Below are 47,524 nucleotides of genomic sequence, written 5' to 3'. Positions count from 1 at the left end.
ATACGACAAGCGCGGCTACATCTTCCTCGGCACCGCAACAGCGGCAGCCCTCACCATCTGGCTCCGAACATGATCGGCCGGACAAGTCCTAGACGTCGGCCCGGGGCCGGCGCCCTCAGTGGAATGCCCCCGCCTGCGCGGGGACCACTCGACCTCCGCCCGGACCGTCTCCACCTCGCCCGGAACACCCCCGCCTGCGCGGGGACCACGCTCATGCACAGCCCGTCGAGCAGGTCCGGGGCGGAACACCCCCGCCTGCGCGGGGACCACCTGGGACCGGCTGAAGGTCCCCAACACCTGACCGGAACACCCCCGCCTGCGCGGGGACCACTGACTGTGGCGGAGGTCGTGGAAGGTCGGGAACGGAACACCCCCGCCTGCGCGGGGACCACTTGGCCTGTCTCGGTGGCGGCGAGGTCGATGACGGAACACCCCCGCCTGCGCGGGGACCACTGGGCGGGCATGGTGGGGCGGGCGCCGGTGGCCGGAACACCCCCGCCTGCGCGGGGACCACGACGTCGACATGTGGGCGGGGGAAGACCTCAACGGAACACCCCCGCCTGCGCGGGGACCACGGCCGTTGTCACCGTCACGGAGACGGTCCCACCGGAACACCCCCGCCTGCGCGGGGACCACAACGCGGTCGCGATCGCCGGGTTGTTCTTCAGCGGAACACCCCCGCCTGCGCGGGGACCACTTCAGGAGGACGTGCCCGGTCTCCGGGTCCGGCGGAACACCCCCGCCTGCGCGGGGACCACCCCTTCCTGGCCTGCGGCGTTATAGGGGCTTTGCCGTTGCTTGACCGTCGCTCCTTCTCTTTCCTCCATGTTGTCAGAGGCATGTGGTGAAGTACCCACCACTGAGACATCGCACTGTGAAGGGTGAAGCGTGATCGATGCGCGCCTTTGGGGGAAATCGGACGGGCTTGCGAAGCCGTACCCCGTCATCGGGCATCTTGTGGATTCGGCGACGGTCTGCGGGGCCGTTTGGGACAGGGTCCTGACTGACACCCAGCGCCGTCGTGTTGCGGAGGCGTTAGGCGTTGAGTTACAGCAGGCCCGGCGGGTTGTCATGTTCTGGGCTGGGCTTCATGACCTCGGGAAAATCATGCCGCAGTTCCAGGACTTGGCCGTCCGGGCGAGGCCGGCCCATTGCGGATTTCTCCGTGAGGCTGCTTACGCGCATGGCCGGGTGAATGACAGCAAGGTCAAAATGGTCCGCCATGAGTACGCTACTCATCGCGCGCTTCCACAGCTACTTGCCCAGCTCGGCTATCCGGTGTCGGGAGGGCGCATCGCGCGGCTGCTGCTCGCCCAGGTGGCTCAGATGCTCGGAGGGCACCACGGGCGGTATCCCGAAGGGATTGAGCCGCAGGATCTGCGCGATCCTCTGGTCGGCCTGCCTGAACTGGGAGCGGGTGCGTGGGAAGGACAGCGGCGAGAGCATGTCGCAGCGCTTTATGAGGTGTTGGAGCGGCCCGCGATTCCCGATTGCGGCGCCCTGCCCACGCAGGTAGCGGTCGTGATCGCCGGAGTCGTCATCGTTTCGGACTGGATCGCCAGCCAGGAACATGTCATTCAGCGGCAGCAGAAATCGGTCGACGCCCACCCGGATTTCGGTTCTTCGACCGCGCTACGTGCTCACGCGCGCAGCGCGGAACGCATGACGTCCGCTCTTGTGGAGGATGCCGGTCTTGGCCGGGCCACATTTGGCGTAAATACGTTCCGTGACATGTTTCCGGAGATCATCTCTCCGTATCCGCTGCAGTTGAGCGTCGAGGCAGGACTGGCCGGAGCGGTGAATGGTCCGGGCATTCTGCTGGTGACGGCACCGACGGGAGACGGGAAGACAGAGACGGCCCTGTACGCGGCGTCCTTGATGGGCGCGGCATGTGGGACCGGCGGATTGTTCTTCGCTCTGCCCACTCAGGCCACGGCGAACCAGATGTACGGGCGTCTCGTCCGCTTCGCCGAGAAAAACCTTCTGGAGTCGGCCCAGTTGACTCTGCTGCACGGTGCGGCCGATTTGTACGCCCCCTACACCGAGCCCGCCGACCATGGGGCGCACGGCGACGTTGACCCCCGTGTGCTGTCCGACCACGAGGCCGGTGGCGATCAGGGGCGGCAGATCTCCGTCGAGGCCAGCCGGTGGCTGCGGAAACAGGGGCGAGGCATCCTCGCACCCCTGGCCGTCGGCACGATTGATCAAGCCCTGATGGGCGTACTGCCGCTGAAGCGGAATGCGTTGCGCCATCTCGGACTCTCCGGGAAAACGGTGGTGATCGACGAGGCCCACGCCTATGACGCCTACACCCATGCCCTGCTGCTCAGGCTGTTGGAGTGGCTCGGAGCCATGGGCGTTCCGGTCGTGCTGCTGTCGGCCACGCTCACCGGTGAGACGGCCCGGGGCATGGTGCGGGCGTATCTGTCCGGGGCGGATGCTGATGCCGGGGCGCGCGAGGTACCCGCACCTTCGTACCCGGGCTGGCTTTTCGCCTCCGTGCACAGCGACCGCGTCGTCGAGCCGGCGGAACTGCTGCGCAGCGAGCGGGAACGAGACCTTGAAGTAGACGTTCGGCGCGTCACGCACACGTACGAGCCGACCGTGGAGGGCGGCCGTTTGGCCACCCTGCTGGGTGTCCTCGACGACGTGGCTACCGGTGGCGGATGCGTGGCCGTCATCTGTACGACCGTGGCCGAAGCGCAGCAGACGTATGACGCCCTGCGCGCCCATTACCGATCCCGTTACAGCGATGACTACCTCGGCTGGGACGACCGGTCTGAGGAGGACCGAGCCCGGGAGGACACCGACGCCGGTCCTCGGCTGCGGCTGCTTCACGCTCGTTTCCCCGCCCGGCGCAGGGCGGAGATTACCGCGGAAGCCGAGCGGTGGTTCGGGCGTACGGACAAGCCCGAGGTGCGTCGGCCGACCGGTTCACGAGGTGCGGTGCTCGTCGCCACCCAGGTGATCGAGCAGTCCCTCGACCTCGACTTCGACCTGGTCGTCTCGGACCTTGCCCCGATGGCCATGCTGCTCCAGCGAGCGGGGCGGGTGTGGCGCCACGCTGCCCCGGCACCGACGCGGCCCGACTGGTCCGAGGGCCCACGCCTCGTGGTGCTGGCGCCCGTCGGGAAAGACCGCGGGCTGTCGGTCCCGGCGTCGTGGGGCGATGTCTACGCGCATTCGCTGTTGCGCCGCACCCTGGAACTGCTGGAGCGACGGAACGGGGCGAGCCTGGCCGTGCCGGGGGATGTGCAGGGGCTGGTGGATGCCGTGTACGACCCCGAGTTCGCCTCGGCGGCCCCGGAAGAACTGATGGAGCAGGACCTCCGCCGCATGGCCGATGACATGGCCCGTCATGCCCTGGCCGGCATGGTCGCGTTGCCCCCTCCTCGCATGGTCAGGTCGTTGCATGCCCTGACGACCAGCGACGCCGACGAGGAGCTGGTCCGTACCCGCCTCGGTGTGGAGGCGGTTCAGGTTCTGCCGGTCTTCGAGAACGAAGCCGGCCGGTGGCTGGACGAGGAGTGCAGCATCAGACTGCCGGAGTCCGGGCGAGGCTCGAAGGGCCGCTTCACGACGGCTGAGGTGCGTGCACTGCTCGGCTACGTGGCCCCTCTCGCCCATGGACCCTGGCGAGCGGAGTGCGGACTGGCGCACGTACCGCCCGCCGCCTGGCGGGACGAACCTCGGTTGGTGCGGCTCGTGCTTCTCCCGCATCGGGTGACCGGCGGCGCAGGTCGGGGAGCGGTGCTGGGGGAGACCCGGATCACCTGTGACCGAGAGCTGGGTCTGATCATTCATCGTGAGGGGCGTTGAGGGGCGGAATCGAGGCTGTCCGTGTCCATGCCGCAACCAGTCACCTTCATCTGCTCAACGCACCCGGTCACCTTGCTCAAATCTTTGCGGAATCAAAGAACTTGACGCTACCGTAGTCGGGCGATCGCGAAGCGTGTCTGCCTGGCAGGCCGGCTTTCCAGGCAGACACGCCGGGAACACCCCCGCCTGCGCGGGGAGCACCTGAGGCGGCGCTGCTCGCCCCACCCGGTCACGGGTTCACCTCCGCCTGCGCGGAGCGTTTCTCCGCCTGTCGCGGAGGGTTCCAGGCTACGGCGCTCTGCTGAGCCGTTCCCCCATCAGACGTCTTCAGTTGATCGAGGTTTACCCCCCATGTCGCAAGATCCGGTTGGCGACGACCGTTTTCCCCTTGACACAAGGCCATGGATCCCGGTCTTCGTAAGCGGAGCCACAACTCGGGTCGGCTTACGCGAACTCTTCCTCCGTGCCCACGAGTTTGAAGGACTCGCCATCGCCCTCCCCCCGGCCGCCTCCGGTCTGATGCGGATACTGTCCGCGATGGCTGCCCGTATCACCAGCCTGTACGAGGCAGCGGACAGCGACGAGTGGCTCGACCGACGCTACGACCTGTTGGAGGACGGGGCCAGGTTTGACGCCCACGCGGTTCACCGGTACTTCGACCAGCACGCCGACGGCCTGCGGCTCCACGACCCGGTCCGCCCATTTCTCCAGGACCTCCGTCTGAAGGCCGAGTGCTCCGGATCGTCCGGCGTGAACAAGCTGGTGATGGCTCGGCCCGCGGGCAACAATCAAGTGTTCTTCGGGCACTTCACCGACGCCGAACAGGTGGCCCTCGCCCCGGAAGAGGCCGTGCTCCATCTGATCGCTCAGCTCTACTACGGACCGTCCGGACAGTGCACACCGCGGACCGTCGGGGGGCAGCGCTACGGGAACACGATGGCCGGGCCGCTGCGCCGGGTCCTTTCCTGCCACCCCGTCGGACGAACGCTGTACGAGACTCTGGTGCTGGGCATCCCGGAGCCCGGCACCTGGCCCCAGGTCTCCGACCGGAGCAATGACGCCTGTCCTTGGGAGCGGACGGAACTGCCCGCTCCCCTCGCTCCGCCGCCGCCTGCCACCGGCCCGCTCTCCATGTTGACGGAGCAATATCAGCACGCGGTTCTTCTCCAGCCCGGACCGGACAAGGACAGCGTCACGGACGCCACGATCACCTGGGCCCTCCGTCACAACCGGCCTGCCTGCCGCGACCCGTATCTCATCTGGGACGAGAAGAAGGACGGCGACCTTTATCCCCGCGACGCCAAGGCGGAGAGGGCACTGTGGCGGGACCTCGACGCTCTGGTCCTGCTGAGCCGGGGCGGCGGGGGCCGCAGGCCGCTGATCTTCGACGGGCTGGCCGGCGATCAACTGCCCGAGCCCGTGTTCCGGGCGCTGCGGGTGGTCGCGTACGGATTTGACCAGGACGGGCAGACCAGGGACAGGACGTACTTCAGCGCGACGACCCCGCCGCTCTTTGCTCTGCTCAACTCGTCCCGGACGGCAGAGGATTCGGCATTGGCGCGCGGGGCGAAGGAAGCGCGGGAGGCGGCGGAGAAGGCAGCCTGGCACCTCGCCACCGCCTTGCGTACTGCCTGGCGGAGCTACACCACGCCGTTCACCGACGATCGTCCCGCCGACCGCTCGGGCGGGGCCCAGGGCGGGAACAGCGGCATGAGCGGTGCGGGCAAGAAGGACAGGGGGACGGGGCCGTGGCCCGAGGCCGCGTTGGCCGACTACTGGCCGGCCGCCGAGGAACGCTTCTGGGAACTCCTGGACTCCGGTGGCTTCAGCCTGGCCCTCCCCGCATTCGGCCGGATCGCGCTTCGCGCCTTCGATGACGTGACCGCTCCCGTGGCTGCGCAGCCACGGGGCGCCAAGGCCCGGGAGAACGCCCGGGGCCTGGTACGGAGCCTGCTCGATCACGGCCGCGATCGATAGCGCCGGACCCGACCACTGCCCTTGGGATCACCTCACGATCGTCGTCGGACCATCAGACTCCCGGCCGACCGCCCCGTACAGCGCGGGAGTGGTGCCCCACCACGGGCCAGGTCGTACACATCCGCTGGACAACAAGCAGTGAAGGACTCATAGATGAGCCTTATCGATGCGGGAGATACCTCGCCTCCGGCAGCCGGGACGGACCCGGCGCCGCGCCACTCCGCGCTCGCCGAATGTGACACGTTCGTCGACCGGGTGCGTGAGGCGTGCGCCAATTCCGGTACGCAGCAGGCACTTCGCCGCGGACTGGCCAAGCCCGTGGACGAGGTCCCTGCCCGCACCCACGCGGCGCTGCTCCGGAGCGGCCTCGTTCCCGACACGGCCGGCGGAGCTGCACGCCGTGCCTACTACGCGGTGGCCGCGCTGATCGCCGCCCGCCCCCGTGCTGAGCGGCTCCTGGATGCCGTGACACGGGAAGCCGTCGGCAACGGCACCGTCCAGGCGGACACCCCGCCGGACGTGCCCGACAGCCGGATTCGGGCAGCCGTAGCCAGCACCGCCACCACTGTCGGGCAGGCATCCCGTACCGGGGAGCGCCCCGGCCCCGGCACCGCCGCACAGACATCCGAGACTCGTCCCCGTTTCTCCTGGGGGACCAGCCTCGGCGCGAGTCTGGCACAGGCTGTGACACGCGGGGGCCAGGACGCGGTCAAGGAGGACGGCGTCGAGTCACGGCTGCATCTGCTGGTGCGGCAGGAGACCGACGGGCTGCACCGCATGCTGCCTGCCGTTCTCCGCCAGCTCGGCTCGGCCGGGATCACAGCCGACTACGGCCGGCTTCTGTACGACGTCCGGCGCTGGCAGTACGACCGCGATGCGACGGCCACCCGCTGGCTGGAGGACTACTACCGCGTCCTCCGCCGAGCACGGCAGGCACAGAACTGAACGGCGGGGCCGTCCCGTGCCGTCTCCTGCCGCACATCACCCTCATTCACCGCACAGAACCAGGAACCACACCATGACGACGAACGGAACCGCCACCACGGCTACGGCGGCCGAGGCCGTCCCGCGCAGTCCCCGCTTCCTGGACCTCCATATCCTCCAGACTCTGCCGTTCAGCAACGTCAACAGGGACGATCTGGGTTCGCCGAAGACGGTTACCTACGGTGGCGCGACCAGGACCCGGGTGTCCAGTCAGGCATGGAAGCGTCCCACGCGTCTGGCCGTTGAGACACAGATCGGTGAGCAGGCTCAGCGGACCCGGCGGCTTCCTCTCCAGATCGCGAAAGTTCTTACGGCACGGGGCTGGCCCGAGGATCTGGCCGAACTCGCCGGCGCCCAGGTCATCCGGTCCACCGAGTCCAAACTGGGCCTGGACAAGGGAGACCGGTCCACCGCCTCCCTGCTCTTCCTGCCCGACACGGCGGTGGAGGCGTTGGCCACCCTCGCCGAAGAGAACAGGGACAAACTGAAGAAGGCGCTGGGCACGAAGGCGGCGGAGAAGCCCCTGCTGCCCAAGGACCCCATCCATGATGTCCTGCGGTCGCGGAACGGCTCCATCGCGCTCTTCGGCCGCATGCTCGCCGAGATCCCCGGAGCCGGGGTCGACGGCGCCGTGCAGGTGGCACACGCCTTCACCACCCACAGCACCTCGGTGCAGGCCGACTTCTTCACGGCGGTGGACGACATCGATCAGTGGGCCACGGACGCGGGAAGCGCCCATATGAACACGGGGGAGTACAGCAGCGGCGTCTTCTACCGTTACGCCACCCTCGACCTCGACGAGCTGGCCAAGAACATCTCCGACACCGGCACCGCACGGGAGTTGGCCACCGCGTTCGCCACCGCGTTCATCCAGAGCCTTCCGTCCGCGAAGAAGACGTCGACCGCGCCCCACAGCGTCCCGGACCTTGTCCACGTCGTCGTGCGCTCCGACCGGCCGGTGTCGCTGGCCGCCGCGTTCGAGGAGCCGGTACGGGCCAAGTCCGCCGGGTGGGGGCGGCCCTCGCGCGTCGCCCTCGACGCTTATGCGGCTCGGGTGGGGAAGCTGCTGGGCAGCTCCGGGGTTGCCTACAGCGCGCACGCGGGTGTGGACGACGACGAGCGGAAGGGGCTCGGGACCCGGGTCGACTCCTACACCGCGCTCGTGGACGGCGCCGTCACCGCCGCGTGGCCGGGAAGCGGGAGCAACCCGTCATGAGCGGCTTTCTGCTGCAGCTTGGCGGCCCCCTCCAGTCATGGGGCGAGCACAGTGCCTTCACCGACCGGGACACGGTGTCCCACCCCACTCGTTCGGGGCTCATCGGCATGATCGCGTCCGCCTTCGGCATTCCCCGTGACCAGGCTGTGGCGGACTCGGAGGATGGCTCGGCGCGGCCCACCGGGTTCGGACGTCTGACTCATCTGCGGTTCACCGTACGGTGCGACCGGCCCGGGACCCGGTTGCGTGACTTCCACACGGTCGGCGGAGGCTACCCCGCCCACCGGACGGTGCCGACCGCCAAGGGCGGACGGCGCGGCGCAGGCATGACCACCATCGTGTCCCACCGCGGTTACCTCTCCGACGCCGTCTTCACCGTCGCCGTCACCGCCCCGGACGATCCCGGTCTCGCCGCCGAATGCGCGGAGGCGCTCGCCGCCCCACGCTGGCCGCTCCACCTGGGGCGACGATCCTGCCCGCCAGGCGCACTGTTCCTTCTGCGCGCTGAGGTGCCGGATCCCGTCCGTGAACTGCGTACCGTCCCGCTGGCCCGGCCCCGGCCGGGTCCCGTACGCCCCGGAGACGAAGAGCCGGGCGGAGCACCTGACAGCCCCGCCACCGTCTCGGTGCGATTCACGGCGGACACGCCCTTTCCGAGCGACTTCCTTGCCCGGCTCCAGCCTGACTCCCCGCCTGACTCCCCGCCTGACTCCCCGGCTGACTCCCCGTCTGGCTCCCCGTCCTCGACGTCCGGCAGATCGTCGGTGAGCACGCTGAACGACGAGCCTGTGCGGCTGACGTCCCGCGACCGCGTCTACCGCAGCCGACCGGCGTACGCGACGAGCTGTCGGCTCCCCGCGGACCTGTGCGCGGGGCACGGCCTCGCCTACATCGACGCCCTTGACTCGTACCTCCACCCGTCCCAGCCCGAACGGAACGCGCCGTGACCCTCACTACCGCTCCGCCTGCCATGTCTTCCTCGTCGACCGAACGTGCATGGCTCACCCGGCTTCGGCTCAACCCCGCCAGCCGGCCGGTACAGCGCGACCTCGGCAACGCCGTCGCCTTACACCGCCGTGTCATGAGCCTGGTGCCGGACGGACTCGGCGAAAGCCCGCGTTCTCAGGCCGGTGTGCTGTTCCGGCTCGACATGGACGGCACAGGAGCCCCGGTCCTGCTGGTGCAGAGCCGCGTCGCTCCGGACCCCGACCGGCTTCCCCGGGGGTACGCCGAGGTCCGGGCCAGGGACATGCACGCCCTCTTCGGCGCCCTGCGCCCCGGGCTCGTCGTGCGCTATCGGCTCCTCGGCAACACGGTCCGACGATGCGGTCGGAACAGTACGGAGGGCAGGTGGAAGCAGGCCATCCCGCTGCACGGTGAAGACGCCGACCGCTGGTGGACGGAGCGGGCGACGGCCGCCGGTCTGTCCCTTCGCACGGTCCTCTCCGACTCGGCGGAGACGCTCAGTACGTGGCACACGGACGCCCGCGACCTAAGCGCCGGGCAGAGCGGGGAGGAAGGCGGTGAGCGCCGGTCGGAGGTGACCGGAGTGGCCGGTGGACGCCGCTCGCGGGAAGGGCAGGTGCTGGTGCCCCGCCAGGCCACGCTGTTCGAAGGGACCGCCGTCGTGCACGACGTAGAGGCACTGCGGAACGCGCTGCTCAACGGCATCGGCCGCAGCAAGTCGTACGGATGCGGGCTGCTCAGTCTCGCGCCCGGCGCCCAGGACGGGTGAGGGCGGTACACCATGAGTGACTCCAGCCCTCCCCACAACAAGGGCACAGCGCGCCGTCGTATCGCCGCACCCACACTCGCCATGCTTCCGCGGGTGGGTGACTCCCTCTCGTTCCTGTACGCCGACGTGGTCCGGATCGTCCAGGACGACACCGGGGTCTGCGCCGAGACGACGTCCGCGGACGGCGAGACGACGCGCGTCTACCTTCCGACATCGGCCCTCTCCTGCGTCCTTCTCGGTCCCGGCACCTCCATCACCCAGCCCGCCATGGCCACCTTCGCCCGGCATGGCACCACGGTGGTGTGCGCGGGATCCGGGGGCGTCCGCTGTTACTCCGCGACCACGTCCGACGCCCTCACCACGCGATGGCTCGAACACCAGGTCCATCAGTGGAGCGACCTCGAACGCCGGCTGGCGGTGGCCAGGCAGATGTACCTCATGCGTTTCAACGACGCGGTCCCGGCGACGACGCCGCTCAACGCGCTGCGTGGCCTGGAAGGACAGCGCGTCAAGGCGCTCTACCGGCTCCTCACCCAGCAGCACGGCATCGGCCGGTTCCCCCGTAACTACGACCCTGCGGCCTGGGACGATCAGGACCCGGTCAACCTGGCCCTGTCCTCCGCCAACACCTGCCTCTACGGCATCGTGCACGCGGCTCTCGTCGCCCTGGGTTGTTCCACCGCGTTGGGCTTCGTCCACCAGGGCAAGCAGCACGCCATGGTGTACGACATAGCCGACCTCTACAAAGCGGAACTCACCATCCCGCTGGCGTTCTCCCTCCACGACTCGCCCCATCCCGAGGCAATGGCCCGCCGAGGCTTCCGCGAAGGGCTCCGTCTGTACAAGCTGCTGCCGAGGATCGTCGCGGACGTACAGGCTCTCCTGGCACCGGGAGAGGCGCAGCCGTTGCCGGACGGGCACGCGGTGGAGATGGTCAACCTCTGGGATCCCGAGGTCGGTTCCGTACCCGCAGGCGTCAACTACGCGCAGCAGTCGGACACGTCGTACGTCCTTGGCCTCGATGAAGCGCCGCCCGAGACGGATGCGCCGCCCGAGACGGGGCCGAGCGAGCCGCGGTGAGATCCACGCCCGCGAGCCGGGGGGCTCCTCCCCGCCGGCCCCCGAGCCTTTACCAGCCCTCAAGGAAACCGGTGATTCATGCCGTCCATGACGGTCCTCTCCACCACTGCTGTCCCCGACCACGTGCGCGGCGCCCTCACCCGCTGGATGATCGAGCCCACCCCTGGCCTCTACGTCGGGACGCTCTCCGCCCGCGTCCGCGACGAACTCTGGCGCGTGGTCAGCGCCTCGATCGGCTCCGGTGCCGCCGTACTGATCCACCCGGAGGCGAACGAACAGGGCTACACCCTCCACACGGCGGGCGAACGCCGCAGAGCCCTTGCTGATTTCGACGGCCTGACCCTTGTCGCCTTCCGCCCGGAGGAATACCAAGAACTGGCAACCCGCTCCTAGAACCCCGACTCGGGAAGCGTGCTCCCCGCGCGCGGGGGGACCACTACCGCTGAACCACCACGCCCCCTGCATGGCCCTTCGCGGGCCGGACAGGGGGCGGTTTCGTCATGCCCAGGACCTACAGGGTCGATCGGTAGAAGATCTTCCCGCCCCGCGGCTCCGCTCCCAGGGCCTCGTAGAACGCGAGGGCCGCAGGGTTGTCCGTGTCCGCAGTCCATTCGATGCGCGAACACCCGGCCGCCGCGGCCACCGCCTCCAACGTCGCCATGAAAGCGCGCGCCACACCCTGGCGCCGGGCCGTCGTCCGTACGTACAGCTCCTTCAGGTAGAGGGAGGTGTCAGCACCGGCCGCAGGCCACAGGAAGGTGTAAGAAGCGAGCCCGAGGACCTGCTCCCCGTCGCGGGCAAGGAGAACGCTCGCGGCCGGCCGGTCGGAGAAGAGCGCGGCGCGGATCTGGTCACGATCTCCGGGGGTGGGCTGACCTCCGTAGTACGCCTCGATCTCTCCGAGGATCTCAGAGATCACATCAACGTCGGCCGCTGTCGCGGGACTGATCTGCACCACTGCCGCTGCCCCTTTCACCAGCGGGCAGCGCCAGGATCTCACGCAACACCCGCACCTCTGGCACCGTTCGCGCCTGGGGAACCCTAACGACAACGTCGCGGGCACGGAAGATGATCAGGGGCGACCGGTGTTCTGGTGTGAGGTCAACGATCACATTCGTAGCATGTGCCGCTGCCGCTGCGGGATCACCGTCGACGGCCAGACACATCGCCTGATCGAGACGGATCAGGGCCCGGTCCGTGTGATCCGCGATCGGGTACAGCTCCAGCGCCCGCTCTTGTTCGTCGCGCTCGACGGGTGACCCCCAGGTGGGTCAGGGCATTCCCTATGTGGAAGCGCAGTTGGCTTTCCGAGTACCCGAGCGCCGACTCTGTCCGCTCCTCTGCGGGCAGCCGTGCCAGCGCTGTCTCTGCGGCGGCCAGCGCCACAGCCGTCTCATCTGGTCGGTGCAGTGGGGCGTAGGCCCGTGCCTCCAGCGGCGCCGCCAGTGCGGGCCCGGCACACGGAAGTCCACCTGCGAGTGCCTGCGCGCGCGGCCGGCCAACTCCACGGCGCCTGCCAAGTCGCCCGTGTCATAGAGCTGGTAGGCCTCCTGCGCATAGGTCCAAGACAGGGTCGCCCGGTCCTCAGCCGCAGCCGCTGCGGCACGGCCGGTCCGCCACCAGGCGCGCGAGCGGTCGTCCTTCATCTTGAGCAGGGTGAGCGCCATCAGACCGGCCATCCGCGCCGTAGCGATCAGGAGTCGCTTGCGAACGGGAGCAGATCGCCGCCCCGTCAGCATCAAGCGCAGGTCGTTGAAGTCCGCGAGGAGTTCGGGGAGGAGCCGCGCCTCGGGCCGCTGCCGCGTGGCACGCCCGTGCCGGGCCACGGTGAAGTCCACCTCGTCGAGACTCGTGCTGGTCAACGGCCCTGCGGCGAGAGCCTCTTGGAGCCCGCGTTGGAGGGCGTCCGCCTGGGCGAGGGGATCGAGATCAGGCCGTACGTCGGCGAGTGCGATCAGCTCTCCGTCGGCACCGAGGGCGGCGTCCAGGGCGGCGTCCAGGGCGGCGGCCATGTCTCGTGTCGGTTGGCGCTTGCCCAGCTCAAGATCGGAGACGTAGCTCTTGCCGCAGTTCGCCAGGTGCGCGACGTCGCGCACGGATCGGCTGCCGCGGAGGCGCCGCAACGCCTCGCCGAAGGATTCGTCGGTCATGACTGCTCCTCCATGTCCGCGTGTCCGTAACGCTGCGGACACGGGCGGACACGGGCGGACACGATGCCTCTGTGCCTGACGGTCTGCGTCGGAAACGCTACTGGTAGGCCCGGCGGTCGTGGGGACGACCCCGGGGCGTGGCCAACGCACTAGGAGCGTCGACATGCCTGAATTTACAGCCAGACCCGCGGCCCCTGACTCCCTTCCGCTCGACTTCGCCACGATGGCGGATACCGCGCAGCACCTGATCGACGCGGGCGGCCAGATGTCGGCCGCAGGCCTGGACACGGGCACGCTCGCGATGCGTGGACACCTGGCGCTGCTGATCCCGGAGGCGGAAGACCGTCTCGGGCGCCTTGCCGGAGCGGGAGCCGAGGAGGCCCGGCAGCGCCTGGCCGCCGGCCCCGACGTCCTCGGTCCGCTTCGTTACGCGCGCTGCCTGGCCCGGTCCGTGATCGCCCTGTGCACTCTGCTGGCCGACGAGGGGAAGCGAGATGCCTGAGTTCCCCAAGGCGTGGACGCCGCCGGCCGGGGAGACGACCGAGATCGTCGCGGCCGGGCGCTACTGGGACGCCGTCCGGGTGCGCTCCCACGTCGGCGAGCGCGTGATCGAGCGCCTCGGCGCCGACAGCGGCGCGGTCATCGAGGACTGGCACGGCCAGGTCATGTACTGGCTGGTGCTCCCCGGCACGGCGGGTCGCACCCCTGAACGCCCGCCCTGGCCGGACGCATCCGGCCAGGAAACCCCAGCCTGGGCGGGAGTCACCACCCATCCGAGAACAGGAGGCACACATGAGTATGACCACCCAGGCGCCCGTCACACGGGATGCCCGGTCTCTGCTGACGGCAGACGAGTTCACGGCCGTCGCGATGACCGTCCAGCAGAACAACCTCGGGATGTCCACCGCCGTCGCCGAAGCGATCACCGCGGAAGCACTCAAGTTCGAGGCAGCCTGCGCCGCGCACCCCACCGCCCGGCTGAAACCGTCCCGCGTGGTCGATGAGGGCTGGCACGCGCTCATCCTCCACACCCGCATCAAGGCCAGGCTCGCCGATCGCCTCGGCCTCTTCGTGCACCACGTGCCCGAGGCCCCGGACACCGGCCGCCACGACCCGGACGCCCTGGCCCGCACCCAGGCCGCGATCGAGGCCGCCGGGTACGAGCCCGTCTCCGCGATGTGGGTCGGCCCGAGTGACACCGGCATCCCCGTCGCGGCGTCGTGCGAGCACTCCCCGCCCCGCCGGAAGGCACGTGCACGGGCGACTGCTCCAACACCGGGAAGAACTGACCTGCGCCCTGGCGCCCGTTCCCCCATCGGCTCTACCGTCGTTGGGGGAACGAGCACAACGAGAGGCTGACATGAGCAAGTGGACCCATCCGCGATACGCGGAAGTGATCAGCCGGTACGAGGCGCTCAAGCCTGCCCAGCCCAAGCGCCGCCCCGGGTGGCGGCGGCGGCCGTACGGCGACGGATTCGTGATCGTTGTCGACCCGGCCACCCTCACCCCCTACAGCGCAACTCACGGTCGCCCCAGTTCATGATCAAACAACGCCGAGAGCCCCGACCGCGCAGGCGGCCGGGGCTCTTCTGTGTCCCGTATCGGCGTTGGGACGTTCCGGTCACGTTTCGGTGAGCCGCGAAATTCCGGTGGAATGCGGTACGTTCACGTGACGCCTCGTTACGCCGCGATACAGGTACAGGCGGTCTAACGCGCAGGTCAAAGGGGTTGCGACTCGTTGATCTGGTCAGACGTTCTCCGCCTGGAACATCCACGCGTGCTGTTGCAGATCATGGGTTGACCTGGGTGAGAGCGCCTTTCGCTCGACGGGATTCCGGAATCCTTCCGCTCTTCCGGGGAGATTCCTTTCGGGCGGGTCTCGCCGCCTCCCCCTCCTTGCTCGCTTTCGCCGCCGCCCAGGCGTCGTCCAGGACAGACCGTGTCTGCTCCTCCGCCTCAGCGAACAGATGCGCGTAGATGCGCATCGTCGTCATGACGTCCTTGTGTCCCATCCGCTTCTGCACCACGGAACACCCCCGCCTCGCGGGGACCACCGCCTGCCTCAGCAGGACTCGGCACGCCGGAACGGAACACCCCCCGCCTGCGCGGGGACCACAAGTCGAAACGGGAGTGGGTGCAGCCGCTGGACGGAACACCCCCGCCTGCGCGGGGACCACGCAGACAAGAGACAGGCAGCCCCCTGCCGGGACGGAACATTCCCGCCTGCGCGGGGACCACTCGATCTCTGAGCCGATGATCTCCAGCTTCGGCGGAACACCCCCGCCTGCGCGGGGACCACTGTGGTGGGCGGCTGGTTTCACGAGGCTGCTCCGGAACACCCCCGCCTGCGCGGGGACCACGTCGGTGCCGCGACCTGGCGGGCGGCGATCCACGGAACACCCCCGCCTGCGCGGGGACCACGTCCACGCCGACCAGGACCTGCGCCCGCGCCGCGGAACACCCCCGCCTGCGCGGGGACCACGCGTTCGACGTTGCGGAACAGGACTAGGTCGCCGGAACACCCCCGCCTGCGCGGGGACCACCTCCCAGAACTGCCCGACCTGGTCCAGCTCATCGGAACACCCCCGCCTGCGCGGGGACCACAGCGTCCGGGGACCCTGCGGCATCGTGCCCGCCGGAACACCCCCGCCTGCGCGGGGATCACGAGATCGCGGCGGAAGCGCTCAAGGAGGTGTACGGAACACCCCCGCCTGCGCGGGGACCACCAGAAGGCAGTGCTCGCGCTGGAGTCCCAGCCCGGAACACCCCCGCCTGCGCGGGGACCACTCCCGCCCGGCACCGCGGACCGCCTCCTCCACCGGAACACCCCCGCCTGCGCGGGGACCACAGTTTGGCGGAGAGGGCCATCCAGCCCGCGACCGGAACACCCCCGCCTGCGCGGGGACCACGATCTTCCCGGCCGGGCAGACGGGCGGCCCGGCGGAACACGCCCGCCTGCGCGGGGACCACGCGTACGACCTTCCTGAGCACGCCTTGAACAGCGGAACGCCCCCGCCTGCGCGGGGACCACAGCCCCGCGAGACCCCGCAGCACCGCCACGTAGGGAACACCCCCGCCTGCGCGGGGACCACGCCCTGGGCATCCGGACCATTCACCACACCACGGGAACACCCCCGCCTGCGCGGGGACCACATCATGACGGTCGCCCGCCAGGTGGCCAAGGACGGAACACCCCCGCCTGCGCGGGGACCACTGGCTGTGCCGCAGGTCGTGCGGCGTCGGCGACGGAACACCCCCGCCTGCGCGGGGACCACCATCGCCTGCGGCGGTTTCCACTGCTCCGCCACGGAACACCCCCGCCTGCGCGGGGACCACTCGGCCATCTGCGTCTGGATCGTGGACGTCGGCGGAACACCCCCGCCTGCGCGGGGACCACGATCTCAGAGGGCAAGGCGGTCCTCTTCCGCACCGGAACACCCCCGCCTGCGCGGGGACCACCCCTCGGTGGCGGCCGTGCCCTCGAACAGCTCCGGAACACCCCCGCCTGCGCGGGGACCACAGTTCCAAGCCCTGAGCGATCAGCTCGGGAACCGGAACACCCCCGCCTGCGCGGGGACCACTCCGGGGGCGCCCGGCTGCGCGGCGCATACCTCGGAACACCCCCGCCTGCGCGGGGACCACGGCCGTCGCCTCTGCCCGACCTGAGCGGCACCCGGAACACCCCCGCCTGCGCGGGGACCACCGCAGTGGGATGCGGCGTGGGACCGTACGCGTCGGAACACCCCCGCCTGCGCGGGGACCACCGACAAGTCCGCCTGTAGCGGCAGTGCCCGAACGGAACACCCCCGCCTGCGCGGGGACCACTGACGCGGGTCACCCAGGTTGTACCCGAACCACGGAACACCCCCGCCTGCGCGGGGACCACCGTTTCAATGAATCTCCAGTGGTACGGAGTGCCGGAACACCCCCGCCTGCGCGGGGACCACTAGCGGAGGCCCTCGGCGTGGCCCTACTGGTCCGGAACACCCCCGCCTGCGCGGGGACCACGCTTCCTGAGCTGCGGCGTTAGAGGGGCTTTGCCGTTTCTTGACCCAAGCTCGTCCGCATAGCTACATGGTGTCAGAGCCATGTGGCGACGTCCCCATCACTGGGGAAACGCGCTGGCGAGGTGGGATGGTGCTCCTCCGCAGTCGGGGTCCAACCGAGCGCCTCTGCCTGGTCGCGTCAGTCGGCCCGGCCCGGCCCGGTCGGGAGGCTGTCGAGGTATCGGAAGAGTTAAGCGCGCCTGGTCGGAACGGCAGCTTGCGTGAGCGGATGGGGTGGCACGGGGCGTTTTGGGGTGGCTCCCGTAGCACTGTGGGGTGCTCTGACCAGGTAGTTCTGGACGGCGGACGATCACGCAGGGCTGCCCGGTACGGCTCAAACGGGTCTTTTCGTGCGCTGGGGGATCGCCTATGAGATCGCGATAGAGCAGCCCATCGAGTGCTCCCCGCGCACACGAGGGTGATTCCTGGCACGGCGCGGCCGTGCTCTGCGGCCCGTGTGCTCGCCGAGGGCGTGAGGGCATTCCGAGGTGCTGGGCTTCTCGGTCTGCACGGGTCTGGTCGTCCCGAGAAGCGGACCACCCCCACCTTCGCGGGGGTAGTCGGGGCTGAGCCGAGCGGCTGCCTGGTCGCGTCTGTCAGTCGGCACGGCTCGGTCGGGAGAGATACCGCGTGGCGGCAGAGCCGAGGAGCCTGGCGATCATGACATGGAAGAGCCCCCGGCGCCTGTGCGATCGGGGCTCTTCTCTCGCGGGATGTCAGTCGTTCGTCGGGACGATGAAGCCTTGCACGGGGCGCGGTTTGTTGTCGGCGTCGGACTGCTCCGCTTCGGCCCGCTTCATGGCCGCCACGAGTTCCGCGTACCGCGGGTCGATCCACTCCATGGTGTCCTCCTTCCGACGGGCGTGGAGCCTATGCCTCCGACGGTTTGTCGGGCTTCGGCTCCTTGGGGATGATCACGATCGGTCCGCAGCCGCCCGGCGCGGTGTGCCAGGTCGGCCTGCCGACGGGTTTCTGTCCATGGGGCCAGCGTGGTGGTCAGTTCCACTCTGCGTCGTGGGCCGCGCGTGCGGTGCTCTGTCACGGATTTCTCGGTGTCGCACAGGAGGTGCCGTCCTCGCGCATCCAGAGGACAAGCAGTGCGTTCGACGTTTACAGGCGGGTGGGGGCGGCCGGCCAGGGGGGTATCTCGGGGGCGGGCTGGTCGGCGGCTTCTTCTTCGTACCAGCCGGTGGCGGTCAGCCATGTTTCCAGCCACTCGGCGAGGCTGCCCGCGTCCACGAACCACGCGTCGGACAGGTCCTGGCCGCTGATCGCGTTGGGCTCGAAGAGGAGAACCGTTCCCTTCTCGCTGAGGCAGTCGACACACGCGAACATCCCACAGCCCCAGTCCAGGATCGGCACAACGCCCCGGGGCCATGACCACCAGGTGTTCGCGTCGGCCGGGGGGATGCGGGCGAGGTAACCCGTGACCACCGTGTCCTCGTCGTCCGAGGACGGGGCGGGCGTCAGGGACAACAGGGAGTCGAAGGGGCCGAATCCCCCGTTTCCCACCCGCCCGTACAGCGCGGCGAGGAGTGGGTCCAGGGGGAACCCGAGCCGCCGCTCGGCCTCCGTCAGGAGGTCCGGGGCGACGGGGGCCTGGAGGCGTTCGCTCTGTGCGGCCTGTGCCGCGACCCGCCCGAGGAGGTCGTCGTAGTCGTCCATGTTGGGCATCCTCGCCGACGGGTCTGACAGTCGTCGGGGAGGTTGTGGACCGCTTCGGCGGCCTCTGGTCGCGGTCTTCGGATTTCCGTGCTCCTGGGCCCGGAACGCGCCTGCTCTGCCTGGGGCGCGCTGCCCCGTGGACCCTGTATGATCATCACGTAACTCCGGTTCACCACACGGAGTCACGCGTCTGTGGTCCAAGGAAAGACGTCCGCCAGCCGGCGGGAAATGTAGGTGCAAGGCCTGCCGGGCGCTCCATATGAAGGGGCCCTTCCTCGTGAGAGGGAGGGCCTCTTTTCGTTGTTCCGTTCCCCGGGTGCCGCGGCGGGCCGGGGCGGATGACGGCGCCCGGCGTGGACCGCCTTGCGCCGCGTTCCGGGCGACGGCCTGCCCGGCTGCCGCCGTCACTTCCGCTCGTCGGGTTCCGGCCTGTCCAGGAGCGCGGTGGTGACGGCCGCGACCGCGGTGATGACGGCGGCTCGGTGGTCGGCGAGACGCTTGCCCGGATCGTCGTCCAGGGGGTTGCGGATCACCGAGGCCGTCATGTTCCAGCTCTGGGCCGCCGCCAGCGTGATCATCATCGCGTCCATCGCCGTCGTCGCCTCGACGCCGTACCGCTCGGCGAGGGCGCCGGCTTTGGACAGGTGCGCTTCCCGCTCCTGGTCCGAGGCTTCGGGGCGTTCCAGCATCTTCCACTGGGTGAGGCGTTGCAGCCCCGGGTCGGCGGCCAGTTCGTCGAACAGCGCGCCGGTGTAGCCGGGCAGGTCGTCGGGCGTGAACGGTACGACGTCGGCCAGGACGCGGAGCCGGTCCGCCAGGACCGCGTCGAACAGGGCTTCCTTGGAACCGAAGTAGGCGTAGATCGCCTGCTTGTTCGCCGAGGCGGCGGCCGCGATGCGGTCGACCCGGGCGCCGGCGAATCCGACCCGGACGAACTCGTCGTGCGCCGCGGCCAGCAGTCGCGCGCGGGTGGCGGAGGAGTCGTAGCTCATGCCCGCCATCCTAAAACAACTAGATGGTTTGACTTCGCCGCTGCCTGGGCGTAGGAATAAACCATCCAGTTGGATTCGTTGAAGGAGCGCAGGGATGGCCCCGCCCTGCTGGTTCGCGACCGGCGCGTCGGTCGGCTTCGGACCCGGACAGCGGACGGCGCTGTCCACCGGCTTCGGTTTCGACTTCGACTTCGACTTCGCCAAGTCCACCCGCTGAACCGCCCCGCCCCGCCCCGCTCCTCTGTCCCGACCCGACCCGACCCGACCCCGGAGAGAACGAACATGACGAGCCAGCCCTCGCTCCCCTACACCGCCCGGTCCACCGCCGACGACGTGATCGAAGGGGTCGACCTCACCGGCCGCCGCGCCGTCATCACCGGTGGCGCGTCCGGGATCGGCCTGGTGACCGCCCGCACACTCGCCAAGGCCGGTGCGGACGTCACCCTGGCCGTGCGCGACCCGCGGGCCGTGCGGCAGGCCGCCGAAGAGATCCGCGCGGTGAGCCGCGCGGTGGGCCGCGCGGACGCGGTGCACGTCGCCCGGCTCGATCTCGCGGACCGCGACAGCATCGCGGCCTTCATCTCCGCATGGGCCGGACCGCTCCACATCCTGGTGAACAACGCCGGGATCATGGCGCTGCCCGCGCTCGCCCGGACTCCGGAGGGCTGGGAAAGCCAGTTCGCCACGAACCATCTGGGACACGCTGCCCTGACGCTGGGCCTGCACGGAGCCCTGGTGTCCGGGGAGGCGAGCCGTGTCGTCCAGGTCGCCTCCTCCGCGCATCTGATGGCTCCCGTCGACTTCGACGACATCCACTTCGAGCGCCGGCCGTACGAGGCCTGGACCGCGTACGCGCAGTCGAAGACCGCCATGGTGCTGTTCACGACGGCCCTCGCCGAGCGGTGGCGGCGCGACGGCGTCACCGTCAACGCCCTGCACCCCGGCGGCATCATGACCAATCTGCAACGCCACCTCGACGACGCCCAACTGGCCCTCGTCGGCGCCAAGGACTCCACCGGCACCACCCTTGAGGTGCCACCCGGCTGGAAGACGCCGGAACAGGGCGCGGCCACCTCGGTGCTGCTCGCCGCCTCGCCGCTCGTCGCCGGGATCACCGGCCGGTACTTCGAGGACTCCGCTGTCGCGCCGGTGCAGCCGGAGCCCGCGGCGGGCAAGAACGGGGTCGCGCCGTACGCGATCGACCACCGCCTGGCCGACCGGCTGTTCGAGGAGACCGTTCGGCTGCTCGGAGGCGGGACCGTGCAAATGACGCCTACACGATAGTGGTATGAATCATACTTTTCGATATTGTTCGATTTGGAGGGTGGGATTCGTTCGATGGCCGCGGTTTTTCCGTGGCACGTCGAGCAAGGAGCCACCTATGCGTCGTACTCTCGCGTCCCTGGCCACGGTTGGCCTTGGCCTGTCCGTAGTCGTCGGTCTCGCCGGGACCGCAGCGGCTGTTCCCTCCCCGGCGACCGCCGGTCCCGGCGATCTCGTTCTGACTCACCAGTGCACGGCCGGCGGGGGCACGGTGGTGTTCCCCCTCGGCCCCGCCAGGTGTGAGGGCGGGAAGTTCGCCGGTTCCATCGTGGTGCTCTAGCCGGTGACGGAGCCCGATCAGGGTGGTGGGGCCACGCCGGAGGCGCTGTCAGGAGCGCCCGGTGTCCGGTCGGGCCCGTCGGCTCCGCACGACGAGAGACAGAGCGACGCGCCCTGTCCTGGGCGCGCGTTTCCTCAGTTCCCCCAGTACGCAACGTACTCGACAACGTGGGAGAGAAAATATGCGTATCAGCAGAGTTGTGGCGGTCTCGGGTCTGGTCCTCGCGGGAATCCTCGGATCCGCCGGGGCCGCGTCAGCCGCCAACCACGAGGGGGACAAGCCCCTGGTGAGCGTCGGACAGATCAATGAGTCGATCGAGGATCTGCTGGAGCACAACATGCTGCTCGACCGGGACTGACCCCGGCACCCGGCCAGATCCCGACGGGCGCGGCACCCTTCCCGGGCTTTCCCGGGTTCCCCTTCCGGGCTCCCCTCCCGGGCTTTCCCGGGCTCCCCTTCCGGGCTCCCCTCCCGGGCTTTCCCGGGTTCCCCTTCCGGGTTCCCCTCCCGGGCTTTCCCGGGCGCCCCCCGGGGTTCCCCTCCCGGGTTCCCCTCCAGGGCACCTCTCCCCGGGCCCCCTTCCCCGGGGTCGGGGTGCGCCGCGCTCGGAGCGCCCCTCCGCCCCGCCCGTCAAGGGCCGGGCGGAGGGGCGTCACCGTTCCCGCGCGTCGCCGTTCCCGCGCGTCGCCGTTCCCGCGCAACGGCGGTCGTGCCGCCGGCGGACGTGTCGCCGGCCGTCCTGCCGTCGGCCGTCCCCGGGTGCTTCTTCCGTGGGGGCGGGCGGCTGCGGGACGATCGGCGGAGGGTGCTCTCGCACCCGCGATCCGTTGAGATGCCGGAGGCCTGCGTGACGGTCATAGTCGGACTGGTGCACAAGAAGCGTGTCCATCTGGGGGGTGACTCCGCCGGGGTCGCCGGCTATCAGCTCACGGTCCGCCGCGATCCCAAGGTGTTCACCAACGGGCCCTACGCCATGGGCTTCACCACCAGTTTCCGCATGGGACAGCTCCTCCAGCACGCCTTCAAGGTGCCGCGGCCCAAGGGAGATCTGGACCGGTTCATGGTCACGACCTTCGTGAACGCCCTGCGGACCTGCCTCAAGGACGGCGGCTGGGCGCGGAAGGAGTCCGAGCAGGAGCAGGCCGGGACCTTTCTGGTGGGGGTACGGGGGCGGCTGTTCGCGATAGACAGCGACTATCAGGTCGCGGAGTCCGCCGACGGTTACGCGGCCGTCGGATCCGGTGACGAACTGGCCCTCGGCGCCCTGCACGCGACCGCCGCGCTGGCCATGAAGCCGCGCGCCCGGCTCACGGCCGCGCTGGCCGCCGCCGACCATCACAACGCCGGGGTCTCCGGGCCGTATCTCTACGTCGCCACACCGCGCCCGTCGTGAGCCGCCCGCCGTCAGGAGCACCGGGCACGCCAGAGGGATCAGGCACGCCAGAACTCGTCCGGCGCCTCGGTGTGTTCGACGCCGTGACCATCGGCCTGGGCGCCATGATCGGCGCGGGCATCTTCGCCGCGCTCGCCCCCGCCGCCGCGGCGGCCGGCTCCGGGCTGATGGCCGGGCTGGCGATCGCCGCCGCGGTCGCGTACTGCAATGCCACGTCCTCCGCACGGCTGGCCGCCCTCCACCCCGCCTCCGGCGGAACGTATGTCTACGGCCGTGAACGGCTCGGCCCCTTCTGGGGGTATCTCGCCGGATGGGCCTTCGTGATCGGGAAGACCGCCTCCTGCGCGGCGATGGCGCTGACCGTGGGCGCCTACGCGTGGCCGGGGCAGGCGCACGCCGTGGCGGTCGCCGCGGTGGTCGCGCTGACCGCCGTGAACTGTCTCGGTGTCCAGAAGTCCGCCTGGCTGACACGGGCCGTCGTGGCCGTCGTCCTGGCCGTGCTCGCCGCCGTTGTCGTCGTCTGTCTGACCGCCGGCACCGCACCGGGCGCCGGGCCGGACCCCGGTACGGACGTCACCTTCACCGGGGTGCTCCGGGCGGCCGGGCTGCTCTTCTTCGCGTTCGCCGGGTACGCCCGTATCGCCACGCTCGGCGAGGAGGTCCGTGACCCCGCCCGTACGATCCCGCGCGCCATCCCCCTCGCCCTGGGGATCACCCTGGTCGTATACGCCGGGGTCGCGTTCGCCGTGCTGTCCGTCCTGAGCCCCGGCCGGCTGGCCGACGCCACGGCCCCGCTCGCCGAGGCGGTGCGCGCGGCCGGTGTCCCCGGCCTGGCCCCGGTGGTACGGGCGGGGGCGGCCGTCGCCGCCGTCGGCTCGCTGCTCGCGCTCATCCTCGGCGTCTCGCGTACGACCCTGGCGATGGCCCGCGACCGGCACCTGCCACCCGCTCTGGCCGCCGTACACCCGCGCTTCAGGGTGCCGCAGCGGGCCGAGATCGCCGTCGGCGCCGTCGTCGCCCTGGCCGCGGCCACCGTGGATGTGCGCGGTGCGATCGGCTTCTCCTCCTTCGGGGTCCTCGCCTACTACGCGATCGCCAACGCCGCCGCTCTCACCCTCACCTCCGCCGAGAAGCGCCCGCCGCGCGCCGTACCCGTCCTCGGACTCGCCGGGTGTCTGCTCCTCGCCTTCGCCCTGCCCCTGCCGTCGGTCGTGTCGGGCGCCGCCGTACTCGCGGCCGGCGCCGCCGTGTACGCGGTGCGAGCGGTACGGAGGAGCTGACAGAGCGGTACGGAGCCGATCCGCCCCGAGTCATCCGCCCCGAGTCATCCGCCCGAGTCACCGCCCGGGTCGACGGGGAACAGCGGGTCCGGCGGGTCCGGTCGGTCCGGATCCGTACGGTCGGTCCGTATCGGTACGGCGGGTGTGATCAGAACGTAGCTTCCCAGCGGCTGCGGAGCGGGCGGGAAGGTCGCACTCTTGGCCCTATGAGTGATGCACCGATCGTCGTCCACCGGGCGTCGGGGACAGGCGGGCGGCGGGTCACGGTCCGCGGGCGGATCATGGGACTCGCCCACTCCGACGATCATCTTGTCGAATTCCTGCGCCTTGCCGGTCTGCCCGACGCCTGGGAACTGCTCGACGACCCGGAGTGGGTGGAGTGGCAGGGCGGTACCGCGCACGATTACAGCGTCGTATGAGCCGCCGGTGAGGATCGCTCGGCCAGGCGGTTCCGGTGTTCCGGCATTCCGGCAGTCCGCCGGCCCTGCGGCCCTGTGACTCTGTGACCGGGGGCCGCGGCTCTGTGACCGGGGGCCGGGGGGACGGGGGGCCGGGGTCCGGGACGGGACCCAGGGTCCGGCCCGGTGAGGTCGCTCAGTCCTCCGGCGCGATCGTCGCCGCGATCGAGGTGAGCTGGGTCAGACTGTCGATCCGCCAGTCCGCCGCCTCGACCACTTCCGGGTCGTCCGCCCACAGATAGCCCCAGGGGCCGCGCCGCAGATGGGCCGTACGCAGGCCCGCCCGCCGCGCGGGGAACAGGTCGTACGCGGGATGGTCGCCCACGTACACCGTTCTGTCGGGCGTCGCCCGCGCCACCTCGATGACATGGCCGAAGAACTCCGGGTCCGGCTTGGACACGCCCCACTCGGTGGAGGTGGCCACCAGATCGACGGGGAGATCGAGGCGGCGCAGGAGGTCACCGGCCTTGACGGTCTGGTTGCCCGCCAGCACCACACGGATGCCGAGCGCTCGGAGACCGGCCAGGGCGGGCCGTACATCGGGGTAGAGGTCGGACTCGTCGAGATGCTCGCCGCGCCCGGCCGCCTCTCTGGCGCGGTTGGCCTCAGCGATGTCCATACCGGGCTTGATCAGGCGCAGGGCGTCGGTGTGGTCCTTGTTCTGTACGGTGACGGCGCCCACGAGCGCGGAGATGGTGTGCCGGGGAATACCGAGCCAGTCGGCCCAGGAGGCCCAGTAGCGGTCGTCGCGTACGAGGGTCTCGCCGACGTCGAACACGATGGTTTCGATCACCGGTCCAAGCGTAGGGGGATACGCTCCGCCGATTGTCAGTGGCAGGCCGTAGCCTGTGTCCTATGTTCGCTTCCTCGTCCGCTTCCTCTTCGGCTTCTGCGTCTGTTTCTCCGTCCGTCCCGGACTCCTGCCCGGTTTCCGGCCCTGTGTCCGGTTCCGAGGCCCCCGGGGCCCCTTCGGCGCATGAGCAGGTCCGGTCCGCCGCCGTGGTCAACAGGGAGATCCGCGCCCTGTGGGCACGGGCGGGCAGCACACTCTCGCCCACTGAGCAGGAGCGTTACCAGCGGCTTCTGGTGGAGTGGGCCGCGGCGGTACGGGCCGATGTCGTGACCGCCGCCTAGCGAGCAGCCCCGCCCGCCCTCGCGCCGAGTGGTGATGATCTTGCTCTGGATGGCGTAAGGTTGTGTTCATCGACGCGGGGTGGAGCAGCTCGGTAGCTCGCTGGGCTCATAACCCAGAGGTCGCAGGTTCAAATCCTGTCCCCGCTACTGATAAGAACCGAAGGCCCGGATTCCAAGCGGATCCGGGCCTTCGTCGTTCCCGGGTTTTTCCCGTCCCAGGGCCGCGCCCTCGCGCTTGACCTTTACGCGACGTCAAGTTCTACGGTCGATCTCATGGAGTGGTCGATCCAGGAGATCGCGAAGAAGGCCGGGACCACGAGCCGCACGCTCAGGCACTACGGCGAGCTGGGGCTGCTGGAGCCCAGCCGTACGGGCGCCAACGGCTACCGCTACTACGACCAGCACGCCCTGGTCCGGCTTCAGCGGATCCTGCTGCTGCGCGAGCTGGGCCTCGGTCTGCCGGCGATCGCCCGGGTTCTCGACGGCGAGCAGGACACGGCCGCCGCCCTGCGCACGCATCTCAGCCTGCTGGAGCAGGAGCGCGAGCGCGTCGAGCGGCTGATCACCTCGGTCAGGACCACTCTCCACAAGACCGGGACAGGGGAGGACCTCATGGCCGAGGAAGTGCTCGACGGCTTCGATCACACGCGGTACGAGCAGGAGGTGACCGCGCGATGGGGCCGCGAGGCGTACCGGAAGGGCGACCGCTGGTGGCGCTCGCTGAGTGAGAGGGAGCGCCGGGATTTCCAGGACCGGCACGAGGCCATCGCCCGTGACTGGGCGCGGGCGAAGGAGGCGGGCCTGGCCGCCGGCAGCGAGGAGGCGCAGGTCATCGCCCGGCGGCACTGCGACTGGCTGTCGGTGACGGCCGAGGCCACGAAGTCGTATGTCATCGGCGTGACGCGGATGTACGGGGAGGACGAACGCTTCACATACGCCTATGACAAGTACGGTGAAGGGACAGCGGTGCTCGTACGGGACGCCATGAAGGTGTACGCCGGGCGCCACCTGACCGACTGACTGGCTGACCGGCCCCACGGCCGGCCGGCCGACTTGCCGACCGGCCGCCGCAGGGCGGTCGAACGGCCGTCTGACCTGCTGTGGAGCAGGCCGGTCCGGACCGGCTCCATAGCCCACTCGGCCGACGGCGAGTCGCCGCTGTGGGCGGTAGCGGCCAGCCTGGGTGGGGCGCGGTACCGTCCGCAGCCCAAGGCGGAACCGGGCAGGTGACCACTGGTGGGGAAGCTGAGCAAGCTCAGGGAGAGCCTGGGTGGCAGAGGCCGGCGGGCCGACGATCTGACTGGTCCCATGTCCGCCGACGGCACGCTGATGCCGAGCAGCCGTATCCGCACGGGCCGTCGGCTGGTGCGTTTTCTCCCCGTGCTCGTGATCGTCGTCGGAGTGGTCCTCGATCTCTCGACCCCGACGCGGGTCACCGCCGCCCCCCTGTACGCGGCCTCACCCCTGGTCGCGGCGCCGTTCTATCCGCTGGCCGGTACGTTGCTGGTCAGCATCGCCGCGATCTTCGCCGAGCTGTCGATGCATCTCTACACCAACTCGCTCAACTCGCTGGAGTCGGTCAGCGAGTTGCTGACGGTGGTGATCGTGTCTCTTCTCGCGCTGTACATCGGCGGTGTGCTGCGCCGCAGCGGGCAGCGGCTCGCGTCGGCCCGGATCATCGCCGAGACCGCTCAGCGGGCGGTGCTGCCCAGACCCGCCGAGCGGATCGGCGGACTCCGTATCGCCGCGCGGTACGAGGCGGCGCAGGAGGGCGCGTTCATCGGCGGCGACCTGTTCGCCGTGCAGGACACGCCGTACGGGGTACGTCTGGTGGTCGGGGACGTACGGGGGAAGGGGCTGGAGGCGGTCGAGGCGGTGGCGGTGGTCATCGGGTCCTTCCGCGAGGCCGCGGAGCAGGAGAGCTCGCTGGAGGGCGTGGCGCAGCGGCTGGAGCGGGCGCTCACGCGCGACGGGAGCAGACGGGGCGGGCTGGACGCCTACGAGGGATTCACCACGGCCGTGCTCGCCGAGATCCCGCACGACGGGAGTGTGGTGCGGCTGGTCAACCGGGGCCATCCCGATCCGCTGCTGATGTGCGAGGACGGGCGGGTACGGATGCTGGAGACGCGTGACCCGGCGCTGCCCCTCGGGATGAGCGAACTGGGCGCGTGGCCGGACCGCGCGGAACAGGCCGGGTACCCGGCCGGGTCGACGCTGCTCTTCTACACGGACGGACTGTCCGAGGCGCGCGATTCCCATGGTGTCTTCTACGTTCCGCGCGACCGGCTGGACGGCCGGATCTTCCAGGGGCCCGACGAACTGCTCCAGGCGCTGATCGACGACGTACGGCTGCACACGGGCGGCGGGAGCCAGGACGACATGGCGCTGCTGGCGGTGAACCGGCCCACGGAGGGGCAGCCGGAACGGCGCAGGACGATACCTCTCGTCCCCTGAGGCGACCCGGGCGCGGTCCGGGGGCGGCCACCGTATGTGATCGTGAGGTATCACTCCGCATAACATTTGACATACCGTCAGGTATGCGCGGTGTACTGAAAGGCAGTCAGCTCGCCCGATTGCGTGTGCATGTGCCCTGGTGTGTCCGTTGCGAAGTTGTTAATGATCACAGGGAACAGCTTGGAATAAAGGCCTGGTCTCTATTAACGTTCGATAACGCAGCGCGGTCGTCCCAGCCGACGTAAGAGTCGGCGCCGTGCTCACGCGCCGAATCCCGCAAGGGAACCGGGGAACCACACATTGGGGTGAATCGGGCGTTCTTTGCTGCCTTGTGCGGCGGAGGGCATCCGTAGGAGACCTTCCTGCTCCGAACCCGTCAGCTAACCCGGTAGGCGAGAAGGAAGGAAAGGAGTGCGCCTCAGTGGCGTCCAATCAGCCTGCCCCCACCGCCCCCTTCGAAACCCCCTCGTTCGGCGACCAGCCGGAGCGGGCCTGGGGAGAGTGGAACCCGACCGAGGAGTCCGTACGCCCGGTACGCGGCAGGCATCGCGTCGGCAAGCAGCGCAACGGCTTCGCCCGTAGCTCCACGGTCCTCGGCGTCGGCGTCATAGCCGCCGTCGGCGCGGGCGGCATGGCCACCGCGCAGGACAAGCCCGCGGTCTCCATATCCCTGCCCGACGCCATCACGGACAATCTCCCCGACGCCAAGTCGCTGCCGGGCATGGGTTCGCTGGCGGCGGACGAGGCCGAGCCCGATCTGCTGGCCAGCGCCCCGCTCACCACCGCCGGAATGACCACGGCGGACGCGGAACAGGGCGCCACGGACGCGGGCGAGGCCCTGCGGGCCCGGATCCTCCAGCAGGCCGAGCAGCAGCAGAACGAGGCCGACGCGACGGAGAAGGCGGCCGCGGAGGCGGCGGCGGCCGAGCAGGCCGCGGCACTCGCCAAGAAGCAGCAGACCGAGGCCGAGAAGAAGATCGAAGAGGCGAAGAAGAAGGCCGAGGCGGAGGCCAGAGCCAAGGCCGAGGCGGAGCGCCTCGCGAAGCTGGCCGCCAGCTTCTCCCTTCCCACCTCCTCGTACACGATCACCTCCACCTACGGTGAGTCCGGCTCCATGTGGTCCTCCGGCTACCACACCGGCCTGGACTTCGCCGCCCCCACCGGCACCCCGGTCAAGGCCGTGCACGGCGGCACGGTCACCTCGGCCGGCTGGTCGGGCTCGTACGGCTACCGCACCATCCTGGAACTGGATGACGGTACGGAGATCTGGTACTGCCACCAGTCCTCGATGACCGTCAGTGCCGGTCAGAAGGTCACCACCGGCGAGACCATCGGCCGGGTCGGCGCGACCGGCAATGTCACCGGGCCGCATCTCCACCTCGAGGTCCACACCCCGGGCGGCTCCGGCATCGACCCCATGAGCTGGCTGCGCAGCAAGGGCCTGACTCCCTGAGCCGGATGACTGCCTGAGCCGGATGACTGCCTGAGTCGGCCCGCCCCCCCCGGGGCCGAGCTCCCTTCGTCAGTACTGGCGGTACGGGTTGTAGCCGTCGTAGTCGATGTACGGCGGTGGCACCCGCACCCGCCCCGTGGCCCGCGCCGCATAGGTGAGCGCGGGCCCCGCCATGTCCCGGCGCTGCCAGAGATGGTGCAGCAGCTCCTGCTCACGCTCGACGAAGTCCGGGCCGACGCTGCCGCGCCGGGCGCGGTGGCGCAGAAACGCCAAGGACGTCGCGAACGTCTCGTACTCCCCGACCGACCTGTAGGCCTCGGGCCCGTATGTACGGCCCGCGAAATCGCGTGCCATGGTGCGCGCCCGCATCGAGGAGAGCGCCTGGGGCGCGGCGGACGGCAGCCAGCCGGCCGCCGCGTACGCGGGCAGTTCGGCCGCGACCGTACGCAGCTCGCGCTGCCGGCTCCAGATCGCCAGCCAGGTCAGCAGGCCGAAGACCGGCACCATGAACACGGCGTACACGGCGTAGAAGCCGAACGGGCCGAAGAGCGACGACGAGGCGTTCCACAGCGCGTGCATGCCCATCGCCAGCGCCAGACCGAGCGGCGGAAGGGCGAACCGCCGGATCCTCTGGCGGCGGGCCGCCATCGCCGCCAGCCCGAAGCCGATGCCCGTGAGCACGGTGAAGAGCGGGTGCGCGAACGGTGACATCACCACCCGTACGAAGAAGGTCGCGGCCGTCACGGAGGCCAGCCCCGAGAAGCCCGCGCTCCGGTCCTCGCCGAAGGCGCTGCCGAGATAGAGGATGTTCTCGGTGAAGGCGAAGCCGGTGGCGGTGAAGCCCGCGAACACGACCCCGTCGACCAGTCCGTTGAAGTCCCGTCGGCGGAACAGGAAGAGCAGCAGGATCGCCGCGGCCTTGGCGCTCTCCTCCACGACCGGCGCTATCACCGTGGCGCCGAGGGACTCCGCGCCCGCCGGGTCGGCGGTGGCGATGGCTATCCACCGGGTCGCGAAGGTGTTGGCGATGATCGCGACGAGGGCGGCCGCGAAGGCGCCCCAGGCGAAGGAGAACACCAGATTCCGCCAGGGGCCCGGTTCGACCCGGTCCAGCCAGCGGAAGGCCGCGATCAGCAGCGGGACGGGCAGCACGGCCAGCCCGAGGCCGACCAGAAAGCCCTGGGTGCCGGTCTGGTCCCGTACGAGCGCGAGGATCACCAGGCCGCAGAGGGCGAGCAGCGTGATCACGGCCCCCGCGCGCACCGCCCGGTGGCGCCAGAACGCGCGGCGCGGCCGATAGCGCCTGCGGGCAGGCTCGGGCACGGCGGTCCACAGGTCACCGAGCTGTTGCTGCCGCTCGTAGACGGGGATCGCCGGGCCCGGTTCGAGGCGCTGCTGCGTGGGTTCCGACACCCGATGACCCTAACGAGAAGCTCGGACACTGACGATGGTGCCTGTGTCCCTACCGCGGGTTACGCGGGTTACCTGGGTTACGCGGGTTACGCGGGTTACGCCGACGGGGCCCGCCCACCGGCCGTCCGTCCACAGGGCCTCTGCCCACCGGCCGTCCGTCACCCGGGCCTCTGCCCACCGGGCCGCTGCGGGCCGGCCGGCGCGCCCGTCCGGCCGGCCCGACGGACTCCGTCAGACGGACGGCGGCGGTTCCGGTACGCGGCGGAACAGCAGATCACGCACCACATGACCCTTGTCGAGTCCTTGGCCCTCGAACCGGGTCAGCGGCCGGAAGGCGGGCCGTGGCGCGTATCCGCCGTCCGGCACGGTGTTCTCGAAGGCCGGGTGGGCCGTCAGCTCCGCGAGCATCTGCTCGGCGTACGGCTCCCAGTCGGTCGCGCAGTGCAGCACGGCCCCGGGCTTCAGCCGTCCGGCGGCCAGCGTGAGGAACTCCGGCTGGATCAGCCGCCGTTTGTGATGCCGCTTCTTGGGCCAGGGGTCGGGGAAGTAGACCCGCAGTCCGTCGAGGGACGCGGGCGGCAGCATCTCCCTGAGCAGGATGATCGCGTCGCCGTTGGCCACCCGGATGTTGGACAGGCCGTTCTCCTCCGCGAGCCGGAGCAGATTTCCCTGGCCGGGGGTGTGCACATCGACGGCGAGTATGCCGGTGCCGGGGTCGTCCGCGGCCATGCGCGCGGTGGCCTCGCCCATCCCGAAGCCGATCTCCAGGACGACCGGCAGCCCGTCGAACAGGTCGGACGGATCGACGACCCGCTGTCCGTCGATGTCCAGGCCCCGGGCGGCCCACATCCGGCGCAGCGCGTCGGCCTGGCCCGGGGTGACCCGGCTGCGACGGGGCTGGAAGCTGCGGATACGCCGCTCGAAGTGCGAGCCCGCGGGATCGGCGGCGGGCCCGGCGCCATCGGGAAACATCCGGCTCATCATGCGGTCCCCGGCCCTGTCGGCGAGGTAGGCCCCGTCAGCGCCAGGGGAGGCCTCGTCGGTGGTGCGGGACGCCCCGTCAGCGCCAGGGGAGGCCTCGTCGGCGGTCCGCGAGGTCCCGTCGTCGGTGGGGGAGGCCCCTTCAGTGGTGCGGGAGGCAGTGGTGTGGGAGGCCCCGGCGGCCGTGCCGCTCGCGCCTGGCCCTCCGGCCCCGCCGCTCCCGGCGGCCCGCACGGCCTCCGCCGTCCGCGCGGCCGGCTCGGTGGTCGCCAGGGTCGGCTCGGTCGCCTCGGCCATCTCAGTCATCCCGCTCAGTCATCCCGGTCTTCTCGCGCTCGGCGACACGGCGGCCGGTCCTTCGGCCACCATGGGACCGATTCTACGGAGCGCTCGCGGCTTCCACGGAGCGCTCGCCGCCGCCCGGCCGTGCCTCCGCCTGCCCGCCCCGGTGCGGCCCGTGCCCAGGACGCCCCGCCTCCGCCGTTCCCGTCCGCGCCGCTCAGTCCTCCGCCGTTCCCGTCCGCGCCGCTCAGTCCCCCGGCGTTCCGTCCCGCCCCGCTCAGTCCTCCGCCAGCACCGCCAGCGCGCGTCTCGCGACCTCCCGGCCGATCGGCAGCGACGCGGTCGCCGCCGGGGACGGGGCGTTCAGCACATGGACCGTACGGGGCCGCTGCCTGATCAGGAAGTCGTCGGCCAGGGTGCCGTCCCGCAGCACCGCCTGGGCCCGTACCCCGGCCGCCGCCGGACGCAGATCCGCGTCCCTGACCGCGGGGAGCAGTCTCCTTACGGCCGTCGCGAAGGCACGTTTCGACAGCGAGCGGTGCAGCTCGCCCGCGCCCTGCCGCCAGTGCTTGCGCGCCGTGCGCCAGGAGCCCGGCCAGCGGAGCGTGCCGGCCAGCTCGGCGGGCCGTACGGTCTTCCAGGTGTACCCCTCACGGGCCAGCGCCGGGACGGCGTTCGGCCCGACATGGACGGCCCCGTCGATGCCCCGGGTCAGATGCACCCCCAGGAACGGGAACGCCGGATCGGGCACCGGATAGACCAGCCCCCGGACGAGGCCGGGCCTGGCCAGCTCGTAGTACTCGCCCCGGAAAGGCACGATCCGCATCCCGGGGTCGTCCCCGGCGAGCCGCGCCACCTGGTCGCAGTGGAGCCCCGCGCAGTTCACCAGGACGCGCGCCCGGACCACCTCCCCGGCCGCCGTGCGGACCGCGACACCCCAGGGGCGGCGGTCGACGGCCGTGACCTCCGCGCCGTACCGCACGGACGCGCCCGTCGCGCCCGCGGACTCCGCGAGCTGTTCCGCGACCGCGAGGAAGTCGCAGACCCCGGTCGTGCCGACATGGATCGCCGCCAGACCGCGCACCTGCGGCTCGTACTCGGTGATCTGGGCCGGGCCCAGCTCCCGCACCGGGATGCCGTTCTCCCTGCCGCGCTGGACCAGCGCGTGCAGCCGGGGCAGCTCGTCCCGCTCGGTCGCGACGATCAGCTTGCCGGTGATCTCGTGCGCGATGCCGTACTCGGCGCAGAACTTGACCAGTTCGGCGGAGCCGCGCACCGCGTACCGCGCCTTGAGCGAGCCGGGGCGGTAGTAGACACCGCTGTGGATCACCCCGCTGTTGTGGCCCGTCTGGTGGCGTCCGGGGCCCGGCTCCTTCTCCAGCACCACGACACGGGTGCCCGGCGCGGCGCGCGTGACCGCGTACGCCGTCGACAGACCGACGATCCCGCCGCCGATCACCAGCACGTCGCAGTCGAATCCCACGCGTCCGCCCATAGCGCGCGCCACCTCCCACCCCGATAGTGCACTGGCCCGCCGACAACGTGCTTAAACCACGAATCGACAGTCCGGTGCGCGAGCGCCGGCGGGAGCGGGCGGACCGGGCCTACGCGGGAGCCACCAGCAGGGGGCGGGCGCGCTCCCGCAGCTCGACGACCCGGGGCTCGTCCCCGTACGGCTCCAGCCGGTGCAGCAGGTCCCGTACGTACTCGGTGGTGCGTGCCGAGGAGATCCGGCCCGCCACCTCCACCGCTCTCGTGCCCGCCGCGCACGCCGCGTCGAGATTGCCCGACTCCAGTTCGGCGACCGCGCTCACGACCAGGCGCAGCCCGTGCGAGCGTACGAACTCCTCCGTCGGCCGGGAGAGCGCCTGCTCCGTGAAGCGGCGTACCTGGCGCGGCGCCTTCAGATCGCGGTAGCACTCGGCGGCGTCCGCCGCGAACCTGTCGTACGAGTAGAAGCCCAGCCAGGACGGATCGGCGTCGCCCTCCCGCGAGCGCTCCAGCCACCCTTCGGCGGCCTTGAGCGCGGCCCCGGCCGCCACCGCGTCGCCCGCCTTGGCGTGCGCGCGCGCCTCCACCAGCCGGAAGAAGCTCATCGTGCGGGCCGTGGCGAGTCCGCGATTGCGCTCCAGCGCCGCCTGCGCGAGGTCCACACCCTCGTCCGCGAAGCCGCGATAGGTCGCCTGGAGGGACATGGAGGCCAGGACATAGCCGCCCAGCGGTACGTCGGCGGCGGCCCGCGCCAGCCGCAGCGCCTGGATGTAGTAGCGCTGCGCGGCCTCCTGCTGTCCCGTGTCGAAGGCCATCCACCCGGCCAGCCGGGTCAGCTCGGCGGTGGCTCCGAAGAGCCCGCGCCCCACTTCGTCGCTGTACGCGCCGAGGAGCAGCGGCGCCGCGTCGACCCGCAGACACTCCGGCACCATGGACGAACGCCAGTCCCCGCCGCCGTACTTGGAGTCCCAGCGCCTGGCGTCGGACGCCGCCTCCCGCAGCTTGGCCACATCGCTGTGGCCGACGCGCAGGGGAGAGATCTCCGCCGCCGCGTCGGAGCCCTGGCCGGAGCCGTGACCGCTCCCGCCGTGCGCTCCCTGAGCCGCCTCCGCGACCGCCGGATCCCGGGCGACCGAGGGGTCGGCGGGTGTTATCAGCCACCGCGACGCGGGGGTCGCGTAGGCGCTCACCGCGAAGGATCCGGCCAGGGACTGCCAGATGCCACCGCTGCCCGCGCGTCGCCCGGCCAGGTCCAGCCGGTACAGCTCCGTCGCCGCGCGCACCGCTTCGCCCACGTCGCGCGGGAAGGCGAGCCCGACCTCGGGGGCCGGATCCGCGTCGGCGAGGCCTATCTCATGGAGTGGGACCGGACGTCCCAGCTTGGCTCCGATGGCGGCGGCGATGAGATGGGGCGCCGCACCTTGCGGAACCATCCCCTTCGAGACCCATCGCGCCACGGAGGTCTTGTCGTAGCGCAGTGTCAGGCCGCGCTGCGCCCCGAGGTCGTTGACCCGTCGGGCGAGGCCGGCGTTGCTGATTCCCGCGAGGGCGAGAACGGTGCCGAGCTTTTCGTTCGGCCCGCGTAGCTCTCTGGACATGCGTCACCCCTCGACACACAGACGGCCGCCGCGTCCGCGGCATAGGCGCGCGGCATTCGTAAACCCAGCGTAGTTCGCCACATCCCGACCGTTAAGGGGCGGACTTCCGTATGGCGGGATTGTTGTCCGTGCCCCGCCCCGGCCGTGAGGCCTCAAGCGGGGTGCCGTGCTCCGGGTGTGTAGCGTGCGCCCGGCCGTGCGCTCTTGGCCCGGAAGGAGCGGGAGCGCTTCCATGAGACCTGCGTGGGTCGGCCCACTGCGTACTGGAACCAGTGGGCTGGGGGATACCGCCGCCCCAATCCCCGCGGGCGGTGGATCAGTCCGGGAGGCGGGAAACGCCTCCCGGACTGAGCGTGTGCCGGTGCTGAAGTGCCGTGCCGAGTCCGGAGTTTGGCTGAATCACGCCTGTCGGGGAAGAGCCGTTTCTTCGCCAAACGGCCCATGCCAGGGGCGCATTCGTCTTCGCGCACGTGCTCCCGTAGGCCCTCCTGTGCGCGGTTGTCGTGGCAGCATGTTCCCGAACGGCTTCGGTTTCGGGCTGCTCGGAGTGGGTTGTTGAGCCTACTCTGTGGGCTCTTGAGCCTACTCTCGACTTGTCCACAGGCTGTGGAGGCGGCGATGCGCTGGTTGGTGGGGTGGAGCAGTATCGCCGCGCGCTTCGGCACGGCAGGCCCGGTCGGGGCCGCCAGATCCGTCGGGGCCGTGGGATCGGCGGGATCCGTGGGGCCGATGGGGTCTGGTGGTGATCCCGGCGCCGACGACTCCGAGGGCCGCAGTGTGCATCCCGTCGGCTCCCAACTCCTGTGGGGCGACCCCGATCCGCTCTGGGCCGTGGGCGACTGGCGGCCCGACGAGGTCCGGGTCGTCACCGTCGATCCGTTCACCAGGCTCGCCGTACTGGGCTGTTGCGGCGCGAGCGACGAGGAACTGAGGGTCGGTCTGTTCGCGGCACGCGGCGGCGCGCTGCGCCATCTCACCGCCTGGCCGGGCAGTTACACCGCCGTCGCCCAGATCGGCCGCCGGATCACGGTCGTGGGTGACCTGGCCGGGGCCAGACCCGTCTTCTACACCCCGTGGGCGGGCGGCACCGCGTACGCCACCGCCGCGCTGCCCCTCGCCGATCTCATCGAGGCACAGCTCGACATCGGGCATCTCGCCGCGCTCCTCGCCTGCCCCGAGACCCCGGAGGCGCTGCGCGACTCCACTCCCTACGACGGGGTCAAGCGCATCCCGCCCGGACACGCGCTGGTCCTGCGCGAGGGATCGCGCGAGATCACCGGGTACGAACCGGTCGCCTCCCTCGCCGTCGCCGGTCCCCAGCGGGACCCCGAACGCGCGGTGGAGGGCGTACGGGACGCCCTCGTCGAGGCCGTACGGGCACGGCTCCTGGCCCCGCGGCACGCGCCCGAGACCGTGCCGCCCGACCCGGGTCCCGTCCCCGGGATGGGCCCCGCGGAACGGCGCGCCGCGCGCGGGGGGCCGGTCCCCGGTATCGGCGCCGATCTCTCCGGCGGCAGCGCGTCCGGCACCCTCGCGCTGCTCGCCGCCGGGCTGCCGGGAGCGCCGGGCACGGTCCTCGGACACGGCACCGGCGCGGGGGAGCGGCTGCTCGCCGTCACCTTCAACGACCTGGCCACCGGCAGCCGCGACGAGGCGGAACTGGAACGGGCACGGGTCATCGCCGCCAACCCCCGGCTGCACCATGTCGTGGTCGCGGCGGGCGAAGAGGCCCTGCCGTACGCCGATCTGGAGGGCCCGCTCACGGACGAGCCGGGACCTTCCCTGGTCACCGCGGGGCGGCACCGCCGCCGGCTGGCCGCGGGCAGCGCCGACCACTTCACCGGCGCCGGCGCCCGCGAGGTGCTCGACGCGCATCCGGCGCGCCTGGCCGATCTGCTGCTCGACCGGCGCAGACGCCATCTGCTGCACCCGGTCGCCGCGCTGGCCAAGGCCGAACAGCCCTCGCCCGCCTCGCTGTTCATCCCGCTGATCGTGTACCGCGCGGCGCGCAAGCTGGCCCGTACGCCCTACCGCACCGGCCTCGAAGAGGCGGCGGCCAGGCTCCCTCAGGCCAACAGGGCGGCGCTGTCCGCGTCCGCGAACGGTCCGCTGGGCGCCTCACTGGCCGCCCTCACCTGGTCGCGGCCAGGACCCGCCGCGCGCTGGCTGACGGGGGAGGCGCTCGCGGAAGTATCGGTTCGTCTGACGGCGGCGGCGACCCGGCCCACCTCCGTACAGCGGCCCGGCGAGGCCCGCGCCCGCGCCGCGCTGGCCCGTCACGCGGCGGACTACCGGGTCTTCGAGCAGGCGGCGGAGATCCGCAGCCAGCGGCTCCACGCGCCCTTCCTCGACAACCAGGTGGTACGGGCCTGCCGTGAGCTGCCCGAGGCGCTGCGCGTCCAGCCGGGCGCCCGCGCGGAGGTCCTCCGTACGGTCCTGGCCGGCGCCGGCATCCATGACCTCCCGCCCGGCTGGGGCGCGACGTCCCGGGCGGGCTCCGCCGCCGCCACCCGCGCGGGTCTGCGCACCGCCGTCGGCGAGCTGATCAGCCTCTTCGACGCGCCCCTGCTGGCCGACGCGGGCCTGATCGAGGCACGGGTCGTACGCAAGGCCCTGCGCGCGGCGGCCGAGGGCGAGCCCGTACCGCTCGACGGTCTCGCGGATCTGGTCTCCACCGAACTGTGGCTGCGCCGCCTGCTGTCGAGGCGGGGCACCTGCTGGACGGGCACGGCGGCGCCGCGTCAGCGCGCGGTGGCGGGCGTGGTGGTCCAGCGGCCCACGCTCCACCAGTAGGGGAGCGCGGCGGGCACGTCAGCGGCAACTGATCCGGGACTGCGCCCAGTCGGCGAACGCCACCACGCCGAGCGGCCGGTGCGCCTCGACCACCAGCCGGATCGTCTTCTGTCCCGCGATCCCCACCTGTACGGGGACGGCCCGGTCGCCGCCGCGCAGCACGGGCGAGCGCCAGAGCCGGCCGCCGTCGCCGTAGAGGGAGAAGCGCACAGGGCCGAGGCTCCGTGTCAGATCGTCCACCCCGACCAGGGCCGCATAGGTGGAACAGCTCCGGTTCAGATCGATGGTGACCGACGACGCCCCGTGTGTCGTCACCCCGTGCGCGTACCGGGTGCCGCCGACGCTCACCCCGGAGCGCTTCCACATCCAGGTGCTTCCGACGAGCCGAACCTCCGGCCCGGTCTTGTCGCCGAGGATGTCGTACGACAGCCGGTTCACCTGGTACTCCACCGGCGGTGGCGGCGGCGGGGGCGTCGGGACCGGCGGTGGCGGGGGCGGGGGTACGGGGGGCGTCGGCGTCCCGGGCGGCACCGTGGGGCCGGGCTCGGCGGATGTCGGCGTGGGCGTGGGCTCCGGCTCGGGTTTCGGGGCGGGTTTCGGAGCCGGGGCCGCCGGGGTGGGTGTCGGAGTTGGTTTCGGTGTCGGCTTCGCGGTGGGGGACGGTGCCGGCCTCTCCGCGGACGGGGCGGGCCTCGGCGCGGGCGGCTCGGGCGAGGGAGCCGGCGTCGGCGGTACGACGGGCCGCGCGACCGGAGGCTTCGCCACGGGCGGCTTCTGCGGCTGCGAGTCGCTCGCCAGCGCGTACACGAGACCGGCCGCGGCGGCGACGGCCACCACCGCCGCGATCCCGGCCTTCGCGGGCGCGCCGAGCCCCTCGGCCGCGGCGGCCCCTCCGGCCGTCCCGCCCGCCGTGGCCCCGGCCCCGCCGGAGGCCGCGCCCGCGGCACCCGCCGTGCCCCCGGAAGCGGCACCCGCCGCTCCGCCGGAAGCAGCGCCCGCCGCTCCGCCGGAGCCCGTGGCCGCCGCCGCGGCACCCGCTCCCGCCGCTCCGGCGGCGCCGCCCGCCACGATCCCGGCGGCCTTGAGCGAGTAGCCCGCGGCGAACCAGCCGATCACCGCGACCGGCAGCAGTGCCGGGATCCCGGAGTTGACGTGCGCCAGCTCACCCGCGGCGTGGCGGCAGGCGGCGCACTCCTCCAGATGCTTGCGCAGCCCGCGCTCCGCGCGCATCCGCAGACCCCCGCGGGCATAGGCCCCGAGCCGGTCCGCGTACCGGGCGCAGTCGCCGCCCGACGTCAGCGCGGTGTTCACATGGGCCTGTAGATAAGCCTGCTTGAGACCTTCGCGTGCCCGACTGGCCAGTACCGCCGTGGCGTTGGCGCTCAGCCCGAAGAGCGGCGCGACCTCGCTCGGCGACTCCTCCTCGACCGTGGTGTGCCAGAGGACCGCCTGCCAGCGCTCGGGCAGACTCCGGAAGGCCCGCATGGCCATGGACTGCTCGGCCTCGCGCATGGCCAGGACATCCGCGCCCAGATCGAGGGTGTCCACGTCCGAGATCTCGGAGGACCGGACGGCCTGTGCCGCGAACACCGCGAAGTCCTCGACCAGTTGCTCCCGCTTCGCGGACTTCGTCCAGGACGCGGCGACCCGTCGTACGGTCGTCAGCAGATAGGCGCGCACCGCCTGCTCGGGCCCGGCCCCGCCCCGGACCGCCTGCAAGGTGCGGGCGAACACCTCGGCGGTCAGATCGTCGGCGGTGTGCGTGTCGCGGCAGCACGTACGGGCATAGCGGCGCACGGCGTCCGCGTGCCTGCGGAACAGCTCCTCGTACGCGCTGTCGTCACCGTCCCGCATCCGCTGGATCAGCTCGGCGTCCGACGCGGGCGATTCCGCCGTTCCCGGCTCGGCCGGGGTCAGTTCGACGGTCGCCGGATCGGCCGGGAACGCGCCGCCACCGCGCTCGCGCTGCGGCGGCACACCGCTCTCCGGCTCGGGGGCCCCGCCCCCGCCCGGCTCGGCCGGACCCGGCCGTGAACCGGAGGGCGAACCGGACGGGGAACCGATCGAGGGGTGCGGCATGAAGGATCCGGGGAACCCGGCCGGCCTCCCGGAGCCACCGGGCCCGCTCTGCCCGGGAACGCTCGGACCCCCCGCCGGACCGCCGTGGCCGGCATGGCCACTCTGGCCGGCATGGCCACTCTGACCGGGGCCGCTCTGACCGGCATGACCGCCCTGACCGCGAGGACCACCGACACCGGAAGCGGGACCACCGGGCACGACCGGACCGGGCAGGACCGGACCCGGCGCGACCGGCCCCGGCACGCCCTTGGGCCCGCCCTGGCTCGGCACCTGCCGCGAGGCCGTCCCACCGGGTTCCGTACCGCCGTCGGCACCGCCGCCACCGAGCGGCTCGTCCCGTCCGTCACCGCTCATCGCGGAAGCCCCCGTACGCGCCCTCTGAACGCACCCTCTGACCCGAACACCGGGACAGAGTGCCACAGAGCGCCCCCCTGCCCGGAGCTTCGAGCCCGCCAACCACTCATCCGTGGACGATTCTCAGGGAGTGGCATGAACGTTCACTCGTTAGGGGAAGGCTCAATGACGTTTATTCCTAAGCCAGTTCGAAGAGGAAGGTCCGGCCCGCACCGGAGGCACGGGCCGGACCGACGACCTCCGGGCGGCGCCCGGGGCCACGCCCGCTCACACGGGCCGTGACCGCAGACCCTCCAGAAGAATGTCCAACAGCCGTGCCGAGGCCGCCGCCTGCTGCGCCGCGTCCGGCAGCGAAGGCGCGGCCGTGGCTATCACCAGCAGCACATCGGCCACGGAGACATCGCCGCGCAGCTCACCCGCGGCCCGTGCCCGCTCCACAAGCTGCCCGACGACCTCCAGCAGCTCCATGGCACCCGGATCGTCCAACTCCTCCGGTGACAGCCGATGACCGATCACCCGCAGATCCGGCGCCCCGGCAAGCCGCTGGTGCGGCACCCGAACCCCGTCCTGCCCGGCCGGTTCCGCCGGTGTCTCCTCGGCGTCCACCCCCACCCGCAGCACATGCGGGGGAAGCAGCCGTCCCGCGCCCGACGCCACCGACGTGCGCAGGAACCGCGAGAGCGCCGACCAGGGTTCGTCCTCCTGACCCAGCGCCGTGCGTGCCTGGTCCGTCAGCCGGGAGGTCTCCTCCTCGGCTATGCGCCGCACCAGCACGTCCTTGCTGGGGAAGCGCCGGTACACCGTGCCGACCCCGACCCGGGCCCGTCGCGCCACATCCTCCATCGGAGCCCCGTACCCCAGCTCGCCGAACACCTCGCGAGCCGCGCGCAGTACATGCTCCAGATTGCGCTGTGCGTCCACCCTTAACGGTGCCGAGCGACCCGTCCCGCCCGTACCCGCCCGTCCGTCGCCGTCCGTGACGACGGCGGTCTGCCAATGCGAATCCTGAATACGCATAACCGTTCCCCCGGTAATGATGTCTCCCCCCGGAGACCCCCGCCTCGACAGCCGAGCGTACCGACCCAGTCACGGACCGGACACGCCGACGAGGTACGAACATAGTTGAGCCCGGGTCAATTCAGAAGAGGGTAGTTCCGCACGGAGCGCCCCCCGATCGGAGCAAGGACCGGAAGATTCCTGATTCACCCGGCGGCCGCCGCCCCCGGCGCCCCCGCTGACCTGCACCCCTCCGCCAATACCTGGGGTTTTGCCCGGACGCGGCCCTCGAAGGCCTCCGGTCACACAATCTGTCGCGGCTGTGGACAAACACCGGGCATCGTTGCGTCATGGGATGGTGAAGGCTGAGATCTCCGGGGCGACGACCCCCGCACCCACGCCCCGCACGCGCATTCTCGTGGTCGGCGGCGGCTACGTCGGGATGTACACCGCGCTGCGCCTCCAGCGGAAGCTGAGGAACGGCGAGGCCGAGGTCATCGTGGTCTCCCCCGACCCTTATATGACGTATCAGCCGTTCCTGCCCGAAGCGGCGGCGGGGAACATCTCACCCCGCCATGTCGTCGTCCCGCTCCGGCGCGTGCTGGAGAAGTGCACGATCATCATCGGCGAGGCCACCGCCATCGACCACTCCACGCGCACGGCCACCCTCAAGACCCTCGCCTCCGAGGAGGAGGGCAACGGCACCGTCGAGATGACCTACGACGAACTCGTCCTCGCGCCGGGCTCGGTCTCCCGCACCCTCCCGGTCCCCGGCCTCGCCGAACACGGCATCGGCTTCAAGACCGTCGAGGAGGCCATCGGGCTGCGCAACCACGTCATCGAGCAGATGGACATCGCCTCCTCCACCCGCGACCCCGCGATCCGCGACGCCGCCCTCACCTTCGTCTTCGTGGGCGGCGGTTACGCGGGCGTCGAGGCGCTCGCCGAGCTGGAGGACATGGCCCGCTACGCCTCGCGGTATTACCACAACATCAAGGCCGACGATCTGAAGTGGATCCTCGTCGAGGCCACGGGACGGATCCTGCCCGAGGTCGGCACCGAGATGGGCACCTACGCCGTGCGCGAACTGCGCGCCCGCAACATCGACGTACGGCTCGACACCCGCCTCGACTCCTGCGAGGACCGGGTCGCCGTACTGAGCGACGGCGCCCGGTTCCGCACCCGCACCGTCGTATGGACCGCCGGCGTCAAGCCGCATCCGATCCTCGCCGCCAGCGGTCTGCCGCTCGACGGACGCGGCCGGCTCCGATGTACCGCGCGACTCTCCGTCGACGGCGTCGAACACGCCTGGTCGGCCGGTGACGCGGCGGCCGTTCCCGATCTCACGGCCGACGAACCGGGCAAGGAGTGCGCGCCCAACGCGCAGCACGCCGTCCGCCAGGCCAGGGTTCTCGCGGCGAACATTCTCGCTTCGCTGCGCGACGAGCCCCTTCAGGACTACCGTCACGCGTACGCGGGTTCGGTCGCGTCCCTCGGCCTCCACAAGGGTGTGGCACACGTCTACGGCCGTAAGCTCAAAGGCTATCCGGCCTGGCTGATGCACCGCGTGTACCACCTCAGCCGTGTCCCCACCTTCAACAGGAAGGCCCGCGTCCTCGCGGAATGGACCCTATCCGGGCTCTTCAAACGGGAGATCGTCTCTCTCGGCTCGCTGGAACACCCGCGCGCCGAGTTCGAACTCGCCGCGGGAAGCGAACGACCCAAGGACACATGAGGTCATCGACGTCACCGTCCCCGGGGCGGTACGGAACGGCAGCGTACGTCCGACGACGGCCGGGCACGGTCGGCGTCAACGACCCGAGTACGACCCGAACACGGCCGACGCCCCTCTCCGTGCGCCCGGCCACACCGGACGTGTGACCATAGGTGGGTTCACATCTGCACAGAGTGATCCGACCCGCTCGGCGCAACCGGCCCCGACGACCCGCCCGGCCCCGACCAGCCCGGCAAGACGAACAGCAACACGACACCATGAGGCCTGAGAATCCGTGAACTTCACGCGTTGGAGCGCCCGGCTCCCCGGTACACAGCGCCGCGCCGCCGCGCGGACGGACCGCGGTTCCGTGCCCGCGGCCCGTGGTGCGTACGAACAGCGGCCCGACCCGGTGACGGACGTCCCCGTCCTCGAAGAACTCTCCGTAGCCGAGATCCTCGGCGGGCTGCCCGCGCTGGTCGCCCTGGTCTACGGCCCGGAGCACCGGGTCGCCTATGTGAACGACGCGTACGCGGCGGCCTTCGGCCCGCGCCCGTCCGGTGTCACCGCGGCCGAGAGCTGCCCCGAACTGGCCGAGCTGGGACTGCTCCCGCTGCTCGACCAGGTGCTGCGCAGCGGCAAGCCCCGTACGGTCAAGTCCCGCAAGGTCCAGATCGCGGGAGAGGGCTCGTACAGCGTCACCTGCACACCCGTCGACTGCCGGGGCACCGGGGGCGTGCTGGTCTTCGCCGCCGATGTCACCGCCCACGCCGAGGCGGCCGAGCGGCTGCGCACCAGCGAGCGCAGACACCGCAAGACCGCGGTCACCCTCCAGCGCTCGCTCCTCCCGCAGGAGTTGGAGCAGCCGGACGATCTGCGGGTCGCCGCCACCTACCAGCCGGGCGGCGCGGACGCGGCGGTCGGCGGCGACTGGTACGACGTGATCACGCTCGGCGCCGGGCGCACGGCCCTGGTCATCGGCGATGTCATGGGCCGCGGTGTCCGCGCCGCCGCCGTCATGGGCCAGCTCCGTACCGCGGTCCGCGCCTACGCCCGGCTCGACCTGCCGCCGCACGAGGTGCTCCAGCTCCTCGACGGACTCGCCGCCGAGATCGACGCGAGCCAGATCGCCACCTGTGTCTACGCCGTCCACGACCCCAACGAGGGCCGGCTCGTCTACGCCTCCGCCGGTCATCTGCCCATCCTGGTCCGCTCCGAGGACGGCACGGTCCAGCGGGCCGAGGACCCCACGGGCCCGCCGCTCGGCACCGGCGGCTGGCTCCACAGCTCGGGCACCATCCCGCTGCCGCCCGGATCCACCGCCGTTCTCTACACGGACGGTCTGGTCGAACGGCGGGGCGAGGACATCGACGAGGGCGTGGCCTCCCTGGAGCGCGCCCTCGCCGGCGCGCAGGGCTCACCGCAGGTGGTCTGCGACCGGCTGATCCGCTCCCTCGGGGTCACCGCCGAGCACGACGACGACGTCGCGGTGCTCGTCCTCCAGCATCCCTCCCGCACGGGCCCGGACGCGGAGCTGTTCCACAACGCCGCGCTCGACCTGCTCGGCGGCATCGAGGCGGCCCCGCGCGCCCGCGCCTTCGCCACGGGGGTGCTCGCCTCCTGGCGCTTCCCCGTCGAGCTGCGCGATCTGGGTGTGCTCGCCACCAGCGAACTGGTGGCGAACTCCCTCCAGCACGGCACCCCGCCCATGCGCCTCAGACTCCGCCGCACCGACCGGCGGCTGATCATCGAGGTGACGGACGGGGACGAGCATCTGCCGCGCCGCCGAAGAGCGGAACCGGCGGACGAGGCGGGCCGCGGCATCTCGATCATCGCGACGATCGCCTCGTCCTGGGGCTCGCGGCGTACCCCGGGCGGCGGCAAGGCCGTCTGGTGCGAGTTCGCCCTGCCCCACTGACATCCCCACTGCCTTCCTCACTGACATCCCCATCGACATACCGGACCACGGGATGCCGGCGTACGGGAGGACGTACGGGATGACGTACGGGGCGGTGATCAGCCGGCCGGGGCCGGAGCGGGCTCGGCGCTCTCCGGCATGTGCCGGACCACCAGACGCGAGGCCGACCCGAGCGACGGCCGGTCCTGTACGGGAGTGAGCCGCCGGCCCAGCCGCAGCGCCAGCACGCTGATGCCCAGCGAGAACAGCACGAACGTCACGATGTACGGACCGTGCAGCGTGGCCCCCATCGGCCCGCCCACTGCCGGGCCGATCGCCAGCGCGAGCTGCTTGACCAGCGCGAACGCCGAGTTGTACTGCCCGACCATCGACGCGGGCGCCAGATCGGCCACCAGCGGCGCCACGGTCGGCGACAGCATCGCCTCGCCGAGCCCGAACAGCGCGTACGTGGAGATGAACGCGGCCGTCGCCATCGTCCGGCTCCCGTGCCCGAGCCCCGCGAACCCCGCGACGACCCAGGCGAACGTCCAGATCAGCCCGACTGCCGCGATCACCCGGCTGCGCCTGCGCCGCTCGACCAGCCGCAGGACGACGAACTGCGCGACGACGATCACCGCGGTGTTGGCGGCCAGCGCGATCCCCAGCGTCGACGGGTCGATCCCCGCGGCCTCGGTGCCGTACGCGGCGAGCCCCGACTCGAACTGCCCGTAGCACGCGAAGAACAGCACGAACCCCAGCCCGCAGAGCTGGACCATGGCCCGGTGCGCGAGCATCGTGCGCAGCCCGCCGCCCCCGGGACGGGCGTCCTCGGCCGGCGCACCGGCGAGCGCGGCCGGCCGGGGCAGCCGGACCGTCGCGGCGGTGGCCGCCAGGACGAGGAACATCGCGGCCTCGACACCGAACAGCAGCGTGAACGTGCCCGGCCGGCTCTCGTCGACGATCTGCCCGCCGATCAGCCCGCCGACGCCGAGCCCCAGGTTCGCCAGGAAGAACTGGGTGGCGAAGGCCCGGGTCCGTGTCGACGGCGTGGAGCACCACACGATCATCGTGGCCAGCGCGGGCTGCATGACGGCGGTCCCGGCCCCCAGCAGCGCGGCGGACAGGACGGCCGTCGGCACGCTCCACGACAGCCCCATGGCGAACGCCCCCACGGACGCCAGCACCGCGCCCGTCACCAGCACGGGCAGCGGTCCGCGCCGGTCGATCACCCGCCCGGTGAAGGGCAGGACGACCAGCGCGGCCAGGGCGAAGACCGCCAGCACGGCACCGGCCGTACTCGCGCCCAGGTCCCGGACCTGGGCGACATACACATAGAGATACGGAACCGTGAACCCGAGCCCGAACGCGCTCAGCGCGTTCCCTGCCTGGATCCGGCGCATCGCAGCGCCCATCGCCCTGGTCACACTCACCTGCCTCAGAAGATCGAAGACCGAAGCCAGCACTCAGAAGTGAAGACTTCGAAGCTAAAGTTAGAACCTCAACAATACACAGCGAAGGACTTCAATGCCAGCAGAGGGGCGTGGCATACTGCCCCGATGCCAGACACCCCCGAGAAACCCGGCCCGCCGGATCTCCAGGAGCCGAGCCTCGACGAGCAGATCGCGGCCTATCAGCGCGAGTTCCACGACCTCGACCCCCAGGTCGAACAGGTCGTCTCGGCGCTGGGCAGGCTCAACCGCCGTATGAACGTCTCGTACGGACGCCACCTCGCCGAGCTGGGCATCAGCAACGCCGAGTGGGAGGTCCTGAAGACCCTGGTCGTCTCGGGAGCCCCCTACCGGCTGGGCCCCGGCGAACTCGCCAAGCGCCTCGGACTCACCCCGGCCGCCATGACCCACCGCATCGACCGGATGGCCGGCGACGGCCTGGTCACCCGCGACCGCGACGAGAACAACCGGGTCCGGGTCATCGTGGAGCTGACGGACGAGGGCCGTACGAAGTGGCTGGAGGCGATGCGGATGGCCTCCCGGTTCGAGGAGGACCTGCTCCAGGACCTCACCGGAGACGAGCGCCGAGGCCTCGGGGAGATACTGATCCGCCTGCTGCGCCGGGTGGAGCACGCCCAGCCGGACGCCGGCGGCCGGCTGACGGACCTGGGGTAGGCCACAGGGACCCGGGACGCGGGGTGTGGGGACACGGGGGGCGGGGTTCGTTTGACAGGCCCCAGGCCGATCCGTAGGGTTCTTCGAGTTGTCACGGGCCCGGAACGGTTCCATGGCAGCCACTCACGCCGCAGCAGCGGCACCCACACTCAGCACGATCTCCCAGCCGGGATGAATTTCGGCATGCCGCAATTCATTTCGAAGGCCCGATTATGAGCCGTACGGGGAATCCGCTAGTGTTCGGGACGTCGGAACGGCCGAAGGGCCGGGAGGACAGCCCACTCTGACTGGGAATCAGGCCCGAAAGGATCTGGTAGAGTCGGAATCGCCGGAAAGGGAAACGCGAAAGCGAAGAACTGGAAAG

Annotated in this window: 39 protein-coding genes, 1 tRNA gene, 2 CRISPR repeat arrays and 1 riboswitch; of the genes, 27 read left to right on the top strand and 13 right to left on the bottom strand. The window is 71.1% G+C overall.

Features of this window, described 5'->3' with window-relative positions; genetic code table 11:
* Positions 1 to 119: 119 nt before the first annotated feature.
* Positions 120 to 758: direct repeats of the CRISPR family, unit length 29 nt; unit sequence CGGAACACCCCCGCCTGCGCGGGGACCAC.
* 130 nt (positions 759 to 888) lie between these two features.
* The 8 genes from ACFYYH_RS32870 to cas2e all read left to right on the top strand — a co-directional run bounded on the left by ACFYYH_RS32870 (position 889) and on the right by cas2e (position 11,204).
* Complete coding sequence (locus tag ACFYYH_RS32870; RefSeq protein ID WP_388559031.1) at positions 889 to 3,819, top strand: CRISPR-associated endonuclease Cas3''; 2,931 nt, start codon at positions 889 to 891, stop codon at positions 3,817 to 3,819.
* Positions 3,820 to 4,170: 351 nt separating this feature from the next.
* Positions 4,171 to 5,796, top strand: a complete 1,626-nt coding sequence (gene casA, locus ACFYYH_RS32865) for a type I-E CRISPR-associated protein Cse1/CasA (protein ID WP_388559028.1) — start codon at positions 4,171 to 4,173, stop codon at positions 5,794 to 5,796.
* Positions 5,797 to 5,949: 153 nt separating this feature from the next.
* The gene (casB, locus tag ACFYYH_RS32860; protein WP_388559025.1) at positions 5,950 to 6,741 is read left to right on the top strand and encodes a type I-E CRISPR-associated protein Cse2/CasB; all 792 of its coding nucleotides are present in this window, start codon (positions 5,950 to 5,952) and stop codon (positions 6,739 to 6,741) included.
* Positions 6,742 to 6,814: 73 nt separating this feature from the next.
* On the top strand, positions 6,815 to 7,996 hold the full coding sequence (cas7e, locus tag ACFYYH_RS32855) for a type I-E CRISPR-associated protein Cas7/Cse4/CasC (protein WP_388559022.1): 1,182 nt from the start codon (positions 6,815 to 6,817) through the stop codon (positions 7,994 to 7,996).
* Entirely contained in the window at positions 7,993 to 8,943 is a 951-nt protein-coding gene (cas5e, locus tag ACFYYH_RS32850; protein WP_388559019.1) for a type I-E CRISPR-associated protein Cas5/CasD, read from the top strand. The genes cas7e and cas5e overlap by 4 nt, the downstream gene beginning before the upstream one ends.
* A 23-nt stretch (positions 8,944 to 8,966) precedes the next feature.
* Entirely contained in the window at positions 8,967 to 9,731 is a 765-nt protein-coding gene (locus ACFYYH_RS32845) for a type I-E CRISPR-associated protein Cas6/Cse3/CasE (protein ID WP_388559016.1), read from the top strand.
* A gap of 12 nt (positions 9,732 to 9,743) precedes the next feature.
* A complete protein-coding gene (cas1e, locus tag ACFYYH_RS32840; RefSeq protein ID WP_388559013.1) occupies positions 9,744 to 10,811 on the top strand; it encodes a type I-E CRISPR-associated endonuclease Cas1e in 1,068 nt (355 codons plus the stop codon).
* A gap of 78 nt (positions 10,812 to 10,889) precedes the next feature.
* Positions 10,890 to 11,204, top strand: a complete 315-nt coding sequence (gene cas2e, locus ACFYYH_RS32835; RefSeq protein WP_388559010.1) for a type I-E CRISPR-associated endoribonuclease Cas2e — start codon at positions 10,890 to 10,892, stop codon at positions 11,202 to 11,204.
* 118 nt (positions 11,205 to 11,322) lie between these two features.
* Here cas2e and ACFYYH_RS32830 read toward each other — a convergent pair whose 3' ends face one another.
* Together ACFYYH_RS32830 and ACFYYH_RS32825 are read right to left on the bottom strand one after the other, a co-directional pair.
* Complete coding sequence (locus ACFYYH_RS32830; protein WP_388559007.1) at positions 11,323 to 11,769, bottom strand: GNAT family N-acetyltransferase; 447 nt, start codon at positions 11,767 to 11,769, stop codon at positions 11,323 to 11,325.
* 325 nt (positions 11,770 to 12,094) lie between these two features.
* On the bottom strand, positions 12,095 to 12,961 hold the full coding sequence (locus tag ACFYYH_RS32825) for a helix-turn-helix domain-containing protein (protein WP_388559004.1): 867 nt from the start codon (positions 12,959 to 12,961) through the stop codon (positions 12,095 to 12,097).
* 163 nt (positions 12,962 to 13,124) lie between these two features.
* On the opposite strand from ACFYYH_RS32825, the gene ACFYYH_RS32820 reads away from it, so the two are divergent.
* The 3 genes from ACFYYH_RS32820 to ACFYYH_RS32810 all read left to right on the top strand — a co-directional run bounded on the left by ACFYYH_RS32820 (position 13,125) and on the right by ACFYYH_RS32810 (position 14,504).
* A complete protein-coding gene (locus tag ACFYYH_RS32820) occupies positions 13,125 to 13,463 on the top strand; it encodes a DUF6415 family natural product biosynthesis protein (RefSeq protein WP_388559001.1) in 339 nt (112 codons plus the stop codon).
* Positions 13,464 to 13,753: 290 nt separating this feature from the next.
* The gene (locus tag ACFYYH_RS32815) at positions 13,754 to 14,320 is read left to right on the top strand and encodes a hypothetical protein (protein ID WP_388558998.1); all 567 of its coding nucleotides are present in this window, start codon (positions 13,754 to 13,756) and stop codon (positions 14,318 to 14,320) included.
* A gap of 1 nt (position 14,321) precedes the next feature.
* Positions 14,322 to 14,504, top strand: a complete 183-nt coding sequence (locus ACFYYH_RS32810; protein ID WP_388558995.1) for a hypothetical protein — start codon at positions 14,322 to 14,324, stop codon at positions 14,502 to 14,504.
* Positions 14,505 to 14,986: 482 nt separating this feature from the next.
* A CRISPR array of direct repeats spans positions 14,987 to 16,969; the repeat unit is 29 nt; unit sequence CGGAACACCCCCGCCTGCGCGGGGACCAC.
* Between the two features lie 754 nt (positions 16,970 to 17,723).
* Here the strand turns inward: ACFYYH_RS32810 and ACFYYH_RS32805 are convergent.
* The 3 genes from ACFYYH_RS32805 to ACFYYH_RS32795 form a co-directional block, all read right to left on the bottom strand.
* Positions 17,724 to 17,849, bottom strand: a complete 126-nt coding sequence (locus ACFYYH_RS32805; protein WP_388558993.1) for a hypothetical protein — start codon at positions 17,847 to 17,849, stop codon at positions 17,724 to 17,726.
* Positions 17,850 to 18,117: 268 nt separating this feature from the next.
* Positions 18,118 to 18,672, bottom strand: a complete 555-nt coding sequence (locus ACFYYH_RS32800; RefSeq protein WP_388558990.1) for an SMI1/KNR4 family protein — start codon at positions 18,670 to 18,672, stop codon at positions 18,118 to 18,120.
* A gap of 404 nt (positions 18,673 to 19,076) precedes the next feature.
* Positions 19,077 to 19,664, bottom strand: coding sequence for a TetR/AcrR family transcriptional regulator (locus ACFYYH_RS32795; RefSeq protein ID WP_388558987.1), 588 nt, complete (start codon positions 19,662 to 19,664; stop codon positions 19,077 to 19,079).
* A 94-nt stretch (positions 19,665 to 19,758) separates the two neighbouring features.
* On the opposite strand from ACFYYH_RS32795, the gene ACFYYH_RS32790 reads away from it, so the two are divergent.
* The 7 genes from ACFYYH_RS32790 (at position 19,759) to ACFYYH_RS32760 (ending at position 24,359) form a co-directional block, all read left to right on the top strand.
* Complete coding sequence (locus tag ACFYYH_RS32790) at positions 19,759 to 19,881, top strand: hypothetical protein (RefSeq protein WP_388558984.1); 123 nt, start codon at positions 19,759 to 19,761, stop codon at positions 19,879 to 19,881.
* A 65-nt stretch (positions 19,882 to 19,946) separates the two neighbouring features.
* Entirely contained in the window at positions 19,947 to 20,948 is a 1,002-nt protein-coding gene (locus ACFYYH_RS32785) for an SDR family NAD(P)-dependent oxidoreductase (protein ID WP_388558981.1), read from the top strand.
* A 97-nt stretch (positions 20,949 to 21,045) separates the two neighbouring features.
* On the top strand, positions 21,046 to 21,267 hold the full coding sequence (locus ACFYYH_RS32780; RefSeq protein WP_388558978.1) for a hypothetical protein: 222 nt from the start codon (positions 21,046 to 21,048) through the stop codon (positions 21,265 to 21,267).
* 181 nt (positions 21,268 to 21,448) lie between these two features.
* The gene (locus ACFYYH_RS32775) at positions 21,449 to 21,625 is read left to right on the top strand and encodes a hypothetical protein (protein WP_388558975.1); all 177 of its coding nucleotides are present in this window, start codon (positions 21,449 to 21,451) and stop codon (positions 21,623 to 21,625) included.
* Between the two features lie 489 nt (positions 21,626 to 22,114).
* On the top strand, positions 22,115 to 22,660 hold the full coding sequence (locus ACFYYH_RS32770; protein ID WP_388558972.1) for a hypothetical protein: 546 nt from the start codon (positions 22,115 to 22,117) through the stop codon (positions 22,658 to 22,660).
* Positions 22,657 to 23,940, top strand: coding sequence for an APC family permease (locus ACFYYH_RS32765; protein WP_388558970.1), 1,284 nt, complete (start codon positions 22,657 to 22,659; stop codon positions 23,938 to 23,940). The genes ACFYYH_RS32770 and ACFYYH_RS32765 overlap by 4 nt, the downstream gene beginning before the upstream one ends.
* A 206-nt stretch (positions 23,941 to 24,146) precedes the next feature.
* Complete coding sequence (locus ACFYYH_RS32760; RefSeq protein ID WP_388558967.1) at positions 24,147 to 24,359, top strand: hypothetical protein; 213 nt, start codon at positions 24,147 to 24,149, stop codon at positions 24,357 to 24,359.
* A gap of 175 nt (positions 24,360 to 24,534) precedes the next feature.
* Here ACFYYH_RS32760 and ACFYYH_RS32755 read toward each other — a convergent pair whose 3' ends face one another.
* Positions 24,535 to 25,188: an HAD family hydrolase gene (locus tag ACFYYH_RS32755; RefSeq protein ID WP_388559043.1), complete on the bottom strand. Its 654-nt coding sequence runs from the start codon at positions 25,186 to 25,188 to the stop codon at positions 24,535 to 24,537.
* Positions 25,189 to 25,397: 209 nt separating this feature from the next.
* Between ACFYYH_RS32755 and ACFYYH_RS32750 the strand changes: the two genes are divergently transcribed.
* The 5 genes from ACFYYH_RS32750 (at position 25,398) to ACFYYH_RS32730 (ending at position 29,439) form a co-directional block, all read left to right on the top strand.
* Positions 25,398 to 25,532 carry a hypothetical protein gene (locus ACFYYH_RS32750; protein ID WP_388558965.1) on the top strand — a complete coding sequence of 45 codons (135 nt, stop codon included), beginning with the start codon at positions 25,398 to 25,400 and terminating at the stop codon, positions 25,530 to 25,532.
* Positions 25,533 to 25,605: 73 nt separating this feature from the next.
* Positions 25,606 to 25,679: transfer RNA gene (locus tag ACFYYH_RS32745), tRNA-Met, on the top strand.
* Between the two features lie 126 nt (positions 25,680 to 25,805).
* Complete coding sequence (locus tag ACFYYH_RS32740; protein WP_388558963.1) at positions 25,806 to 26,552, top strand: MerR family transcriptional regulator; 747 nt, start codon at positions 25,806 to 25,808, stop codon at positions 26,550 to 26,552.
* Positions 26,553 to 26,840: 288 nt separating this feature from the next.
* On the top strand, positions 26,841 to 27,986 hold the full coding sequence (locus ACFYYH_RS32735) for a PP2C family protein-serine/threonine phosphatase (protein WP_388559040.1): 1,146 nt from the start codon (positions 26,841 to 26,843) through the stop codon (positions 27,984 to 27,986).
* 255 nt (positions 27,987 to 28,241) lie between these two features.
* A riboswitch (cyclic di-AMP (ydaO/yuaA leader) is annotated at positions 28,242 to 28,396 on the top strand.
* Positions 28,397 to 28,407: 11 nt separating this feature from the next.
* A complete protein-coding gene (locus ACFYYH_RS32730) occupies positions 28,408 to 29,439 on the top strand; it encodes a M23 family metallopeptidase (protein ID WP_388558960.1) in 1,032 nt (343 codons plus the stop codon).
* A gap of 69 nt (positions 29,440 to 29,508) precedes the next feature.
* Here ACFYYH_RS32730 and ACFYYH_RS32725 read toward each other — a convergent pair whose 3' ends face one another.
* The 4 genes from ACFYYH_RS32725 to ACFYYH_RS32710 all read right to left on the bottom strand — a co-directional run bounded on the left by ACFYYH_RS32725 (position 29,509) and on the right by ACFYYH_RS32710 (position 35,204).
* On the bottom strand, positions 29,509 to 30,852 hold the full coding sequence (locus ACFYYH_RS32725; protein ID WP_388558957.1) for a PrsW family intramembrane metalloprotease: 1,344 nt from the start codon (positions 30,850 to 30,852) through the stop codon (positions 29,509 to 29,511).
* 231 nt (positions 30,853 to 31,083) lie between these two features.
* On the bottom strand, positions 31,084 to 31,836 hold the full coding sequence (trmB, locus tag ACFYYH_RS32720; RefSeq protein WP_388559037.1) for a tRNA (guanosine(46)-N7)-methyltransferase TrmB: 753 nt from the start codon (positions 31,834 to 31,836) through the stop codon (positions 31,084 to 31,086).
* 556 nt (positions 31,837 to 32,392) lie between these two features.
* The gene (lhgO, locus tag ACFYYH_RS32715) at positions 32,393 to 33,610 is read right to left on the bottom strand and encodes an L-2-hydroxyglutarate oxidase (RefSeq protein WP_388558954.1); all 1,218 of its coding nucleotides are present in this window, start codon (positions 33,608 to 33,610) and stop codon (positions 32,393 to 32,395) included.
* A gap of 109 nt (positions 33,611 to 33,719) precedes the next feature.
* The gene (locus ACFYYH_RS32710; protein ID WP_388558951.1) at positions 33,720 to 35,204 is read right to left on the bottom strand and encodes an MFS transporter; all 1,485 of its coding nucleotides are present in this window, start codon (positions 35,202 to 35,204) and stop codon (positions 33,720 to 33,722) included.
* Between the two features lie 618 nt (positions 35,205 to 35,822).
* Here ACFYYH_RS32710 and ACFYYH_RS32705 point away from each other — a divergent pair.
* Positions 35,823 to 37,997, top strand: a complete 2,175-nt coding sequence (locus ACFYYH_RS32705) for an asparagine synthase-related protein (RefSeq protein WP_388558948.1) — start codon at positions 35,823 to 35,825, stop codon at positions 37,995 to 37,997.
* Between the two features lie 18 nt (positions 37,998 to 38,015).
* Here ACFYYH_RS32705 and ACFYYH_RS32700 read toward each other — a convergent pair whose 3' ends face one another.
* Both ACFYYH_RS32700 and ACFYYH_RS32695 read right to left on the bottom strand, forming a co-directional pair.
* Positions 38,016 to 40,076: a sigma-70 family RNA polymerase sigma factor gene (locus ACFYYH_RS32700; RefSeq protein ID WP_388558945.1), complete on the bottom strand. Its 2,061-nt coding sequence runs from the start codon at positions 40,074 to 40,076 to the stop codon at positions 38,016 to 38,018.
* Between the two features lie 621 nt (positions 40,077 to 40,697).
* On the bottom strand, positions 40,698 to 41,447 hold the full coding sequence (locus ACFYYH_RS32695; RefSeq protein ID WP_388558942.1) for a TetR/AcrR family transcriptional regulator: 750 nt from the start codon (positions 41,445 to 41,447) through the stop codon (positions 40,698 to 40,700).
* A gap of 334 nt (positions 41,448 to 41,781) precedes the next feature.
* On the opposite strand from ACFYYH_RS32695, the gene ACFYYH_RS32690 reads away from it, so the two are divergent.
* Together ACFYYH_RS32690 and ACFYYH_RS32685 are read left to right on the top strand one after the other, a co-directional pair.
* Positions 41,782 to 43,161, top strand: coding sequence for an NAD(P)/FAD-dependent oxidoreductase (locus tag ACFYYH_RS32690; RefSeq protein WP_388558939.1), 1,380 nt, complete (start codon positions 41,782 to 41,784; stop codon positions 43,159 to 43,161).
* A gap of 274 nt (positions 43,162 to 43,435) precedes the next feature.
* Positions 43,436 to 45,058 carry a SpoIIE family protein phosphatase gene (locus ACFYYH_RS32685; protein WP_388558937.1) on the top strand — a complete coding sequence of 541 codons (1,623 nt, stop codon included), beginning with the start codon at positions 43,436 to 43,438 and terminating at the stop codon, positions 45,056 to 45,058.
* A gap of 98 nt (positions 45,059 to 45,156) precedes the next feature.
* Here the strand turns inward: ACFYYH_RS32685 and ACFYYH_RS32680 are convergent, their stop codons facing one another.
* On the bottom strand, positions 45,157 to 46,449 hold the full coding sequence (locus ACFYYH_RS32680) for an MFS transporter (RefSeq protein WP_388559034.1): 1,293 nt from the start codon (positions 46,447 to 46,449) through the stop codon (positions 45,157 to 45,159).
* A 144-nt stretch (positions 46,450 to 46,593) separates the two neighbouring features.
* Here ACFYYH_RS32680 and ACFYYH_RS32675 point away from each other — a divergent pair, with 144 nt between their 5' ends.
* Positions 46,594 to 47,160 (top strand): MarR family winged helix-turn-helix transcriptional regulator, encoded by a 567-nt coding sequence (locus tag ACFYYH_RS32675; RefSeq protein WP_388558934.1) that lies wholly within the window; start codon positions 46,594 to 46,596, stop codon positions 47,158 to 47,160.
* Positions 47,161 to 47,524: the final 364 nt, after the last annotated feature.

Origin of the sequence: Streptomyces sp. NPDC002018, assembly GCF_042890865.1 — a bacterium.
GTDB lineage: Bacteria > Actinomycetota > Actinomycetes > Streptomycetales > Streptomycetaceae > Streptomyces.
This window is presented reverse-complemented; position numbering and strand designations above follow the sequence as displayed.

Excerpts from the sequence above, each read along its gene's own strand:
- ACFYYH_RS32775 (WP_388558975.1), top strand. The coding sequence starts at position 21,449 with ATGCGTATCAGCAGAGTTGTGGCGGTCTCGGGTCTGGTCCTCGCGGGA.
- ACFYYH_RS32810 (WP_388558995.1), top strand. The coding sequence starts at position 14,322 with ATGAGCAAGTGGACCCATCCGCGATACGCGGAAGTGATCAGCCGGTAC.
- cas7e (WP_388559022.1), top strand. The coding sequence starts at position 6,815 with ATGACGACGAACGGAACCGCCACCACGGCTACGGCGGCCGAGGCCGTC.
- ACFYYH_RS32740 (WP_388558963.1), top strand. The coding sequence starts at position 25,806 with ATGGAGTGGTCGATCCAGGAGATCGCGAAGAAGGCCGGGACCACGAGC.
- ACFYYH_RS32675 (WP_388558934.1), top strand. The coding sequence starts at position 46,594 with ATGCCAGACACCCCCGAGAAACCCGGCCCGCCGGATCTCCAGGAGCCG.
- casA (WP_388559028.1), top strand. The coding sequence starts at position 4,171 with ATGTCGCAAGATCCGGTTGGCGACGACCGTTTTCCCCTTGACACAAGG.
- ACFYYH_RS32680 (WP_388559034.1), bottom strand. The coding sequence starts at position 46,449 with ATGGGCGCTGCGATGCGCCGGATCCAGGCAGGGAACGCGCTGAGCGCG.
- ACFYYH_RS32845 (WP_388559016.1), top strand. The coding sequence starts at position 8,967 with ATGTCTTCCTCGTCGACCGAACGTGCATGGCTCACCCGGCTTCGGCTC.
- ACFYYH_RS32800 (WP_388558990.1), bottom strand. The coding sequence starts at position 18,672 with ATGGACGACTACGACGACCTCCTCGGGCGGGTCGCGGCACAGGCCGCA.
- ACFYYH_RS32820 (WP_388559001.1), top strand. The coding sequence starts at position 13,125 with ATGCCTGAATTTACAGCCAGACCCGCGGCCCCTGACTCCCTTCCGCTC.
- ACFYYH_RS32815 (WP_388558998.1), top strand. The coding sequence starts at position 13,754 with ATGAGTATGACCACCCAGGCGCCCGTCACACGGGATGCCCGGTCTCTG.
- lhgO (WP_388558954.1), bottom strand. The coding sequence starts at position 33,610 with ATGGGCGGACGCGTGGGATTCGACTGCGACGTGCTGGTGATCGGCGGC.
- ACFYYH_RS32790 (WP_388558984.1), top strand. The coding sequence starts at position 19,759 with ATGGCCCCGCCCTGCTGGTTCGCGACCGGCGCGTCGGTCGGCTTCGGA.
- ACFYYH_RS32700 (WP_388558945.1), bottom strand. The coding sequence starts at position 40,076 with ATGCCGCACCCCTCGATCGGTTCCCCGTCCGGTTCGCCCTCCGGTTCA.
- cas1e (WP_388559013.1), top strand. The coding sequence starts at position 9,744 with ATGAGTGACTCCAGCCCTCCCCACAACAAGGGCACAGCGCGCCGTCGT.
- ACFYYH_RS32735 (WP_388559040.1), top strand. The coding sequence starts at position 26,841 with ATGTCCGCCGACGGCACGCTGATGCCGAGCAGCCGTATCCGCACGGGC.
- ACFYYH_RS32695 (WP_388558942.1), bottom strand. The coding sequence starts at position 41,447 with ATGCGTATTCAGGATTCGCATTGGCAGACCGCCGTCGTCACGGACGGC.
- trmB (WP_388559037.1), bottom strand. The coding sequence starts at position 31,836 with ATGATGAGCCGGATGTTTCCCGATGGCGCCGGGCCCGCCGCCGATCCC.
- casB (WP_388559025.1), top strand. The coding sequence starts at position 5,950 with ATGAGCCTTATCGATGCGGGAGATACCTCGCCTCCGGCAGCCGGGACG.
- ACFYYH_RS32795 (WP_388558987.1), bottom strand. The coding sequence starts at position 19,664 with ATGAGCTACGACTCCTCCGCCACCCGCGCGCGACTGCTGGCCGCGGCG.
- cas2e (WP_388559010.1), top strand. The coding sequence starts at position 10,890 with ATGCCGTCCATGACGGTCCTCTCCACCACTGCTGTCCCCGACCACGTG.
- ACFYYH_RS32760 (WP_388558967.1), top strand. The coding sequence starts at position 24,147 with ATGAGTGATGCACCGATCGTCGTCCACCGGGCGTCGGGGACAGGCGGG.
- ACFYYH_RS32710 (WP_388558951.1), bottom strand. The coding sequence starts at position 35,204 with ATGTCCAGAGAGCTACGCGGGCCGAACGAAAAGCTCGGCACCGTTCTC.
- ACFYYH_RS32805 (WP_388558993.1), bottom strand. The coding sequence starts at position 17,849 with ATGGAGTGGATCGACCCGCGGTACGCGGAACTCGTGGCGGCCATGAAG.
- cas5e (WP_388559019.1), top strand. The coding sequence starts at position 7,993 with ATGAGCGGCTTTCTGCTGCAGCTTGGCGGCCCCCTCCAGTCATGGGGC.
- ACFYYH_RS32690 (WP_388558939.1), top strand. The coding sequence starts at position 41,782 with ATGGTGAAGGCTGAGATCTCCGGGGCGACGACCCCCGCACCCACGCCC.
- ACFYYH_RS32825 (WP_388559004.1), bottom strand. The coding sequence starts at position 12,961 with ATGACCGACGAATCCTTCGGCGAGGCGTTGCGGCGCCTCCGCGGCAGC.
- ACFYYH_RS32785 (WP_388558981.1), top strand. The coding sequence starts at position 19,947 with ATGACGAGCCAGCCCTCGCTCCCCTACACCGCCCGGTCCACCGCCGAC.
- ACFYYH_RS32705 (WP_388558948.1), top strand. The coding sequence starts at position 35,823 with ATGCGCTGGTTGGTGGGGTGGAGCAGTATCGCCGCGCGCTTCGGCACG.
- ACFYYH_RS32780 (WP_388558978.1), top strand. The coding sequence starts at position 21,046 with ATGCGTCGTACTCTCGCGTCCCTGGCCACGGTTGGCCTTGGCCTGTCC.